This is a genomic window from Blautia sp. HCN-20427, assembly GCF_037890365.1.
GTDB lineage: Bacteria > Bacillota > Clostridia > Lachnospirales > Lachnospiraceae > Blautia.
Map to the genome: position 1 here is coordinate 1 of NZ_JBBKBX010000027.1, position 42217 is coordinate 42217.

Below are 42217 nucleotides of genomic sequence, written 5' to 3' on the forward strand. Positions count from 1 at the left end.
AAGTAATAAAGCCCTTTTGAGGGCTAATATCAAACCACCAGTTGAACTGGTGGTTGCTGACTTAGCCTGCAATCCCAAATTCAGCCGCATTTTCTTTACAATACTTTAGAGTGTATTCATTGGCAGGCTGCTTCTGAGGGAAATCATGAAGTTTCTACTATGGTAAAAGCCCTTGCAAAGTTTTATCGCATATGTCTCAGCAAGGGAGAAGATATCATTCCACTGGCTACAGAATTAGAACACATTCGTCAATATATCATTATCCAAAATATGAGATATGGAGATATTATTGATATGGAAATTTTAATTCCTAAGCAATATGAAACGATTTTAATTCCTAAAATTACACTTCAGCCTCTGGTAGAAAATTCTATTTATCATGGAATTAAGGTCAAAGAAGGACGAACAGGAAAGATTTGGATATATGTGGAACCAAGTGAAAAGGATTTTTATCTGGTTGTATCTGATAATGGGGAGAGGCTGAACCAGAAACAGATTCAGCACATAAATGAAAGCCTTTCTTTTTTTGACAGAGATATAGGATATGGAATTAATAATGTTAATAAAAGAATTGAATTGATGTTTGGAAAAAAATATGGATTAAAGTTTTATCAAAATGAAAAATCTGGAATCAGTGTAAAAATAAAACTGCCTGGAACTGCGGAGGAGTCAGAAAATGTATAAAATATTGATTGTTGATGATGAACGAATGATTAGAATGGGGATAGAGAAAACAATTAATTGGAAAAGCCTGAAAATCGGAGAGGTTTATACAGCTGCATCTGCAAGAGAAGCTATGGAAATGATAGAGAAGTATAAACCGAATATTTTAATTACAGATATTAGCATGACAGAAATGTCAGGGCTGGATTTGGTGGGAATTATACGGGAACAGGAATCTGATATGCGTATTATTATTCTTACAGGATATGACAGATTTGATTATGCAAGACAGGCTTTACAGCTCCAGGTTCATGATTTTTTGCTCAAACCGATTGATGAGCGGGAACTTACGGAAAGTATACGAATGCAGATACAGAAAATCGAGGAAATAAAAGAAGAAAAACAAAGAACTTTGAATATAAAAAGAACAGAAGGAGTGTACCAGCAAGAATATCTGGAGTCTGTAATCTGGGATTACATGAAAGGAAATACGGTAGAAGCACAAAGAGAACAGGAATTTTTGCAGCAGTTCGGATTTGAGAGAAATGAAATGATGCGAATTGGAATTGTGATACCGGATAAAAAAACGGATCAGAGTTCAGATGAGGAAAAATTTTATCATCAAATGATGAAGCAAATTGCAATGAATTTGATAGATGACTGCAATAAAGGAATTACCATAACGGACGGAGAAGATCATTTAATTATAGTTTTCTTTTCCGGTTATGGAGAGGAGAAATTTGATACCTCTTCAGAAGCAGAAGAGTTAATGGATATTTTAAGAAACGAATGTAATGCAGAGCCTAAATTGGTTTTTGGAAGTGAAGTTTCAGGATTCAAAAACTTGCAAGTATCGTATAATGATGCTTTGTATGTGGTAAAAAGTGAAAGAAAAGAAATAGCAGATGTCTTTTATAGCAAAACAGATTCTAAGAGGAATGATATTTTTCAAGAGGTTTTCAGAGAATTTAAACAGGCTTGTATTCTTAATTGTTCCAATATTGAACAAGTTATGCATATTTTAAAACGTTTTAAAAGAGCAGTGGAATCTTATAATCTGGGAAGGAAATATGCAATAAATTGCTATTTTGAATTAGCTTCAGCTATTTATTTTTCTTACATTAATGAAACAGGAAATACTCCGGAGGAGAGCCTTAATTCTTTTACCCAGTCTTTAGTGGGGACTGACAAAGAGAAAGCAGAAGAAGTAACAGAAATGTTTCTTCAGAAAATATTGGCAAAAGAGGAGGGAGACGAACATGAGATTATCAGGAAAGTCAAGAATATGATTCATGAAGACTTAAGTCAGGATTTAACAGTTGCCAATCTTGCCGCTCAGTTGTATGTGTCCCCTAACTATTTGTCAAGGTTATTTAAGCAAATAACAGGGGAAGGGTGTAACGAATATATTGTGCGTAAAAGAATTGAGAAAGCAAAATCCTTGTTGGAGACAACTAGCTTAAAAACAGGAGAAATTGCTATGATGGTAGGATATCATGATATGAATTATTTTTCCCTGGCCTTTAAGAAACATATAGGAAAAGCACCGACAAAATATAGAAATATTGTGCAAAAGCAGGAAAGGGCAGATTCATGAAATACATATATAGAAAGAAAATAGTTATGGTCACTGCATTGTTACTTTTAAGTGTATTGTGCAGTTGCAGAGAGAAACAAGAAAATAAGATTTCCGAAAAGAAGATAAATTATGAAAAAGAAGAGAATAGCATAGAAGTGTGGAAAGAAGAGCTTACGTTTGAAGAGGAGGAAGTTCCCAGTGCGGCGTCCGTTAGAGGTATGCAGGTTATAAAAGAGGGGGAAGTAAAGTTTGCTGTTTCCTATGAACCAAGAGAATATAAAAATTCTTATGACTGTTGGGATATGTCTGTTCCGTATCATTCCTGGGTATCTGTAGATACAGAAAGATTGTATGAATATTTCTCATGTTTGGAAAATCTTTCATTAGAAAAAATTACAGATATACCAGAAAATACAGGATTGGAAGATAGTCAAACGTCTCTGTTTATAGCATACTATAGTGGACAAAATCAGCAAGAGCAGGGACAAGCAGAACCAGACAAAGGGATTACTTATCAGATAGGACTGAAAAATGCAAATGGAGATTATTATGTGAAAATAAATGAAGAAGAAGGGGTATGGCAGGCCGATGGAGCGGTTGTGAATGAACTTTTAAATCTGAATCCATTTGATTGTGTGCTAAAGGTAGCGAACGTGGTTAGTATTGAAACGATATCTACAGTAGATATAGATATAGAGGGAAAAAAATATATCATAGATTTTACAGACGGAGAAAGCTGCAGATTTAATAAGAAAAAGGTAGAGAAAGAAGAGGCATATGAACTGTATACTTCTTTAATAAGTATTTTTGTGGAAAAAGAAAATTTGAAAAAGGAACATACAGGAGAGATACCATTACTCACAATAACTTATAATCGAAATATGGATTCGGCACCCAGAATAGTAGAAGAATTTTATGCGTATAATGAGGAATACGCTTCTGTTAGTATAAATGGAGATGAAATTTTTCTGGTTGACAGAGAATCCGTAGATACTCTTATTGCCCAAATCCAATCGGCTTTCTGATTGCTCAGTATGATTTCAAAAAATATGCTTAGAATACCTTGTATCTGAGTGCGGTTAAAATATCCATATTTCGACAAAATATATGAAAATATTATACCATATAACCAATAAAATCTTAAAAATTTCAATGTAAAGCGAAAAAAATTCTATGTTTTATTTCCTGGATATTGTGTATAGTGTCAATATCAATAAAAGGCACGGACGAAAAAGAAAATGTGCCGATGGAAGGGAGAATATTTCAATGAAAAGAAAATTAGCAGTATTAACAATGGCAGCCGTTTTAGGTCTTTCCGCTGTTGCATGTGGTTCTGAACCAGCAAAAGACACAGCGAAAACAGAGGATACCGGCAAAACAGAAGACACTGGAAAAACAGAGGGTTCTGAAGTGGCGAACAAAGACAAACCTCTGGTATGGTTCAACCGTCAGCCGTCTAACAGCTCTACAGGTGAGTTGGACATGAACGCTCTGAACTTTAACAAAGATACATATTATGTAGGATTTGACGCAAACCAGGGTGCTGAACTGCAGGGACAGATGGTGAAAGAATACATCGAAAAAAATGCAGATACTATTGACCGTAATGGCGATGGCGTAATCGGATATGTTCTGGCTATCGGTGATATCGGACATAATGATTCTATCGCACGTACAAGAGGTGTTCGTAAAGCTCTTGGAACAGGTGTAGAAAAAGACGGCACTATTAACAGTGAGCCGGTTGGAACAAACGTAGACGGAAAAGCTTCTGCAGTACAGGACGGTTCTTTAGAAGCTGGCGGAAAGAAATTCGTAGTTCGTGAGTTGGGTTCTCAGGAAATGAAGAACTCTGCAGGCGCTACATGGGACGCAGCTACAGCCGGTAACGCAATTGGAACATGGTCATCTTCCTTTGGTAAAGAAATTGATGTTGTTGTTTCTAACAACGATGGTATGGGAATGTCGATGTTCAATGCATGGTCAAAAGAAAACAAAGTTCCTACTTTCGGATACGATGCGAACAGTGATGCAGTAGCAGCCATTGCAGAAGGCTACGGCGGAACCATCAGCCAGCATGCAGATGTACAGGCTTACTTAACACTTCGTGTTCTTCGTAACGCATTAGACGGTGTTGATATTGATACAGGTATCGGTACAGCAGATGAAGCTGGAAACGTTCTTAGTGACCAGGAATATGTATACAAAGAAGACGAGCGTTCTTACTACGCATTAAACGTAGCTGTAACCGCAGACAACTATCAGGATTTCACAGACTCTACTAAGACCTTCGAGCCTGTATCCAAACAGTTAGATGAAAGCAAATCTCCTTCCAAGAAAGTATGGCTGAACATTTACAATGCTTCTGATAACTTCTTAAGCTCTACATACCAGCCGCTTCTTGAAAAATATGATGACCTTCTGAACTTAGACGTTGAATACATCGGTGGTGACGGACAGACAGAGTCCAACATTACAAACCGTCTTGGAAACCCGGGTCAGTATGATGCATTTGCTATTAACATGGTGAAAACAGACAATGCAGCTTCTTACACAGCTTTACTGCAGTAATTCATAACTCAGTAGCGTTTATGTAAAACGATGACAGACGGAGGGTGTCGCGTTAAGACAGTGTTTTTGATAATGTCCTTAATGCAGCAGCCTCCGTTCAATCTGAAAGCGAGAGTGCGCTGCAATACCAATATACAGATACAGGAGTAAAAAGAATGGCAGATAAGAAAGATGAAGTTGTCTTATCCATACGTAATATGAGTAAGTCCTTTGGACGAAACCGGGTTCTTGACCATATTAACCTGGATTTGAAACGGGGAACCGTTATGGGGCTTATGGGTGAAAACGGTGCCGGTAAGTCAACAATGATGAAATGTCTTTTTGGAACTTATCAGAAAGATGAAGGAAAAATCACTCTGGACGGCAGAGAAGTCAGTTTCTCCGGGCCGAAAGATGCTCTGGAAAACGGAATTGCCATGGTTCATCAGGAGTTGAACCAGTGTCTGGAAAGAAATGTTATGGATAATCTTTTCCTGGGACGTTATCCCGTGAATTCCATGGGTGTTATCGATGAAGGAAGAATGAAAAAAGAAGCTTCTGAACTTTTCAGAAAGCTGGGCATGACTGTAAATCTGACGCAGCCTATGCGCAATATGTCAGTATCCCAAAGACAGATGTGTGAAATTGCAAAGGCGATTTCCTATAATGCGAAGGTAATTGTTCTTGATGAACCGACTTCTTCTCTGACTGTACAGGAAGTCGATAAGTTGTTTGAAATGATGAGAATGTTAAAAGAACAGGGAATTTCTCTGATTTATATTTCTCATAAAATGGACGAAATCTTTGAGATTTGTGATGAGATTTCCGTACTCCGAGATGGTAATCTGGTTATGACAAAGAGTGCCAAAGACACGGATATGAATGAACTGATTGCAGCTATGGTTGGACGTTCTTTGGAAAACCGGTTTCCACCGGTAGATAACCAGCCAAAGGATGTAATCTTATCCATACAGCACCTGTCCACAAAATTTGAACCTCATCTGCAGGACATCAGTTTTGATGTAAGAGAGGGAGAAATTTTCGGACTTTATGGCCTGGTAGGCGCAGGTCGTACAGAACTTCTGGAAACGATTTTCGGTATTCGTACCAGAGCGGCAGGACGGGTTTACTTTAACAAGAAACTAATGAACTTCAACAGCGCAAAAGAAGCAATGGATCATGGTTTTGCCCTGATTACAGAGGAAAGAAAGGCGAATGGTCTGTTCCTGAAGTGTGATTTGACGTTTAACACAACGATTGCAAATCTGCCGCGGTATAAAACCGGCCTGGCTCTTTCCGATGCCAAGATGGTAAAGGCAACCGCCAACGAAATTAAAATTATGCATACGAAATGTATGGGACCGGATGACATGATTTCCAGTTTGTCCGGCGGTAATCAGCAGAAAGTTATTTTTGGAAAATGGCTGGAACGCAGCCCTCAGGTGTTCATGATGGACGAACCTACCCGAGGAATCGACGTTGGTGCAAAATATGAAATTTATGAGCTGATTATTCAGATGGCAAAACAGGGAAAAACAATTATCGTTGTTTCTTCGGAAATGCCTGAAATTCTGGGTATCACAAACCGTATCGGCGTTATGTCAAACGGACATCTCTCCGGTATTGTGAATACAAAAGAAACAAATCAGGAAGAACTCTTAAGACTTAGCGCAAAATACCTATAATAAGGGAGAAGAATGGATATGGCGAACGGAAATAGTAATATCCTTACAGCTGAACAGGAAATGAAACTGCGTCAGCCAATCGAGGATTATGTTGGTAAAATTCAGAAAAAAATTGACAGCCTGAGAGCTGACGGTACGGATAAAATCGTAGAAATCCAAAACTTAATGGACAGCATTAAAAGAGACCGTACCCTTACAAAAGGAGAAAAGGAAAGCAGGCTTGCAAAATGTAAAACAGAGTTGGAAGCAGCAAAAGCAGTGGAAGCAAAGCATAAAGACGAAGTTTCTAAACGGATTGCAGATGCTGAAAATTATTTGAAAGAGCATTTTGATAAGGATTATTATCAGGCTGTGAAAGCCAGCTGTGCGGCAGAAAAAGCAGCAGCCAAAGCTCGCTATCAGAAAAAAGTGGCAGAGCTGGAAAAAGAACATAAAGCAGCTGTGGCAAAGCTTTCCGATCATCAGGAAATTAAAGACGAAAACTATGTTTATAAAAACAGGCTCTTTGACGCAAAGATGACCATGGAAAAAGAATTCCAGGAAGCAAAAGACAGAAGACATGCGGCGTATTCTTATAAGTTTCACTTAATTGATTTGCTGCGTATGTCCAAGTTTACTTTTATAGAAGCGAGAGCACAGAAATGGGAAAACTACAAATATACCTTTAACCGCAGAACGTTCCTTTTGCAGAACGGTTTGTATATTGCCATTCTGTTGATATTCGTTGCACTGTGTATTATTACGCCGATTGTTAAAGGTTCACCACTTTTGACTTACAACAATGTGTTAAATATTCTTCAGCAGGCTTCCCCTCGTATGTTCCTTGCGTTAGGTGTAGCAGCGTTAATCCTTTTAGCTGGTACAGACCTTTCTATCGGACGTATGGTTGGTATGGGTATGACAGCCGCAACGATTATTATGCATCAGGGTGTGAACACAGGTGGTGTGTTCGGGCATATTTTTGACTTCACAGGTATGCCGGTTATAGCCAGAGTGATTTTGGCCTTGGTGGTTTGTATTTTGTTATGTACTTTCTTTACAACCATAGCAGGTTTCTTTACAGCGAAGTTTAAAATGCACCCGTTTATTTCTACCATGGCAAACATGCTGGTAATCTTCGGTCTTGTTACTTATGCAACAAAGGGTGTGTCCTTCGGTGCTATTGAAGCTACAATTCCAAATATGGTAATTCCGAAAGTAAACGGCTTCCCGACTATTATTCTGTGGGCTGTTGCAGCTATTGCCATTGTGTGGTTTATCTGGAATAAAACAACGTTTGGTAAAAATCTGTATGCAGTAGGCGGAAACCCGGAAGCTGCATCTGTATCCGGTATTTCCGTGTTCGGTGTAACAGTAGGCGCTTTCGTTATGGCTGGTGTTCTTTATGGATTTGGTTCCTGGCTGGAATGTATCCGAATGGTTGGTTCCGGTTCTGCAGCTTATGGACAGGGCTGGGAAATGGACGCTATCGCAGCCTGCGTGGTAGGTGGCGTATCCTTTACGGGTGGTATTGGTAAAATCTCCGGTGTCGTAGTCGGTGTATTTATCTTTACAGCGCTTACTTATTCCCTGACAATCCTTGGTATTGACACGAACCTGCAGTTCGTATTCTCAGGTATCATTATCCTTGTAGCCGTTACACTGGACTGTCTGAAATACGTTCAGAAGAAATAGGCGGAAGGTTTAAAAAGACATTATTCATAAGAAGATTTTCAAAAGAGTCAGATGCGGGTCTGGCTCTTTTATGTTATAATAATGCAAAAAGATGAGTGAAAATACGGAGAAGGAAAATGGATACATATACAGTACTTTTGGTAGATGATGAAGAAGAAGTCATTCAGGTGATTATGCGAAAGATTAACTGGGAGGGGTTGGGATTTTCTGTTATCGGATATGCCAATAATGGTGTGAAAGCATTGGAAATGGTGGAAGAATTTCAGCCGGATGTGGTGATGACGGATATTAAAATGCCCTACATGGACGGCATGGAACTGGCGGGACATATCAAAGCCGATTATCCGGCTACCAAGCTGCTTCTTTTTACCGGGTTTGATGAATTTGAATATGCCAAAGAAGCCGTCCATCTGGAAGTGGAGGAGTATATTCTGAAACCGGTGAATTCTGTGGAACTGACGAATGTGTTTACCCAGTTGAAGATAAAGCTGGACCAGGAAATCGGCGAAAAGCGAAATGCAGAATCCTTAAAAAAATATTATATGGATTCTCTGCCGCTTCTGCAGGCGAATTTTTATGCAACTTTGCTGGAGGGGCGGATTCGTGAAGAGGAACTGGATCGCTATCTTTCTGATTACCAGATTTCTCTTTCGGGCCCTTTTTTCTGCTGTCTGGTGATTCATACTTCATCGTCCCAGATACCGGAAGATATGAATCCGCTGCTTCTGGCGGCTTCCGTGGAAAAGCAGGCCAAGGAATATCTGGGGGAAAAGTGGAGAGCCAGGTGTTTCTCTTATCTGGGGAAAACCATTTTGATTGCCCAGTTGTCCGGAGAAAATGAAATGTCTGAACTGACGGATGACAGCGACCGTTTTTGCCGGTACGCACACCGGATTATCGGCGCCAATGTAACTGTGGGAATCGGCCAGGTGTGCGGAAGTATTCTGGAACTGTCCCAGTCTTACAGCAGCGCCAGAGAAGCCATTTCCTACCGGGTGCTCTACGGAACTTCCAGAGCCATTAATATTCAGGAAATTGCTCCACATGAGAGGAATAACCCGGGTTCCAGCCACGAAGGGGAACTGTCCCACCTGTTTAAAACCATTCGTCTGAACGAGCCGCCGGAAATCGCCCAGGCAGTCCATGAGTATCTTGGCAGCATTTCCTTTAAGGAAAAATCCCTGCAGCAGCACCACCTGGACGTCATGGAACTTCTCAGCGAATTCTGCCGGTTTGCGGCAAACAATGATATTGTACTGGGAGAACTGTCAAAAGATATGGGAAAACTATACGGCAGAGTTCTGGACATGGGACCGGATACGCTGGAAAAGTGGCTGGTAAACATCAGTGTTTCTCTTCACGAAAAACTGTTGAATGCCCGGACAAAGTCTACCAAATCCTTTGTGGAAAAGGCAAAAGATTATGTGCACAACAATTATGTGAACGAAGAACTTTCTCTGGACCGTATCTGTGAAGTGCTGGGAGTCTCCAATTCTTATTTTTCTACCATTTTTAAAAAGGAGACAGGGAAGTCCTTTATTGGCTACCTGACGGATTATCGCATGGACAGAGCATCCCGGCTTTTGTTGGAGACAAACGAAAAGAGTTATATTATAGGGAAGAAAGTGGGATATACGGACCCCAATTATTTCAGTTATGTGTTTAAACGGCGGTTCGGAGTATCGCCTTCCAAGTACAGAACGGAGTACAGAGAAAGTGAAAAATAAGTATTTCAGACAACTGAAAAAAATGAAGCCAAAGGAAATTCAGACCACCATTATGCTGGCTTCTTCCGTGGTGTCGATTTCCATTATGCTGATTCTGGGAGTGGTTCTGTATCTGCGGTTTTCCAATTCTGCCAGGGCGGAAACCATAAACAGTACACAGAAGCTGATGGAGCAGACTGGGGAGAACCTGGAAGAATATCTGATGAGCATGCGGCAGATTTCCGATGCGGTTTATTACAACGTGGTAAAGGAAAATGATTTTGAGAAGAATAAGCAGGATATTCAAAGCGGAATGAATCTTTTGTACGAGGCAAACAAAGAAAAACTCAGAAGTATTGCCATATATAACAACTACGGAAGCCTTATGGCGGCGGAACCGGTGGCCTCCCAGAAGGAAGACCCGGACGTAACCAGCCAGGACTGGTATCAGAAGGCCATGGAGGAAATGGAAAATATGCATTTTTCCACACCTCATATTCAGAATTTGTTCAATGACACAACACACCGTTATTATTGGGTGGTTTCTTTAAGCCGCGTGGTAGAATTGACAGACCAGGGAGTTCCACAGGCAGGTGTACTTTTGGTAGATATGGATTTTTCCAGTATTTCTCGTATGATGAAGCAGATTAATGAAGTGAACAACGGGCAGTATTATTATCTGTGCGACAGCAGCGGTGAAATTGTCTATCACCCCAGGCAGATACAAATCAGCGACGGAATTTACGAAGAAAACAGCAAACGGGCAGCGACCTACAAAGACGGCGTTTATGACGAGGCTTTTCAAGGGGAAAACCGGAAAGTGGTGGTAAATACCATCAGTTATACCGGATGGAAACTGGTAGGAGTGATTCCCTATTCTACGTTTAATCACGGCATGGTAAATCTCCGTTATTTTGCGGTTATGATGATTCTGTTGATGACCATGATGCTGGTGGTGATTAACCGGGTGGTTTCCCTTAGGATTTCCAGCCCGATTTTGAAACTGAATCAATCGGTGCGGAAGTATGAAGCAGGGGAGAAACCGGAAATTTACATTGGCGGTTCTCAGGAAATCCGTCATCTGGGGTATTCCATTCAGAAGTCTTATGAACAGATTGATGAACTGATGAAGGAAATTGTCCTGGAACAAAATGAGAGAAGAAAGAGTGAATTAGACGCCTTGCAGGGCCAGATTCATCCCCATTTTCTGTACAATACGCTGGAATCCATTACCTGGATGATAGAGGGAGAACGGAACGATGAGGCGGTCTTTATGATTTCCCAGCTGGCCAGACTGTTTCGTATCAGTCTTTCTAAGGGCAGAACCGTGATTTCCGTAAAAGATGAACTGCAGCATGCGCAGAGCTATATGAATATACAGAAGGTCCGGTATAAAAACTCTTTTTCTGTGACCTTTGATGTGGAGGAAGAGTTGTATTCCTATTGTACAGTTAAGCTGATTCTGCAGCCCATACTGGAGAATGCTATTAATTATGGCGTGGGCAATATGGAAGACGGCGGAGAAATCCGGATAACCGGAAGGCGTGAAGGAGACTTGATTGTTCTGGCTGTTTCCGATAACGGGCTTGGTATGTCAGAGGAGGAAGTGGCTCTTGTACTGACGGACAGTAACCGGATTCACAAGCACGGCTCCGGGGTAGGACTGGTGAATGTCAACAGCCGTATCCAGATTCTCTTTGGAAAGGAATACGGGCTTGTGGTGGAAAGTGAACCGGATGAGGGAACCCGGGTTTCCATACACATTCCGGCTGTCCCTTATACAGAAGAAAATCGCAGGATACTGGAGATGGGACATATGATGAGCCGGGAAGAAATCGTAGACAGGAAAGTACAGGGACAAAGCAATGAAAAAGGATAAGAAGATGTTTATTCTGATACAGGCAGTTCTGAGCCTGCTGGTGATTCTGCTGGTGGTTGTCATGCTGCGGGAGCAAAGTGGAAAAGAGCAGTATCAGGTGTCTGTGATTGTGGAAAACTCAGACGACAATCAGTGGTCTGCCTTTAAATACGGATTGAAAATGGCAGCAGAGGACAGAGGGGCAGAAATGTTTATGGTCAGCACAGGGGCGGTGCTCACCCCGGAGGAAGAAAAAAAGCTGATAGAACAGGAAGTGAAAAACGGCGCAGACGCTGTGATTGCAGAGCCCGTTCCCGGCACAGACCCAGCGAAACTGCTGAAGGAAGTTCAGGGGAAAATTTCGGTTATGCTGGTGGGAGGAGAATTGCCCAAAAGTGAAAAGCGCAGGGGATTTCCGGTGGTTCGGGCAGATGATTATGCAATGGGACAGGCTTTGGCAGAAGAACTGTTAAAGGATTACGACGGAAAGCTGAATGGAAAAAGTCTTGGTATGATAGGCGGGCGGAGAGACTCACAAAGTATCCGGAACCGGGAGGAAGGATTTACAGAAACCTTAAAGGAAACAGGGGTGGAAGTCCTCTGGTCTGGTATGAAAAATCCGGAGGAAAATATTAAGGCTTTTCTGGAAAGCCAGCCGGAGGTGGATTTTGTGATTGCGTTTGATGATGACAGTCTGACTGCGGCGGGAGAATGTGGAGAAGCCAATAATCTCCACGGGGCTCTTGTGTATGGAATCGGCAATTCCACAGAAGCGGTTTATTATCTGGATGTGGGAACGGCAGAATGTGTGGTTGTGTCAGATGCCTTTTATGCAGGATACCAAAGTCTGACAGGACTTATGAACGGAATGGAGAATTCCTTCCGCAATTATGAAGAACCACAGATTTCTTATACGGTTATGAGGAGAGAAAATCTGTTTTCCAAAGAGAATCAGGATATTCTGTTTACTATGAGTCAGTAAAGGACGGGAAAACGGAGAAGAAATGCGGAGGTAAAGCATGAGAAAGAACAAAAGAAGGGCAGCGGGAATGCTCCTGGCTTTTGCAGCGCTGTTTCTGGGCGGCTGTAAGGAGGGGGAGTCAGAGGCGCCGGATAAACTTCATGTGGGAGTTGCTTCTTATAATCAGAGTGATACCTATATGAATGCCCTGATTGGAAGGTTTAAAGAAAATATGAATGAATTGGGCAGCGACAGGCTGGAAGTAACCGTAACGGTCCGGGACGCGGCTGGTCTGCAGAAGACGCAGAATGACCAGGTGGAAGAAATGATAGATGAGGGGTGCAATGTACTCTGTGTAAACCTGGTGGACCGGGCAGACCCGTCGGAGATTATTGATTTGGCCAGAGAAAATGACGTGCCGATTATCTTTTTTAACAGAGAGCCGGTGGCGGAAGACCTGCACCAGTGGGAACATCTGTATTATGTAGGAGCGGATGCCAGACAGTCCGGCATATTGCAGGGAGAACTGGCGGTTGACCTTATCAAGGAGGACGACCGTATTGACAAGAATAAGGATGGAAAAATCCAGTATGTGGTTCTGGAAGGAGAAATGGGACACCAGGATGCAATTATCCGCACAGAAAATGCAGTGAATACGCTGAAACAGAATGGCGTTGAAGTGGAAAAACTCAGCTGCAAAATCGCAAACTGGAACCGGGCACAGGCACAGAACAGAATGGAGCAGATAATAGGAGAGTATCAGAACAAAATAGAACTGGTTCTGGCCAACAATGACGACATGGCCCTGGGCGCTGTGGATGCGTATAAGAAGTTGAATTATACATCTTCGGCCTTGCCTGTGTTTTTTGGAATCGACGGTACGGATGTGGGACTGGAAGCTGTCAAAAAGGGAGAATTGCAGGGCACTGTATATAACGACAAAGAAGGCCAGGCTGAAGTCATGGCAAAGCTGGCGGCAGCTCTGATTACAGGCCAGAGTATGGAAGAGATTCCCTTTGAAAATGACAGGTATGTGTACCTGCCTTATCACAAAGTGAGCGATGAGAATATAGAACAATTTTCGGAGAAATCCATGGAACTGTCGCAATAAGAAGAAAGAACAGCCCCATGGCACGGCAATCCTGTATAAAGATTCTGATTGCCGTGTCATGGGGCGCTTTTTATGAGAGATTATTCCCCCTGGTAAGTAAACCAGTCAAAATCGGCGAAAGCCAGGGAATCTCTGTGGTTGGCGCTGGCGTACATACCCAGATAAGTACCGGTGAAGCCATTGTTTACATCGGAACTTAAAAGCACACCATCTGCGCAGAGGACCAGAGGAAGCATTTCCTGTTCCTCATATCCGTAGTAAAAAGAATACGTATCGGTATGTCCCTGTACACTGAGATAAAGGAGGGAGGATTCTTTGATTTCCTGTTCTTTTTTCAGGCTTCGGATTCCATTTCGGGTTTCCCAAAGCTGCAGGAAAGTCTTTCCCTGTTTTTTACGCATCGTCATAAGATAGTGGAAACGGTCATCCTGTACCAGAGCTAAGCCCGCCTCCTGAAAATCGGTTTCAGGCGAAAATTCCATAGCAGTTTTGGCCAGGAAATTTTTGTGCTGTTGTCTTCTGCCCACAAAAGCAGGGGTACAGATTTCTTCCATAACTTCAGGCCTTGTATAGAGCCGCAGAAATCCTTTGCGCTCAGTCAGGGAATACAGTGTCTGCAAGGGGGGATGAATGGTGTTCCACTGCATTTGCAGCACAGGGCTTTCAAAGTTATCAGAGGCAGGTAAGGGAGGATAAATGGTTTCCGGGAGTCTGGGCAGTCGTTCCCGTTCATTTACCATACCGTTTGCATTGTCAATTCTGGGCCAGCCGTCTTCGTCCCAGACCATGGGAATCATGAAGGTTTCCCGGCCGATGTTGTAGTGTCCGCCTGTGTAGGGGCGCACAGCCAGCAGAACCATCCACCATTCCCCGTTCTGGGTATCGGTAATGTCCGCATGTCCTGTGACGGCAATGGGGATTTCCAGGGGAAGATGTCTGTGAGATACGATGGGGTTTCGCGGGCAGATTTCATAATCCCCATCAATGGTACGGCAGCGGGCCATCTGCACACTGTGGTTGATAAAGGTACCGCCTTCTGCAACCAGCAGGTAATACCAGCCGTCTTTTTTGTAAATATGGGGCGCTTCAATCCAACGGCTGTAGGTTTTCTTTCCGTCCCAGATAATGCGGCGTTCTCCTTTAAACTGCAGGGTGACAGGGTCCAGTTCGTTTAAGTAAATGCCATGGTGGCCTTCATAGAGACATTCGCTGCTGATGAAATTTCCCACATACCATACAGAGCCGTCATCGTCAAAGAACAGGCTGGAATCAATACCGTCAGCGCCCTCTACAAAGACGGGGTCACTCCAGGGGCCGGCTGGATTTTTTGCAGTGATGATATAGTTGTCACGGTCTGCCTCTCTGCCTTTGGAAACAAAGGTATTGATGATGTAAAAGGTACCGTTGTGATAACGGATAGAGGGCGCCCAGAGTCCTTCGGAAGTCTCACAGTTTTTGTAGTCTAACTGGTCGGGGCGGTGGATTCCGTGTCCGATTTGTTCCCAGTGCACCAGGTCTTTGCTGTGGAAAATGGGAAGGCCCGGAAAGTACACAAAGGAAGAGGTTACCATGTAATAGTCCTCGCCTACCCGGCAGATAGAAGGATCCGGATAAAAGCCGGGCAGCAGGGGATTGGAAAAAGTTTTTTCTGGCATTGTAAAAGTTCTCCTTGTTTTGAATTTCTACCTTGATTATAGAAAGAAATCCTGCGGTGGTCTACGAAAAAATTGCTTTTTTCTGTGCAAAAAGAAAGTTGAAACAAACTGGAGAAAAAAAGGAAAATTTGTCGAAAATTACCTATACAAGTACCGGAGGGTTGTGTATAATAAAAGTATATCAGAAACAGGAGAAAGGAGCGGATTATGGGACAACCATTCGATGAAATAGACGAAGAAGAGTACGAAAGACGAAGACGGGCATTAATTATGCGCAAACGGCAGGAGAAAATTCGGCAGATGAAAATTCGGAAGCTGACACGGTTGGTTATTATGGCGGTTCTTTTGGTAACCGTGGTTGTGGCAGCAGGAACGGGAATTACCAAATTAGCCGGAGGCGGAGACAAAAAGGAACCATCTAAAATTACCCAGGAGGTACAGGCTGACACAGAAAAGGGGGAGACGGAAACATCAGCGGCAAAACAGCCGGTCATGAGTTCCTCGGACATTGAAAAGCTGGCCTCTGATACCACGATTTTCGGCTGGCAGCAGGACGAAACTGGCAAATGGTATCGCAATGCAGACGGAACTTTTTATGAAAATGGCTGGAAAGAAATAGATGGTGCGCAGTACTATTTTGATGAAAACGGTTATGTAACTACCGGTTGGTTGGAACTGGACGGAAAAGATTATTATTTTGACGAGGAAGGAAAGTATGACAGCACGAAGGTTCGTCCTATGGTTGCACTGACTTATGATGACGGACCGGGACAGTACACAGAGAAGCTGTTGCAGTGTCTGCAGGAGAACAATGCCAAGGCTACCTTCTTTATGTTGGGAGAAAACGCAGAGAAGTATCCTGATATTGTGAAAGAACTGAAGGACGCAGGCATGGAATTGGGCAATCATACATATGACCATCAGATTCTTACCAGTCTCTCTCAGGACCAGATAAGCAGTGAAATCAGTAAAGCCAATGAAGCAATTCAAAACGGTGCGGGTGTTCCGGCAGATACGCTTCGTCCGCCGGGAGGAAGCTGTAATGAAACCGTACAGCAGCTGGCAAATATGCCTATTATCAAATGGAGTTTAGATACCAAAGACTGGAAGACAAAGAGTGCAGATAAGACGTATCAGAAAGTAATGGATAACGTGCAGGACGGTTCTGTAGTCCTTATGCATGATATTCATGAGTGGTCTGTAGAAGCGTCTTTGCGCATGATTCCGGAACTGGTGGAAAAGGGTTACAAGCTGGTAACCGTACAGGAACTGGCAGAAGCCAAAGGAATTACTCTGGAAAACGGAAAAGTGTACTATTACTTTGGTGAAGGAACCCAGCAGGTGGAATAAAACAGTCTCGTTAGATTGTGAAATAGGAAAAAGGAGGAAACTGCCAATGGACGGCAGTTTCCTCCTTTTTCATATGGTCTTTATCAGCCTTCATGATAAGCTTTCAGATACATTTCTTTTATCTCTTTCATAAGCGGATACCGTGGGTTGGCGCCTGTACACTGGTCATTGAAGGCATTTTCAACCATTTCGTCCAGAGTAGCCATAAAGTCTTCCTCGGTAACGCCATACTCTTTAATCGTTCTCTTGATTCCTACTTTTGCTTTCAGTTCAGCAATGGCTTTGATGAAGTTTTCAAATACTTCGTCATCGTTTTTGCCCTGAATACCAATGAAACGAGCCATTTCGCAGTATCTTTCCTTTGCATGCGGATATGGATACTGGGAGAAGGTTCCCATCTTCACCGGTGCCGGGTCTGCGTTGTAGCGCATCACATGCTCAATGAGCAGGGCATTTGCAATACCGTGAGGCAGGTGATGGTAAGCACCTAATTTATGTGCCATGGAGTGGCATACACCCAGGAACGCATTGGAGAAGGCCAGACCTGCAAGGGTGGAAGCATTTGCCATTTTTTCTCTTGCAATAGGGTCATCTGCGCCTTTTTCGTAAGCGGAAGGCAGGTAGTCAAAGATTAATTTGGCTGCCTTTAAAGCCAGACCATCGGTGTAATCCGTAGCCATAATAGAAGCATAGGCTTCCAAAGCATGGGTCAGTGCGTCAATACCGGAAGCGCTGGTCAGTCCTTTTGGCTGTCCCATCATATAATCAGCATCAATAATAGCCATGTTTGGCATTAATTCATAGTCTGCAATGGGCCATTTCGTTCCGGTTGTGGCGTCTGTAATAATCGCGAACGGTGTTACCTCAGAACCGGTACCGGAAGAGGTAGGAATAGCAACCATCATAGCTTTTACACCCATTTTTGGGAATACGTAAACTCTCTTTCGGATATCCATGAAATCCATAGCCAAATCTTCAAAATTGCATTCCGGATGTTCGTACATCAGCCACATGATTTTAGCAGCATCCATAGCAGAACCGCCGCCCAGGGCAATAATGGTGTCAGGAGCAAAGGCTGTTAATTTTTCCAGACCTTTCTGAGCGCACTGCAGTGTAGGATCCGGGGCAACTTCAAAGAAGCAGTCATAAGTAATTCCCATTTCATCCAGTTTGTCTGTGATTGGTTTGGTGTAACCATTGTTATATAAGAAAGTATCGGTAACAATAAAGGCTTTTTTCTTGCCGTATACGTTTTTCAGTTCATCTAAGGCAACAGGCAGGCAGCCTTTTTTGAAGTAAACTTTTTCCGGTGTTCTGAACCAAAGCATGTTTTCTCTCCTTTCGGCAACGGTCTTCACGTTCAACAGGTGTTTCACTCCTACGTTTTCAGAAACAGAGTTTCCACCGTAAGAACCACAGCCAAGAGTCAGGGAAGGCGCCAGCTTGAAGTTGTATAAGTCACCGATACCGCCGTGTGCAGAAGGTGTATTTACCAGAATACGGCAGGTCTTCATACGGTCAGCAAATTTGTTCAGCTTTTCTGTCTGCGATGGGTGCAGATAGATAGAAGCAGTATGTCCGTAGCCGCCGTCTTTTACCAGCTGGTCAGCCATATCCAGGGCGGTATCGAAGTCTTTTGCTTTGTAAAGAGCCAGAACCGGTGACAATTTTTCATGGGCAAAAGGTTCGGAAATATCTACGGAAGTTACTTCACCAATGAGAATCTTGGTATCAGAGGGAACAGCAACACCTGCCATTTCCGCAATGACTGCCGCAGGCTGTCCGACGATTTTAGCGTTTACTGTGCCGGCTTCTGTAAGGATGATTTTCCGTACTTTATCCAGTTCTTCTTTGTTCAGTACATGGCAGCCGCGTTTGATAAATTCAGCTTTTACTTTATCATAAATATCAGCCAGAGCTGTTACAGACTGTTCGGAAGCACAAATCATACCATTGTCGAAAGTCTTGGAATGAATAACGGAATATACCGCTGTCTGAATGTCACAGGAACTGTCCATAATAACCGGTACGTTTCCAGGACCTACGCCGATAGCCGGTTTGCCGGAGGAATACGCAGCCTTTACCATGCCCGGGCCGCCTGTAGCTAAAATAACATCAACAGATTTCATTAATTCATTGGAAAGTTCAATGGTGGGTTCTTCAATGCAGCCGATAATGCCTTCCGGTGCCCCTGCTTTTACAGCAGCTTCCAGAACGATTCTTGCAGCCTCTGCAGTACATTTTTTTGCACGGGGATGAGGGCTGATAAGAATGGCATTTCTGGTCTTTAAGCAGATAAGGCACTTAAAGATTGCGGTGGAGGTTGGATTGGTAGTTGGGATAACTGCGCCTACAACTCCTACAGGCTCTGCGATTTTCTTAATTCCATAGGAGGTATCCTGCTCGATGACGCCGCAGGTTTTCACTCTTTTATAAGTGTTGTATGTATATTCTGCCGCATAGTGGTTTTTGATAACCTTATCTTCCAGCACACCCATACCTGTCTCTTCACAAGCCAGTCTTGCAAGAGGAATACGCATTTTGTTGGCAGCCATAGCCGCTTCAAAAAAGATTTTGTCCACCTGCTCCTGGGTGAATGTGGCAAATTTTTTCTGGGCTTCTCTCATAGAAGAGATTTTAGCCTGAAGAGCCTCGACACTGTTAATGGTTTCCGGTACTTTTGTTTCTGCTTTTTTAGCCATGGGAAATCCTCCTTAAATTAATTAAATAATAATTTTAATACAGTGTGTTGCAATAGCAGGAAGCATCTGATTTCCTGTTTTATTGATAAATATTTAACAAGTGTTGAGGCTATTATATCTCGTTGTTAAATATTTGTCAATATCAAATTCTAAGAAAAAAGGAAATACTGAAGTCGTTTTGTATGCCCTTATTATACCATAAACAGTGAGAAATATAAAGAAAAAAGATTGTTAAAATTAAAATTATCAGAAAATAGAGAAGAAGAGGATTTGAATACAATATTCTGGAATTAATGTACATTTCCATAGGTGAAATTGATAAAAAAATAACATAGCGACAAAAAAGAAGAACTGTTCACAGGAACAGCTCTTCTGGTTATAGAAAATATAGAAGAATTATTTTTTCAGATTCTGTCTTTTCCGAAGTCTGGAATCCAGGATTTTTTTACGGATACGCAGGGTTTCCGGTGTGATTTCCAGAAGTTCGTCCGTATCGATAAATTCCAGGGCCTGTTCCAGGCTGAGGATTTTCGGCGGCGTCAGCTTTAAGGCTTCGTCTGCGGAAGAAGAGCGGGTGTTGGTCAGATGTTTGGTCTTACATACGTTCAGTTCAATATCCTCCGGCTTGCCGCTCTGTCCGATAACCATACCGCTGTAAACTTTTTCGCCGGGGCCGATAAACAGAGTGCCTCTGTCCTGCGCGGAAAACAGACCATAGGTAACGGATTCGCCTGTCTCAAAGGCAATTAAGGAGCCCTGTTTACGATACTGCATGTCTCCTTTGTATGGAGCATAGCCGTCAAAGGCTGTGTTCAGAATGCCGGAGCCTTTGGTGGAGGTCATAAATTCTCCGCGGAAGCCGATAAGTCCTCTGGAAGGAATGTTGAATTCCAGGCGGGTAGTGCCGTCGCTGGCGGGGCTCATGCCCTGCAGTTCACCCTTTCGCTCGCTGAGTCTTTGGATAACCGTACCGGAAAATTCTTCAGGAACATCTACATAAGCGATTTCCATAGGCTCCAGTTTACGGCCTCTTTCGTCCTCCTGATAGATGACCTCTGCCTTGCTCACAGCAAATTCATAGCCTTCCCGGCGCATGTTTTCAATCAGTACGGATAAGTGCAGTTCGCCCCGTCCGGACACCTTGAAGCAGTCGGTGCTGTCCGTATCCTCCACCCGCAGGCTGACGTCTGTGTTTAACTCTCTCATGAGGCGTTCTCTTAAGTGGCGGGAGGTTACAAACTTTCCTTCCTGTCCTGCAAAAGGACTGTCGTTGACCATGAAGTTCATGGAAATCGTAGGCTCTGAAATTTTCTGGAAAGGAATGGGATCCGGATTTTCCGGTGAGCATAAGGTATCTCCGATATGGATATCTGCAATGCCGGCAATGGCAACAATAGAGCCAATACCAGCTTCTTTTACGTCTACCTTGTTCAGACCGTCAAATTCGTAAAGTTTGCTGATTTTTACCTTCTTCATTTTGTCCGGGTCATGATGGTTGACCAGCACCACTTCCTGGTTCACGCTTAAAGTGCCGTTTTCCACCTTGCCCACACCGATACGGCCCACGTATTCATTGTAGTCAATGGTGCTGATAAGGGCCTGAGTAGGCGCTTTTGGGTCGCCGGTAGGAGCCGGGATGTATTTTAAGATGGTTTCAAACAGAGGAACCATGTTTTCCGGTGTGTCGTTTAAGTCCAGAACCGCATGACCTGCTTTTGCGGAGGCATACAGGAAGGGACAGTCAAGCTGCTCGTCAGAGGCATCCAAATCCATAAGAAGTTCCAGGACTTCATCTATAACCTCATCAGGACGCGCTTCAGGACGGTCGATTTTGTTGATGCACACAATGACATGAAGGTCTAATTCCAGTGCTTTTTTCAGAACGAATTTGGTCTGGGGCATAGCGCCCTCAAAAGCGTCTACCAGAAGGATTACGCCGTCCACCATTTTCAATACACGTTCTACCTCACCGCCGAAGTCCGCATGGCCGGGTGTATCAATAATGTTGATTTTGGTATCTTTGTAATATACAGCGGTATTTTTTGATAAAATGGTAATGCCGCGTTCTCTTTCAATATCATTGGAGTCCATAACACGTTCCTGTACGGCCTGGTTTTCACGGAATACACCGCTCTGGCGTAAAAGCTGGTCTACCAGAGTGGTTTTGCCGTGGTCAACGTGAGCAATAATGGCTACGTTTCTGATATCTTCTCTTGCTGTTTTCATAAATAACCTCTTTTCTTTTAAATCAACAGATTTCAGTTGTTTTTATGCAGTAAACAGAATTTCCGCCGGAAAACCGGGGAAAAGCCTGTGTTTTCGGTAAAATCCGGATTTCATTCTATCACACTTGCTTCTAAATACAAAGGGGAAATAAAAATTTTTTGAAAAAAATAGAAAATGTGGTTCTAAAAGGTGCCGGGGCTGAATAAACATAATACAGACAAGATACGAGAAAGAGGAGAGGGAAAAAATCATGGCAGATAAAATTATTGAAAACAATCAGGTGTCAATTATGGGAAAGATTGCATCCGGCTTTACCTTCAGCCATCAGGTGTATGGAGAGGGCTTCTATCTGGTGGATGTGCTGGTAAAGAGACTAAGCGATTCAGAGGACAGAATTCCGCTGATGGTTTCCGAGCGTCTGGTTGATGTCACACAGGATTACGAGGGAGAGTACATTATGGTGCAGGGACAGTTCCGGTCCTATAACCGCCACGAGGAGAAGAAAAACAGGCTGGTGCTTTCTGTTTTTGTAAGAGAACTGTCTTTTGTGGAAGAGGAAGATGATACGGTGAAGACGAACCAGATATTCCTGGACGGATATATCTGTAAGCCTCCGGTATACAGGAAAACCCCTCTTGGAAGAGAGATTGCGGATTTGCTGCTGGCAGTGAACCGGCCTTACGGAAAATCCGATTACATACCCTGTATCTGTTGGGGAAGAAATGCCAGATATGCGTCTGCTTTTGAAGTGGGCGGACATGTTCTTATCTGGGGAAGAATCCAGAGCAGGGAGTATATTAAGAAATTAAGTGAAAGTCAGACCGAGAAGCGGACGGCTTACGAAGTATCTGTGAGCAAACTGGAATATGCGGATTAATACGGTCCGCATGGCTTTTGGGCTGTTTTGGTTGCAATATGCCCGCAGGTGTAGTAATATATACACAACTCTTAAACAAAACAAAAGCAGAACAGGCAGTCTGTAAGAGGTGTAGTATTATGTATGAAAAAAAAGGATTAACGCAGATATACTGCGGCCCGGGGAAAGGGAAAACCAGTGTGGCAATCGGCCAGGCTATCAGAGCCGTGGGGCATGGAAAACGTGCCATTGTGATTCAGTTTTTAAAGGGAAGAGAGACGTCCAGACTGGATTATCTGTCTTCCATGGAACCGGACGTCCGTTTGTTCAGGTTTGAAAAGAAAGACAAATATTATGAAGATTTGACCGAAGAAGAGAAGAAAGAAGAAAATGAAAATATCCGCAATGGTCTGAATTTTGCAAGAAAGGTGTTGCTGACAGAGGAAAGCGATATGCTGATTCTGGATGAGATTCTGGGTGTTCAGGAATTTGGAATTGTGACAGAAGAAGAAGTAATTGCACTGATTCAGGCAAAAGATGACGAGACAGAACTGATTATGACAGGCAATGTGGTAACAGATGGCGTAAAAAATGCGGCGGACAGAGTGGTTTCTCTGGAAGTAGTCAAATAGACTGCAGGTTTTGGAGCAGGAAAATGAAGAGAAAGAATCTTTACTATTGAAGGAGGAAGCGTATGTCTATTTTTACAGGTGCAGGTGTAGCCATTGTCACACCGATGAAGGAAAACGGAGACGTGAATTTTGAAAAGCTGGGAGAAATTCTGGAAGAGCAGATTGCAGAAGGAACAGATGCCGTTATTATATGCGGAACTACCGGCGAATCTTCCACCATGACCCATGAAGAGCATCTGGAGGCTATCAAATATACAGTTGATAAAGTCAATAAAAGAATTCCTGTCATTGCAGGAACAGGTTCAAACTGTACGGAGACCGCGATTTATCTGTCAAAAGAGGCAGAGCAGTATGGTGCAGACGGATTGCTTTTAGTGACTCCGTATTATAATAAAGCGACACAGAAGGGACTTATTGCCCATTACACAGCTGTGGCAAATGCAGTGAAACTTCCTATTATCCTGTACAATGTGGCCAGCAGAACCGGCTGCAACATTACCCCGGAAACGGCTGCATATCTTGCAGAGCATGTGGAAAACATAGTAGGTATCAAAGAAGCATCGGGAAATATTTCCCAGGTGGCGCAGATTGCAGCGCTGACAAAAGGGAAAATGGATATTTATTCGGGAAACGATGACCAGATTGTACCCATTCTTTCCCTGGGAGGAAAGGGTGTTATTTCCGTATTGTCCAATGTAGCGCCCAAATATACCCATGAAATTGTAGCGAAGTTTATGGAAGGGGAAGTGAAGGAAAGCTGTGAAATGCAGCTGGCAGCACTTCCGCTGGTACACGCACTGTTCAGCGAAGTAAATCCCATTCCGGTAAAAGCGGCTATGAACCTTATGGGAAAAGAAGTAGGGCCTCTTAGAATGCCTTTGACAGAGATGGAAGAGGAACATAAGGAGGCGCTGAAAAAGGCCATGACAGATTTTGGCCTGAAACTTGCATAAGAAGAGAGGAAAGTAGAGAAACTGCAAAAGAAAAGAGGATAAAAAGATGGTCAGAATCATTATGAATGGCTGTAATGGCCATATGGGGCAGGTGATTTCCGGGCTGGTATCTGAAGACGGCGGCGCGGAGATTGTGGCAGGTGTGGATGTTGCAGACAAGGGATTGTATACTTATCCTGTATTTACGGATATAACCAAATGTGATGTGCAGGCAGATGTGATGATTGATTTTTCTTCTGCCAAAGCGGTAGACGGGGTGCTGGATTTCTGCAGGGAGAAAAAACTGCCTCTGGTGCTTTGTACCACAGGTTTATCTTCCGGGCAGCTGGAGAAAGCGGAAAAAACGGCACAGGAAACCGCAGTGCTGCGCTCGGCAAACATGTCTTTGGGAATTAATACCTTGCTGAAGCTTTTGCAGGATGCAGCAAAAGTGCTTGCAGCAGCAGGTTTTGATATGGAAATTGTGGAGCGCCATCATAATTTAAAAGTAGATGCTCCAAGCGGTACGGCTCTGGCTCTGGCAGACAGCCTCAATGAGGCCATGGATAACCAGTATCACTATGTGTATGACAGAAGCCAGACCAGAGAAAAGAGAGATACCAAAGAAATCGGAATTTCCGCAGTCAGGGGCGGTACCATTGTCGGAGACCATGAAGTGATTTTTGCAGGTCCGGACGAGGTGATTGAATTCAGGCATACGGCTTATTCCAAAACTGTATTTGCAAAAGGCGCCGTGGAAGCGGCGAAATTCCTCAGCGGAAAACCAGCAGGTATGTATGATATGAGTCATGTAATTAACGGCTAAAAGCAGAGCTGTCACAGAAAGCGTTATAGAGAAGCAGAGACTTTTTCGGAGCGTTTTTTGGGGCAGTTTTTGTTTTATAAATTTTTATGAAAAAAATGGTTCTGTATGTCTCCTGCATAAAAAGTGTCCGGTATGCGCATATTAACAGCAGAACTTAAAAGAAAAGGAGACAATCTTATGAAAAATCTAAGAAAAATATCTTTGGGGCTGCTTCTGGCTATGAGCTTCTGTGCATTGACAGCATGTGGAAACAACACGACAAAGGATAACAACGGAAATACCACGACAGAGGACGCCAGAGATAAAAACAACACCAACAGAGACACGAACGGAACGAACAGAACAGACAGCACAACAGACGGAACAGGAAACCGCGACGGAGTAATAGAGGATACCGGGGAAGCCATAGGAGACGGTATCGAAGATTTGGGTGAGGATATCCGTAACGGTGCAGAGGATATGGGGGGAAATACCAACGCAGCAGGAGAACGCACCCACACAGAGACAGATAATAACCGCTAGATTCTCGCAGAAACAGAGAAGTTTTGTGCTGCTTTTCTATTAAAAGTGTAAAAGAGCGCAAAACTTTTCTTTACATACAGAGTCCGGGAAAGTATTGGATTCGGTCATACAAAATATAATCAATTTCTAAATTTTCTAAAAACTCTTGAATTTGAGAAGGAATATTGGTATAATAAGGATACATTACAAGACCAAAGGTTCATTCTTGTAAAATACATGTAAAAGGGGTTGGACATAATGAAGTTTGTTATAAGCGGAAAAAATATTGAGGTCACACAGGGACTGAAAAATGCAGTCGAAGATAAATTAGGAAAGCTGGAACGGTACTTCACCTCTGACACAGAAATCATGGTTACATTGAGTGTGGAGAAAGAAAGGCAGAAAATAGAAGTTACCATTCCCGTAAAAGGAAATATTATCCGCTCCGAACAAGTAAGCAGTGACATGTATGTTTCCATTGATTTGGTAGAAGAAATTATTGAAAGGCAGTTAAGAAAATACAAAAATAAGATTATTGATAAAAAGCAGAGCGCAGGTTTCCAGCCGGAATTTGTGGAAAAAGACTACGAAGAGGATACGAATGAAATTAAGATTATCCGTACCAAGAAATTCGGCTTCAAGCCTATGTATCCGGAAGATGCCTGTGTGCAGATGGAACTTTTAGGACATAACTTTTTTGTATTTCTCAATGCAGAGACAGAAGAAGTCAATGTGGTTTATAAGAGAAAAGGCAATACTTATGGTTTGATTGAGCCGGATTTTGGTTGAATCAGGTACGGAGCAGCATAAAGAATAAAAAGAAAAAAGGATAGCAAGAATACCGTGTATACAGTCTGAGATTGTGTATACGGTATTTTTTTTGTTTGCTAGTTATCCGGAAATGAAATTTGGAATAAGAATAATGTTAAGTAACAAAGTGCAAAGTTAGTATAAAAATAGGTAAACAAACAAAATGAAAAGGAAGATGACAAAAGATGATATCGTGCATGATGTGCAGGGCGTTTTTTGTATAAAAATAAAAAGCGTAAAAATGTACAAAAAGTAAATGTAAAAACTAGGAAAAACGGATAAAATGTAAGCTGATATAAGAAAAGTATTGAAAAAATATAGGGAATATGTATACTCTAAATGTAAGGTAACAAAAGCAAAAACAATATTACTAATTATGTACCAAGAAAGGGGAAACCATGAAGAAAAAAAGCTTGAAAAAGACCGTGGCTGTCATGTTGAGCGGTGTGTGTCTTGCATCGGGAGTTGCAGTTCCGGCAGATACGGTGCAGGCATCAGCTGGTCTGGGGTATTGGCCGGAGAACCTGCCCATTCCCAATCAGTATTACTATCAAAAGGAGTCGCTGCAGCCATATGGAACCTGTCTGCAGATAGGAGAACTGAAGAACTGGAGTCCAGATAATGACCCGGATGCACGGTATAACCGGAGTTCCATTCCTCTGCGGCAGAGGTATATGGGACCCAGTGTAAATCCTCTGGCTTCCAGGGATGCCAAAGTAATGCCTCTAGCCATGTCTAACGCAAGGGCCAGTGAGGCAGAATCCCAGGGAGGAGAAGGAGATTTTGTCTATGCCTTCAATAATTTCCAGTATATAGACACCTACAATTTCTGGGGCGGTTCTTCAGCAGAAGGACCTATCTGTATTCCGTCTCCGGAGCACATTGATTCCGCTCACCGGAATGGAGTGCAGGCAACCGGTACGATTTTCATTCCGTGGGGGGATGAGGAGTATGGCGGAAGATTTGTGCGGGAACTGGTGGCGCAGGACGAACAGGGCAATTATCCATGCGCAGATAAGCTGATTGAAGTGGCTCAGTATTATGGTTTTGATGGCTATATTTTCAATGCGGAATCCGGTACAGGTGTCAGTGGGTTTAAAGAGTTTCTGGCTTATATGCAGGAGAAAGCCCCGGAAAATTTTCGAATCAGCTGGTACAACGGAAGCGGAACGCTGGGAGCAGATTCTATTGATGCCTGGATGCAGGATGAAGACAAGCGTATTACGGATGAGTGGTGGCTGGATATGTCCGGAAACGGAAACGTAGACAGTACGATAGACGCAGCTTATGAAGCAGACAGAGATAAGTGGGACATCCATTCTACCTGGGAGTACATTCCTATGCAGGACGGTGCAAAGGGAGGAGATTACCACACGAGACTGGATAAGGACGGGAAGCTGAAGATTTCCCTTGGTATTCTGGCCCCTACGTCTACTTTAACCCAGTCGAAAAATTCGGATGACTTTATGAATGTGCAGGACCAGAAACTCTGGGTGGGACCGGATTTTGACCCGTCATCCACCAATCGCCCCGACGATGAATTTTGTGGTTTTGCCAATCTGGTAGCAGACCAGACACCGGTTCTGGGAACAGATTTCGTAACACATTTTAATCCGGGAAACGGCTATAAATTCTACGAAAACGGTGCAGTGACCGGCATGGAAAGCGGTTGGCACAACCGTTCTCTGACAGAAGTGCTTCCGACCTGGCGTTGGATTGTAGATGCCGAAGACGGCGCAAAAAAGGTGGAGCCTAAGATTGATTATGAAGATGCCTACTGGGGCGGTGCATCCATGAAAATCAGCGGTGGTTTAAGCGCAGGCAAGGCAAATCATATCAAGTTGTACAGCACTCAGTTGGATATTACAGACAGCTCTACGTTTGAACTGGTTTACAAGACAAAGAAAAACAGCGATGTGAAACTGTCTGTGGGACTTTGTTTTGGCGATACATATGAAGATAAGAATTTCCAGTTCTATCCCGTGGAAATTCAGGGAGATGGAAGCTGGAAAGAGGCGTCTATTCCTCTTGCAGATGAAAGCGGACAGAGGGTCAGTGCGATTTCTCTGAAACTGGAATCAGCAGGCGGTGTGGATGACTATAGCATGAATATTGGAAAGATGGGGATTGTGACAGACAAATCCCAGACGGAAGCACCGGGAGAGATTACACTGGATGATGTGATTTATCCTACGGATTTAAGTGCAGAGGCAAGAATTTACTGGGATAAGGGGGAACATTCTTTTATCGATATTATTCACCGTGTACGTCCGGATGGACAGGAAGAATTTGTAGGTGCTACTCCTTCCGATGCGTTCTACATTCCAAAATTCCGCAAGCTGGAAGGGGAAAAAGAAGCAACCTTTAAGATTACTTCTATCAGTGAAAATGGAATTGAGGGTGATTCCAGAGAAATTAAGATTGCATGGCCCAAAGAGGTGCCGGACGGCTTTGGTCCCAGTGCAGAGTTGGGAGAAAATCTTGCTCTTCGAGCTCCGGCCGTGTGTGATGTGCCCTGTGCAGCAGATGGCCCGGTAGATAAAATCAATGATGGTGTTATTCCTTCCAGCAAATGGTGTGGTACGGCAAACAGCGGAAGCGCTTATTTGGATTTGGGGAAAGAAGTGGATATCAGCCGCTGGATTGTTTATCATGCGAATTGTAGAGGAGCCGGAGAAGGTGTAAACTACAATACGGTAGATTTTGAACTTTTATATGCTCCGGATGACGGAAAGCCAGTGTTGGACCCAACGGATAAAACTGCAGCGGAACGCGTGAAAAAGCTGAATTATAAAGAGGCAGACAAGGTAACCGGCAATAAGCAGAATGTGACAGACAGAAATCTGGATGGGCCAATCAAAGCCCGGTATATCAAGCTGCACATTACAGACTCAGATAACAGTCCATGGTCTGCAATCCGTATTTACGAGATGGAACTGTATGGAGAAAAAGGAGAAGGCAGTGTAGCGGTGCCTACAGCTCCGCTGGAAAGAAATGTTACCGTTTATAACGAAAAGGGCAATCAGGATAAGGTGATTATTGACAATGTGGGCATGCCTTATGCAGAAGGTTCTTATCCGAATGGAACTGTAAATGAGAAAACCGGAGTGGTATCTCTTTATGACAGCATGGATGCAAAAGAGCCCATTGCACAGGTTCGGGCCCAGCAGCCGGATAATGTGTATAAGCAGTACGCCGTGGGAATTGCCCAGTTTGACAATCTGAAACTCAAACCAGAGGGCGGACGCCTTTGGTATTCTGTGCAGGATGCATCCACGGGGGAAACGGTTACTACTCAGCGCTCCAGTGTGGCGTATCCGCCGGAGGATGGAAAGAAAATTCCAGAGGCTCAGGCAAAGCTTTATGGAGAGGCAGCCGGTGTGAACCTTTCCGGTGCATACGGCGCTCTGGAAATCAGCGGACTTCCCAAAGAAGCTACAGTGAAGGTTTATGACAGCAAAGATGCCTTAAAACCCATTCTGCATTCCGCTCCTGCAGGCGAAGATAAGAAAATTCTTTTGGAGAGCGTACCATTAAAAGAAGAAGGCGGAACGGTATATTATACCATTCATGCACCTGGATATTCAGATACAGAAAGATTGGAATTGGCCTATGGAGAGGTGGGGGCGCTTCCGGCTTATCAGGGAACCCTGGCAGAAATGGTCAATATGTATGAAAGAGGATTCTTTGAAGAAGAGTATCTGGATTCTACCTGGGGTGCGTTTGCTTCTGCACGCACAAAGGCGGCCGGACTTTTGGAAGGAAATCCTACAAAAGCGGAAGCGGATGCGGTGCGAATGGAATTGAAACAGGCAGAATGCGGGCTTTTAAAGAAAGCAGATAAATCCAGAATTCAGGAAGTATGTGCAGACTATGAAGCAAATAAAGGTCATTATTCCAAAGAAAGCTGGGAAAAATTCCAACCAGTGTTTGAAGAAGTAAAAGCTTTTGCTCAGGCAGAGGATGAAACAGATAAAATGACCATTCAGACCCAGCGGGTAAAGCTGGACAAGGCAGCCAGACAACTGGTAGAAATTGTACCGATTAACAGCTCGGTGATTCCGGATGAAGCGCTTTTAAAAGCTATTAAGGAGCAGACGGGCTTTGAATCTGTGGACCAGTTAAGCACCTATGAGGGCACTCTGGATTTGACCAATCTTCCAGTGAAAGACCTTACTGGTTTGGAAAAAATGGAGAAACTCAAAGGACTTATTTTAGACGGAACAAAGGTAAAAGAAGTAAATGCAAAGAATCTGCCCAAAACGCTGGAAACGCTCAGTATGAAAAACTGTGGGGGTCTGGAAACCATCGACCTGAGAAACAGCGGAATGGATAAGCTGAAACAGGCAGACATTACAGGCTGTGAAAAACTGGTTCTGGTGTATATGAATACCGGAAATCTGGAAAAACTGGAAGTTTCCGAAAATGGAAAATATGCCAATATTTACGCTCTGGATATCAGTGGAAATAAGCTGGATTTAAGTGAGAAAACTCCAGAAGGCAAGTTGGCTGCAAAGGTGGAAGAAAATCTGAAGAAGAATCCGCCTGAAAAATTGGAGAAATATACAAATGTAACACAGGGACGGAATGTAACCGCAGACGTGATGCAGGGACGTCACGAAAAACCGGAAGTCATGGTAGATGGAAAGAAAGACCAGAATGCAGATATTTATTATCTGGATACAAATGGGAAGGCGGTTATCAATCTTGGAGAAGCAAAAGATATTTCCAAAGTGGGAGCAACTTTCCAGAAGGATAACTTCCCGGCAGAGTACAAGTGGGAATATTCCGAAGACGGAAAGGATTACAAAGAACTGGCTGTTGTAAAGAAGAATGAGAAGTATCAGACTGAAAATACGTTAAAAACTCCGGTGAAGGCGCAGTACTTGAGATTTACTGTGTTAAACAAAGGAAAAGGAGAAGCCGTTGTGGTGGAACTGGAAGGGTTTGAGAAGAAAACCATTGCAAGTGGTGTTACCAGCGGCAATCAGAAACCGGAAGCAGTAGTGGATTATAAGACCATTCCGGCAGAACTTTCACTAAAACAGGGAAGCGAAGCGGTGGATATGCTGGACTATATGAAAAACTGCTACAAAGAAGTAAAAACAGTCAGAGGAACAAAAATTGCAGAGTTGACTGACGCAAAATGGCTGGCAAAAGATTACGATATTGAGGCGGCTGCAAAGATGCCGGAAGGTATGAAGGTTGTGATTACCAAAGAAGATGGAAGCGCGTGTCAAAATCCGTTTGTACCTGAAAATACAGGAAACTACACGGCAGAATACCGAGTAGGAGAAGGCAAAGCACTGGCTTCGGTCAAGGTAAAAGTAACCGCGGATAAGTCTTATCTGGAAGAGTTGGCTGCTTCCTGTGAAGGAAAGAAGGAGACGGACTACACGCCTGCTACCTGGGCCGTTTTCCAGGAAAAACTGGCAAAGGCAAAGGAACTTTTAGAAAATGAATTTGCAGGACAGGATGAAATTGATGCGGCAGAACAGGAGCTTTCAGAGGCATTGACCGGCTTGCGGGTGAAACCGATAAAAACGGTGCTGCATGTATTTATTGAACTCGCAGAAAAAGAACTGGAAAATGCAGCAGATAAGGCGCCGGAAACCATGGATGCTTTAAATACTGCTCTGACGGAAGCCAAAACTGTTTTTGAAAATCCAAATGCAACGCAGGAGGAAGTAGATGCAGCAGGCGATAAACTGTTGGAGGCTCTGAACAGAATTCGTCCTATGGCAGATAAAGAAAAACTTCTGAATCTGATTGCTCGTGTGGAAAGCATGGAGACAAGCGGCTATACAGATGCAAGTGTAAAGACTTTGGAAGAGAAACTTGCAGAAGCAAAAACAGTGGCAGAAGACGACAATGCCTTTGAAGAAGATGTGGAACTGGCATACAATAATCTGTTGCAGGCCGTGGCTCATCTGGAGGTAAAGGTTCATACTGCAGAACTGGAATATGTGATAGCAAAAGCAGAAGATATTCTTGCTAAAAAGGACAAATATATTGCGGCAACACTGGAAGGTTTAAGTGAGGAAATCAAAAAGGCAAAAGAAGTTCTGGAAAAAGCGGACGCAACACAGGAAGAAGTGAATCAGGCAGCAGCAGACCTGGCATGGAAAGTCGGGAATGCAAGACTCAAAGCAGAGAAACAGGCACTTTTGGATATGCTGGAGGAGGCAGAGAAAATGGATGTTGCTCTGTACACCGAGGAAAGTGCCCGTGCCTTTACAGGGGCACTGTTGAAGGCCCGTCAGGCAGCAGAGGATGAATATGCAACGCAGGCGGAAGTGGATGCGGCCGTTTCTGAACTGGATGATGCTATGACAAATCTGGTGAAAGCAGAACCTGAGCAGCCGGAAACAAAACCTGAGGAAGAGCAGAAACCGGAGCAGAAGCCGGAATCAGAACCTGAGGAAGAACAGAACCAAGACAAGGGAACAGAAGAAGGGCAACAGGAAGAAGCTAAAGAAGAGAAACCGGAAACTCCTTCCTACCAGGCTCCTTCTAAGAAACCGGTAAGCGGTACCAGAGACTATGCAGTTCGCAGCAGAAGACAGCACAGTGATAATACAGCGTCACAAAGCAGCAAAGAAGAACAGACGGAAGAGAGAAAGGAAACAAAAGAAGAAACTCTTCTGGCAAAGGGAGACGGTGAAGAGAATTCCAACAAGGAGACGGAAGACACCGCTGATTCAGAAAAGGCAGAAAAAGATAAAACTGTCCAGAAAGAAGAGAAAGCTTCTTATGGCTGGATTCTGGCGGGAGTCCTGATTCTTGCAGCAGCTGGAGGTCTGTGGTATTGGAAGAAAAAACAGAAAAAATAAGCAGCAGTAGAAGATAAAAGAAAGACTGCAGGAAAGCAGAAACCGGATTTTGCGAGGACGGCTTCTGCTTTCCTTTATTTCGTGGAATTATTTGTTGTGCTGACAGGCGGAAAGTGATACAATAATCCATAGCAGTGTTAAAAATGGATAGATTTTAGGAGTATGACACATGAATGTATTTGAAAAAATGTTTGGAACACATAGCGAGAGGGAATTAAAGCGCATTACCTCCATTGTGGATAAAATTGAATCTCTTCGTTCCGATATGCAGGCGTTAAGTGATGAAGAACTGCGGGGCAAGACAAAAGAGTATAAGAACAGGCTGCAGGAAGGGGCAACCTTAGATGACCTTCTTCCGGAAGCATTTGCAACGGTAAGAGAGGCGGCCAAGCGCGTGCTGGGTATGGAACATTATCGGGTGCAGCTTATCGGTGGCATCATTCTTCATCAGGGGCGTATTGCAGAAATGCGTACCGGTGAAGGAAAAACTCTGGTATCCACCCTGCCGGCATACTTAAATGCCCTGGAAGGAAAGGGTGTTCACGTCGTTACCGTCAATGACTATCTGGCTCATCGTGATGCAGAATGGATGGGAAAGGTTCATGAATTTCTGGGGTTGACCGTTGGTGTGGTCTTAAACGATATGAAAAACGACGAAAGACGTGCCCAGTATGCATGCGATATTACTTATGTAACCAACAACGAGCTGGGATTTGATTATCTGCGTGACAACATGGTTATTTATAAGGAACAGCTGGTGCAGAGAGAATTAAACTATGCCATCATCGATGAGGTGGACTCTGTACTGATTGACGAAGCCCGTACACCGCTTATTATTTCCGGACAGAGCGGCAAATCCACGAAGCTTTATGAAGTCTGCGATATTTTGGCAAAGCAGTTGGAGCGTGGAGAAGCCAGTGGGGAAATGACAAAGATGACCGCTATTATGGGTGAGGAGATTATCGAGACCGGAGACTTTATTGTCAATGAAAAGGACAAGATTGTAAACCTCACCGAAGAGGGTGTGAAAAAGGTTGAGAAGTTTTTTAACATTGAAAACCTGGCAGACCCGGAAAACCTGGAAATCCAGCACAATGTGATTCTGGCTCTTCGTGCTCATAATCTGATGTTCCGTGACCAGGATTATGTAGTAAAGGATGACGAGGTTCTCATTGTCGATGAGTTTACCGGACGTATTATGCCGGGAAGACGTTATTCCGACGGTCTGCACCAGGCCATTGAGGCGAAAGAGCATGTGAAGGTAAGGCGAGAGAGTAAGACACTGGCGACGATTACCTTCCAGAACTTCTTTAACAAATATAACAAAAAATCCGGTATGACCGGTACCGCGCTTACCGAAGAAAAGGAATTCCGGGATATTTACGGTATGGACGTTATTGAAATTCCAACCAATAAACCGGTAGCCCGTGTGGATTTGGAAGACGCGGTTTACATGACAAAGAAAGAAAAATTCCGTGCAGTAGTAGAGGCTGTTAAGGAAGCGCATGCAAAACAGCAGCCGGTACTGGTAGGTACCATTACCATCGAAACTTCTGAACTTTTAAGTCGTATGCTCACCCGTGAAGGTATTAAGCATCAGGTATTGAATGCGAAATTCCATGAGCAGGAGGCAGAAATCGTGGCACATGCCGGAGAAGCCGGAAATGTTACCATTGCCACCAACATGGCAGGACGTGGTACAGATATTAAGCTGGATGATGTGTCAAAAGAAGTCGGTGGTCTGAAAATCATCGGTACAGAGCGCCACGAATCCAGACGTATTGATAATCAGCTGCGCGGCCGTTCCGGACGTCAGGGGGACCCGGGCGAATCCCGTTTCTACATTTCTCTGGAAGACGATTTGATGCGTCTGTTCGGCTCTGAGAAGCTGATGGGCATGTTTACCTCTCTGGGGGTTGCCGAGAATGAGCAGATTGAGCATAAGATGCTCACCAGCGCCATTGAAAAGGCACAAAGAAAGATAGAGGGAAATAACTATGGTATTCGTAAGAACCTGCTGGAGTATGACCAGGTAAATAATGAACAGAGAGAGATTATCTACAAAGAAAGACGTATGGTTCTGGATGGCATGAACATGAGGGATTCCATCTATAAGATGATTACGGAAACGGTTGAGCATGCGGTAGATATGTGTCTGTCAGACGATGTAGAGCAGGAAGAATGGGATTTTAATGAAATTAACACCGTGCTGCTGCCGACCATTCCTTTAAAACCTCTTTCTTTAGAACGGGTAGAAGGAATGAAGAAGAATCAGGTAAAACAGTCCTTAAAGGAAGAGGCTGTGAAGCTGTACGAGGAGAAAGAAGCGGAATTCCCGGAAGCAGAGCAGCTGCGGGAATTAGAGCGAGTGATTCTTTTAAAAGTTATTGACCAGAAGTGGATGGACCACATTGATGATATGGACCAGCTTCGTCAGGGTATCGGCCTGCAGGCCTATGGACAGAGAGACCCCAAGGTGGAATACAAAATGCAGGCTTATGAAATGTTTGACAGCATGATTGCAGCGATTCAGGAGACAACACTGAGACTGCTGTACCATGTCCGCCTGGAACAGAAGGTAGAAAGAGAGCAGGTGGCACAGGTTACGGGAACAAACAAGGATGAGTCAGGACCGAAGAAGCCGGTACAGCGGGTAGAAAAGAAAGTATACCCCAATGACCCATGCCCATGCGGCAGCGGAAAGAAATACAAACAGTGCTGCGGCAGAAAACCAATCTGATAGAAGCTTAGGCAGATAAGACTGCTGTAGATATAGGAAACTGTAGCTGCAGCAGTTTCGTTGTTTCTGCCGGAAAAAGGAGGAATTCTTGTGGGACAGACGGTGGATTTTACAATGGAGAGGGAAGGACTGGTCAAGCCGGGAGACCGGGTAGAACTGAAAGAAGACCAGGCTTCGACAATGGCGGGACTGATGTATTATTACACGATTAAACCCGCCGTGGCCATGTCCAGCAATCTGAAAAAAAGGCTGCCAAGGCTTACAGGAACTGTGACAAAGGTAGAGCCCCAGGTGAGTATTTATATGGTAACCGTGGAAGTAGATGAAGAGGAATAATCAGGAGGAATGACTGTGGTTGAATTAGATGCATTTAAATCAGAACTGAATACGTATACAGAGCCTTTGAAGGAGGTGAGGGATTCTCTGGATTTGGAGAATAAAGAGAAAAGAGTGGAAGAACTGGAGAGGGAAATGGAAGCTCCAGGCTTTTGGGACAATGCAGAGCGTTCCCAGAAAATGATGAAGGAATTAAGCGCTTTAAAAGGCGATATGGAAATCTATCACAAGCTGAAAAATCAGAAAGAAGAGATTGAGCTGATGATAGAAATGGGATACGAAGAAAATGACGAGTCTGTGATTCCGGACATCGAAGAGATGATGGAAGAGTTTAAAACAGATTTTGACCATATCCGTATCAAAACGCTGCTTTCCGGAGAGTACGACAGGGACAATGCCATTGTAACCCTTCATGCAGGTGCCGGCGGAACGGAGTCCTGTGACTGGGCGAGCATGCTCTACCGCATGTATTTAAGATGGGCAGACCGGCAGGGCTTTACCACAGAGGTGCTGGACTATCTGGATGGTGATGAAGCGGGGATTAAGTCGGTGACGTTCCAGGTAAACGGAGAGAATGCTTACGGATATCTGAAATCTGAAAAGGGAGTGCACCGCCTTGTGCGTATTTCCCCTTTCAATGCGGCAGGCAAACGCCAGACCTCCTTTGTGTCCTGCGATGTCATGCCGGATATTGAGGCGGATGTGGATATTGAAATCAATCAGGACGATTTGAAGATTGATACTTACCGCTCCAGCGGCGCCGGCGGACAGCATATTAACAAAACTTCTTCTGCCGTGCGTATTACCCACCTCCCTACCGGAATTGTGGTGCAGTGCCAGAATGAGCGCTCTCAGTTCCAGAATAAAGATAAGGCCATGCAGATGTTAAAGGCAAAGCTCTATCTTTTGAAACAGCAGGAAAACGAGAAAAAACTGTCCGGTATCCAGGGAGAACTGACCGAAATTGGCTGGGGAAACCAGATTCGTTCCTATGTTATGCAGCCTTATACTATGGTAAAAGACCATCGTACCAATGAAGAATCCGGCAATGTAGACGCAGTGATGAATGGAAATATTGACAACTTTATCAATGCGTACCTGAAATGGGTTGCATTGGGAAAAAAGGAAAAATAGTTGCTTCATGGGGAAAAATGTGGTAATATCTGTTGGAGACGCACAAATGTATTTTGTAAAAGAACAAAGGGGAGAAAATGGAAGACAATCGAAGATATTTTGTGGTAACAGAAAAAGCCGTGCCGGATGTTCTTCTGAAAGTGGTTGAGGCAAAACGACTTCTGGAGGTACAGAAATCCGCGACTGTGCAGGACGCGGTGGAAGCAGTGGGAATCAGCAGAAGTTCCTTTTACAAGTATAAAGACGACATTTTTCCTTTTAAAGAAAAGACGAAGGGACAGAATATTACCTTTATTATTCAGATGGATGATGAACCGGGACTTCTTTCTGCAGTGCTGAAAATGATTGCAAGGTTTCACGGCAATATTTTAACTATCCACCAGAGTATACCTATGAACGGCGTAGCCAGTCTGACTCTGAGTGTGGCGATTTCTGCGGCGCAGGGGGATGCGGCCGCTATGGTGGAACATATTCAGCAGATAGAAGGCGTTCATTATCTGAAGATACTGGGCAGAGAATAGACAGAAGGAGAATGAGATGATTCAGACAGCAGTGTTAGGTTACGGAACTGTAGGTTCCGGTGTGGTAGAAGTGTTAGAAACAAACAGAGAGAGTATTGAGAAAAGAGCCGGAGAAGCTATTGGTATTAAATATGTGCTGGATTTGCGGGAATTTCCGGGAAGTTCCATAGAGGATATTCTGGTGCATGATTATGAAGTGATTGTAAATGACCCGGATGTACAGATTATTGCAGAGGTTATGGGGGGAATTGAGCCTGCTTATACCTTTACAAAACGTGCTCTGGAAGCGGGGAAAAGTGTGTGTACCTCTAATAAAGAACTGGTTGCAGAGCATGGGCTGGAGCTTATGAAACTGGCAAAGAAGCATAAAGTAAACTATATGTTTGAGGCCAGCTGCGGCGGTGGAATCCCCATTATCCGCGCGTTGAATTCTTCTTTGACAGCGGATGAAATCGACCAGATTTCCGGTATTTTAAACGGCACAACCAATTTCATTCTTACGGAAATGGCAGAGAGCGGCGCTGACTTTGACCAGGTGTTGAAGGACGCCCAGAACAAAGGCTATGCAGAGCGCAATCCGGAAGCAGATGTGGAGGGTTATGACGCTTGCAGAAAAATTGCTATTTTGTCCTCTCTGGCATACGGCGCTCATGTGGATTATCGGGATGTCTATACGGAAGGAATTACAAAAATCACAGCCGAAGACATGAAATATGCAAAAATGCTGGGCATGAGCATTAAGCTGCTGGCAGACAGCAAAAGAGAGGGAGAGCGTTTTTCAGCCATGGTATGCCCGACCATGGTAGGCAAAGGCAGTCCGCTTTACAGTGTCAATGGTGTCTTTAATGCAGTATTTGTACATGGGAATGTGCTGGGAGACGCAATGTTTTACGGCAGCGGCGCAGGAAAGCTGCCAACAGCCAGTGCTGTAGCGGGAGACATTGTAGACTGTGCCAAACATCTTGGAAAAACAGTTATGATGAACTGGAGCAGCAAGGAACTGGAACGGGTGGATATTAAAGAAGTAAAGCATGCGTTCTTTGTTCGCATAAAGGGAAAAATGGAAGAGCGGCTCAATCAGGTGAAAGCAGTTTTTTCAAATCCGCAGACCGTATCCGTTCCGGGGCTGGAAGAGGAGTTTGGTTTTGTGACGGAATGTATCAGTGAAGAAGACTTTGCAAAAAAGGCAGAAGGACTGGAAGGAATCATAAGCAGAATTCGTATCAGAGCATAGGAGTGGGAAGATGAAGTACATTGTGGTATTAGGTGATGGAATGGCAGACAGACCCATAGATGCATTAGGGGGAAAAACCCCTCTTGCGGCAGCAGAGACACCGGCCATGGACAGTCTGGCAAGAAAAAGTGAAATTGGCATGGTAAAGACTGTGCCGGAGGGCATGAGCCCGGGAAGCGATACAGCAAACCTGTCTGTGCTGGGGTATGACCCAAAAGTTTACTACTCCGGGCGCTCGCCTCTGGAAGCGCTGAATATCGGTGTCCGGATGGAGCAGGGAGATATTGCCATCCGTGCTAATCTGGTTACCCTTTCTGAGGAAGAGGAGACTTATGAGGAGAAGCATATTTTAGACCACAGTGCAGATGAGATTTCCACGGAGGAAGCGGAGGTGCTTTTGCAGGCGGTAAAGAAGGAACTGGAAAATGGAATGTTTCAGTTTTATACGGGAACCAGCTATCGGCACTGCCTTATCTGGAAAAAGGGCATGGTAGTACCACTGACACCGCCGCACGATATTCGCGGAAAAAAAATCGGGGAGTATCTTACAGATGAAGCACTGCTTCTTGCCATGCAGAAGAAAAGCTATGAAATTTTAAAGAACCACCCTGTTAATTTAGAAAGAAAGAAAAAGGGCTTGAATCCGGCCAACAGCCTGTGGTTTTGGGGCGCAGGAACAAAGCCTGCTTTGTCTTCTTTTGAAGAGAAGTTTCACAAAAAGGGTGTGATGATTTCCGCAGTGGATTTGCTGAAAGGAATTGCTGTGGGAACGGAAATGGGAAATATTGCGGTAGAAGGCGCAAACGGCGGTCTGCATACCAACTATGAGGGAAAAGCAGCTGCGGCTGTTTCGGCACTTTTAAAGGACGGCTATGATTTTGCCTATATTCATGTAGAGGCGCCGGATGAAATGGGACATCAGGGCAGCCTGGAGAAGAAACTGCAGGCTATTGAATACCTGGATACACGGGTGATTCAGAGAGTCAAGGACAGTATGGAGGAATCGGGAGAGGCGTACCGGATGCTGATTTTACCGGATCATCCGACTCCGGTCAGTGTTAAGACCCATACGGCAGACCCGGTACCATATCTGCTGTACGACAGCAGAAAACAGGAGGAACGGGACTGCGTATACAATGAAGCAGAGGCTTTGCGTCAGGGAAATCTGATACAAGAGGGCTATCGGCTGATTGAAAAATTATTTGAAGAATAGAGAAAAAAGAAACCGAAACATACACTTTGCAGTGGTGTTTTCGGTTTCTTTTTCTTTGTTAAAACGGATTGTTTATAAAGGAGTCAGGCGTTTCCTTTGAAGCCGCTTTTGGAGCGTCAAGTTCTCCGGCGACATCCATGTAGAAGTAGGCCATGGTAGTCTGCATATACGGTATCAGCCACAACATTCCAATGTAGCAGGTAAAGACAGAGGCCAGATACAGAGGCAGAAAGCTGAACTGAATGTAGAGATATCGTCCTTTATTGCCCTTCATCAGACATAAACTTTCCTTTAAAGCTGCTATAGCCCCCATGTCGGGATTATCCAGCAGCAGATAATTGGCCAGACCGAAGAAAGTGCTCACAATCAGGTTTACCAGAGCCTGTATAAGCAGTGTCAACATAGAGAAAACCATAGAGGTTTCTATATCAGAGGTAGTATAGCTTAAAATATCCAGAGGCAGACCAAAGAGAATTTGCACCAGTAAAAACAGCAGATTGACTACTAAAAACCGGTCCGGATTGTGGGAAAACACATAGAACAGGTTGCTGATGGTATAAGGCTGTCTGCGGTTCATATTCAGAAGCATTTTTCCATAGCCTGCATTGCACAGAGCAATCAACAGAGAAAGCATATAAAGCAGTATCTGGTTGGTAATCATGCTTGTTATGCTGGAGGTGTCCAGAAAGGCGGTGACAAGCATGGAAAAAAGTATAACCAGAACAACGATAATCAGGTTTGCCAGTATGGGGAGTCCGAAATTTCCGTTGAGGGATTCCCGCGCAAGCGTTTTCAAATTCGCAGATGAGCGTTTCATAAATAATCTCCAATCTTTTCTGTAGTTCGTGGTATAATAACTGCACATGGTAATTATAGCATAATCATGGGAGGTTACAAGAGGATAATGAAGAAGAAAGACAGGAATTTTCAACAGGAGAGGGGATTGTATACAGGCGGATGGATTTTGCTGGCTCTGGCGGTGCTTCTGATGGCGGCAGAGAAGGGGCTCCACCTGTCCTGGCAGAGTTTTCCCTGCCTTTTTCATAAATGGACAGGGTATTACTGTCCCGGCTGCGGCGGAACCCGGGCAGTAAAAGCGCTGCTTCGGGGGCATATTGGGCAGTCGTTTCTGTATCATCCGGTGGTATTGTACGGGGCAGTCTTGTATGCCTGGTTTATGATTTCTCATACCATAGAATATCTGACAAAAGGACGGTGGCACACGGGTATGAGGTATACGGATAAGTATTTGTATGTGGGACTCGGCATGATTGTGGTGCAGTGGGTACTGAAAAATGTAATAAAACTGGTTTGGGGTGTGGGGATTGGTTGAAATTTTTCAGAAGCTGCATTATACTGAGAACAAGAAAGATTAGGTATGGTAGGAGGTATTCTATGAAAAAAGCAGGGATATGGGCAGCAGTATTATTCGTGGTCATGCTTATGACAGCGGGGTGCGGGGCAAAAAATCAAAAAGAGGAAACAGCGCATTTGAACCGTGTTATGGAAAACATTTTTAAAAGTACGGATGAAAAAGAGTATCAGCAGTCTGAAGAAAGTACGGAAGTTCCTGCCTGGGTAGAAGAATGCTTTCAGTCACATATGACAGCAAATGGATATGCAGTTCTCACATCTACAGCCGTCTATAACATGGCAGTTTTGTCTTATCAGAACGAGAAAACCATGCAGATAGAGGATTTGTCCATAGAGAAAAAGGACAACTACTATGACCTGAACTGGAAAGTTTCCGTAAAAGATGATGAGGGAAAGACAGAGAGTCTTCCTATGGAAGGCAGCGCACAGTTAGATGAGAAAGGGCTGGTAAATTCTTTCAATATTACAAATTTGTCTGAACTTCAGAAAGTCATAGAATCCTGAACAAGAAAAAGCGTTATCGGGGGAAGATAGTTCCGCTGATAACGCTTTTTTTAA

Annotated in this window: 30 protein-coding genes; 26 read left to right on the forward strand and 4 right to left on the reverse strand. The window is 43.9% G+C overall.

Going from position 1 to position 42217, the window contains the following annotated elements:
- Positions 1-66: 66 nt before the first annotated feature.
- The 10 genes from WKT17_RS13885 to WKT17_RS13930 all read left to right on the forward strand — a co-directional run bounded on the left by WKT17_RS13885 (position 67) and on the right by WKT17_RS13930 (position 13784).
- Positions 67-684, forward strand: coding sequence for a sensor histidine kinase (locus WKT17_RS13885; RefSeq protein ID WP_340273308.1), 618 nt, complete (start codon positions 67-69; stop codon positions 682-684).
- The gene (locus WKT17_RS13890; protein WP_294541395.1) at positions 677-2260 is read left to right on the forward strand and encodes a response regulator transcription factor; all 1584 of its coding nucleotides are present in this window, start codon (positions 677-679) and stop codon (positions 2258-2260) included. Before WKT17_RS13885 ends, WKT17_RS13890 begins: the two co-directional genes overlap by 8 nt.
- Positions 2257-3267 (forward strand): hypothetical protein, encoded by a 1011-nt coding sequence (locus WKT17_RS13895; RefSeq protein WP_294541397.1) that lies wholly within the window; start codon positions 2257-2259, stop codon positions 3265-3267. The genes WKT17_RS13890 and WKT17_RS13895 overlap by 4 nt, the downstream gene beginning before the upstream one ends.
- Positions 3268-3508: 241 nt before the next feature.
- A complete protein-coding gene (locus tag WKT17_RS13900) occupies positions 3509-4810 on the forward strand; it encodes a substrate-binding domain-containing protein (protein WP_340273280.1) in 1302 nt (433 codons plus the stop codon).
- A 155-nt stretch (positions 4811-4965) separates the two neighbouring features.
- Positions 4966-6474, forward strand: coding sequence for a sugar ABC transporter ATP-binding protein (locus WKT17_RS13905; RefSeq protein WP_340273283.1), 1509 nt, complete (start codon positions 4966-4968; stop codon positions 6472-6474).
- A gap of 18 nt (positions 6475-6492) precedes the next feature.
- Complete coding sequence (locus WKT17_RS13910; RefSeq protein WP_340273285.1) at positions 6493-8148, forward strand: ABC transporter permease subunit; 1656 nt, start codon at positions 6493-6495, stop codon at positions 8146-8148.
- A gap of 116 nt (positions 8149-8264) precedes the next feature.
- The gene (locus WKT17_RS13915) at positions 8265-9875 is read left to right on the forward strand and encodes a response regulator (protein WP_173750073.1); all 1611 of its coding nucleotides are present in this window, start codon (positions 8265-8267) and stop codon (positions 9873-9875) included.
- Positions 9865-11733, forward strand: a complete 1869-nt coding sequence (locus tag WKT17_RS13920) for a cache domain-containing sensor histidine kinase (RefSeq protein ID WP_291682884.1) — start codon at positions 9865-9867, stop codon at positions 11731-11733. The genes WKT17_RS13915 and WKT17_RS13920 overlap by 11 nt, the downstream gene beginning before the upstream one ends.
- Positions 11720-12694 carry a substrate-binding domain-containing protein gene (locus WKT17_RS13925; protein ID WP_173750075.1) on the forward strand — a complete coding sequence of 325 codons (975 nt, stop codon included), beginning with the start codon at positions 11720-11722 and terminating at the stop codon, positions 12692-12694. The genes WKT17_RS13920 and WKT17_RS13925 overlap by 14 nt, the downstream gene beginning before the upstream one ends.
- A gap of 37 nt (positions 12695-12731) precedes the next feature.
- Positions 12732-13784 carry a galactose ABC transporter substrate-binding protein gene (locus WKT17_RS13930; protein ID WP_173750076.1) on the forward strand — a complete coding sequence of 351 codons (1053 nt, stop codon included), beginning with the start codon at positions 12732-12734 and terminating at the stop codon, positions 13782-13784.
- Positions 13785-13864: 80 nt separating this feature from the next.
- Here the strand turns inward: WKT17_RS13930 and WKT17_RS13935 are convergent, their stop codons facing one another.
- Positions 13865-15439 (reverse strand): glycoside hydrolase family 43 protein, encoded by a 1575-nt coding sequence (locus tag WKT17_RS13935; protein WP_340273290.1) that lies wholly within the window; start codon positions 15437-15439, stop codon positions 13865-13867.
- A 207-nt stretch (positions 15440-15646) separates the two neighbouring features.
- Between WKT17_RS13935 and WKT17_RS13940 the strand changes: the two genes are divergently transcribed.
- Positions 15647-16789, forward strand: coding sequence for a polysaccharide deacetylase family protein (locus tag WKT17_RS13940; RefSeq protein WP_173750078.1), 1143 nt, complete (start codon positions 15647-15649; stop codon positions 16787-16789).
- 83 nt (positions 16790-16872) lie between these two features.
- Here WKT17_RS13940 and adhE read toward each other — a convergent pair whose 3' ends face one another.
- Both adhE and typA read right to left on the reverse strand, forming a co-directional pair.
- Positions 16873-19491 (reverse strand): bifunctional acetaldehyde-CoA/alcohol dehydrogenase, encoded by a 2619-nt coding sequence (gene adhE / locus WKT17_RS13945; RefSeq protein WP_173750079.1) that lies wholly within the window; start codon positions 19489-19491, stop codon positions 16873-16875.
- A gap of 396 nt (positions 19492-19887) precedes the next feature.
- Complete coding sequence (typA, locus tag WKT17_RS13950) at positions 19888-21717, reverse strand: translational GTPase TypA (protein WP_173750080.1); 1830 nt, start codon at positions 21715-21717, stop codon at positions 19888-19890.
- A gap of 250 nt (positions 21718-21967) precedes the next feature.
- Here typA and WKT17_RS13955 point away from each other — a divergent pair, with 250 nt between their 5' ends.
- The 13 genes from WKT17_RS13955 to WKT17_RS14015 all read left to right on the forward strand — a co-directional run bounded on the left by WKT17_RS13955 (position 21968) and on the right by WKT17_RS14015 (position 40285).
- Positions 21968-22594 (forward strand): single-stranded DNA-binding protein, encoded by a 627-nt coding sequence (locus WKT17_RS13955; protein ID WP_173750081.1) that lies wholly within the window; start codon positions 21968-21970, stop codon positions 22592-22594.
- A 119-nt stretch (positions 22595-22713) separates the two neighbouring features.
- On the forward strand, positions 22714-23205 hold the full coding sequence (locus tag WKT17_RS13960) for a cob(I)yrinic acid a,c-diamide adenosyltransferase (protein WP_173750082.1): 492 nt from the start codon (positions 22714-22716) through the stop codon (positions 23203-23205).
- A 62-nt stretch (positions 23206-23267) separates the two neighbouring features.
- Positions 23268-24158, forward strand: a complete 891-nt coding sequence (gene dapA, locus WKT17_RS13965; protein WP_173750083.1) for a 4-hydroxy-tetrahydrodipicolinate synthase — start codon at positions 23268-23270, stop codon at positions 24156-24158.
- Positions 24159-24204: 46 nt separating this feature from the next.
- Complete coding sequence (gene dapB / locus WKT17_RS13970; protein ID WP_173750084.1) at positions 24205-24963, forward strand: 4-hydroxy-tetrahydrodipicolinate reductase; 759 nt, start codon at positions 24205-24207, stop codon at positions 24961-24963.
- A 177-nt stretch (positions 24964-25140) separates the two neighbouring features.
- Positions 25141-25485, forward strand: a complete 345-nt coding sequence (locus WKT17_RS13975; RefSeq protein ID WP_340273298.1) for a hypothetical protein — start codon at positions 25141-25143, stop codon at positions 25483-25485.
- A 237-nt stretch (positions 25486-25722) separates the two neighbouring features.
- Positions 25723-26253: a ribosome hibernation-promoting factor, HPF/YfiA family gene (gene hpf, locus WKT17_RS13980; RefSeq protein WP_291682966.1), complete on the forward strand. Its 531-nt coding sequence runs from the start codon at positions 25723-25725 to the stop codon at positions 26251-26253.
- 419 nt (positions 26254-26672) lie between these two features.
- Positions 26673-33107 (forward strand): endo-beta-N-acetylglucosaminidase, encoded by a 6435-nt coding sequence (locus WKT17_RS13985; protein ID WP_340273301.1) that lies wholly within the window; start codon positions 26673-26675, stop codon positions 33105-33107.
- Between the two features lie 169 nt (positions 33108-33276).
- Entirely contained in the window at positions 33277-35847 is a 2571-nt protein-coding gene (gene secA, locus WKT17_RS13990) for a preprotein translocase subunit SecA (RefSeq protein ID WP_173750213.1), read from the forward strand.
- Positions 35848-35937: 90 nt separating this feature from the next.
- The gene (locus WKT17_RS13995) at positions 35938-36183 is read left to right on the forward strand and encodes a hypothetical protein (RefSeq protein WP_173750212.1); all 246 of its coding nucleotides are present in this window, start codon (positions 35938-35940) and stop codon (positions 36181-36183) included.
- A 15-nt stretch (positions 36184-36198) separates the two neighbouring features.
- Positions 36199-37317, forward strand: a complete 1119-nt coding sequence (gene prfB, locus WKT17_RS14000; protein ID WP_173750211.1) for a peptide chain release factor 2 — start codon at positions 36199-36201, stop codon at positions 37315-37317.
- Between the two features lie 77 nt (positions 37318-37394).
- Complete coding sequence (locus WKT17_RS14005; RefSeq protein WP_294541403.1) at positions 37395-37838, forward strand: ACT domain-containing protein; 444 nt, start codon at positions 37395-37397, stop codon at positions 37836-37838.
- 16 nt (positions 37839-37854) lie between these two features.
- Positions 37855-39072, forward strand: a complete 1218-nt coding sequence (locus WKT17_RS14010; protein WP_294541407.1) for a homoserine dehydrogenase — start codon at positions 37855-37857, stop codon at positions 39070-39072.
- A gap of 10 nt (positions 39073-39082) precedes the next feature.
- Positions 39083-40285 carry a cofactor-independent phosphoglycerate mutase gene (locus WKT17_RS14015; RefSeq protein ID WP_173750208.1) on the forward strand — a complete coding sequence of 401 codons (1203 nt, stop codon included), beginning with the start codon at positions 39083-39085 and terminating at the stop codon, positions 40283-40285.
- 58 nt (positions 40286-40343) lie between these two features.
- On the opposite strand, the gene WKT17_RS14020 is transcribed toward WKT17_RS14015, so the two are convergent.
- Positions 40344-41102 carry a DUF975 family protein gene (locus WKT17_RS14020; protein ID WP_291683734.1) on the reverse strand — a complete coding sequence of 253 codons (759 nt, stop codon included), beginning with the start codon at positions 41100-41102 and terminating at the stop codon, positions 40344-40346.
- A gap of 87 nt (positions 41103-41189) precedes the next feature.
- On the opposite strand from WKT17_RS14020, the gene WKT17_RS14025 reads away from it, so the two are divergent.
- Positions 41190-41618 carry a DUF2752 domain-containing protein gene (locus WKT17_RS14025; protein ID WP_173750206.1) on the forward strand — a complete coding sequence of 143 codons (429 nt, stop codon included), beginning with the start codon at positions 41190-41192 and terminating at the stop codon, positions 41616-41618.
- Positions 41619-41680: 62 nt separating this feature from the next.
- On the forward strand, positions 41681-42163 hold the full coding sequence (locus WKT17_RS14030; RefSeq protein WP_291683733.1) for a hypothetical protein: 483 nt from the start codon (positions 41681-41683) through the stop codon (positions 42161-42163).
- Positions 42164-42217 lie beyond the last annotated feature (54 nt).

What these genes read in the sequence shown, in the direction of transcription:
- WKT17_RS13935 (WP_340273290.1), bottom strand. Translation starts at nt 15,439, where the DNA reads ATGCCAGAAAAAACTTTTTCCAATCCCCTGCTGCCCGGCTTTTATCCG.
- dapB (WP_173750084.1), top strand. Translation starts at nt 24,205, where the DNA reads ATGGTCAGAATCATTATGAATGGCTGTAATGGCCATATGGGGCAGGTG.
- WKT17_RS13955 (WP_173750081.1), top strand. Translation starts at nt 21,968, where the DNA reads ATGGCAGATAAAATTATTGAAAACAATCAGGTGTCAATTATGGGAAAG.
- WKT17_RS14030 (WP_291683733.1), top strand. Translation starts at nt 41,681, where the DNA reads ATGAAAAAAGCAGGGATATGGGCAGCAGTATTATTCGTGGTCATGCTT.
- WKT17_RS13905 (WP_340273283.1), top strand. Translation starts at nt 4,966, where the DNA reads ATGGCAGATAAGAAAGATGAAGTTGTCTTATCCATACGTAATATGAGT.
- WKT17_RS14010 (WP_294541407.1), top strand. Translation starts at nt 37,855, where the DNA reads ATGATTCAGACAGCAGTGTTAGGTTACGGAACTGTAGGTTCCGGTGTG.
- WKT17_RS13960 (WP_173750082.1), top strand. Translation starts at nt 22,714, where the DNA reads ATGTATGAAAAAAAAGGATTAACGCAGATATACTGCGGCCCGGGGAAA.
- dapA (WP_173750083.1), top strand. Translation starts at nt 23,268, where the DNA reads ATGTCTATTTTTACAGGTGCAGGTGTAGCCATTGTCACACCGATGAAG.
- WKT17_RS13975 (WP_340273298.1), top strand. Translation starts at nt 25,141, where the DNA reads ATGAAAAATCTAAGAAAAATATCTTTGGGGCTGCTTCTGGCTATGAGC.
- WKT17_RS13985 (WP_340273301.1), top strand. Translation starts at nt 26,673, where the DNA reads ATGAAGAAAAAAAGCTTGAAAAAGACCGTGGCTGTCATGTTGAGCGGT.
- adhE (WP_173750079.1), bottom strand. Translation starts at nt 19,491, where the DNA reads ATGGCTAAAAAAGCAGAAACAAAAGTACCGGAAACCATTAACAGTGTC.
- secA (WP_173750213.1), top strand. Translation starts at nt 33,277, where the DNA reads ATGAATGTATTTGAAAAAATGTTTGGAACACATAGCGAGAGGGAATTA.
- WKT17_RS13940 (WP_173750078.1), top strand. Translation starts at nt 15,647, where the DNA reads ATGGGACAACCATTCGATGAAATAGACGAAGAAGAGTACGAAAGACGA.
- WKT17_RS13900 (WP_340273280.1), top strand. Translation starts at nt 3,509, where the DNA reads ATGAAAAGAAAATTAGCAGTATTAACAATGGCAGCCGTTTTAGGTCTT.
- typA (WP_173750080.1), bottom strand. Translation starts at nt 21,717, where the DNA reads ATGAAAACAGCAAGAGAAGATATCAGAAACGTAGCCATTATTGCTCAC.
- WKT17_RS13910 (WP_340273285.1), top strand. Translation starts at nt 6,493, where the DNA reads ATGGCGAACGGAAATAGTAATATCCTTACAGCTGAACAGGAAATGAAA.
- WKT17_RS14025 (WP_173750206.1), top strand. Translation starts at nt 41,190, where the DNA reads ATGAAGAAGAAAGACAGGAATTTTCAACAGGAGAGGGGATTGTATACA.
- WKT17_RS13915 (WP_173750073.1), top strand. Translation starts at nt 8,265, where the DNA reads ATGGATACATATACAGTACTTTTGGTAGATGATGAAGAAGAAGTCATT.
- WKT17_RS13925 (WP_173750075.1), top strand. Translation starts at nt 11,720, where the DNA reads ATGAAAAAGGATAAGAAGATGTTTATTCTGATACAGGCAGTTCTGAGC.
- WKT17_RS13890 (WP_294541395.1), top strand. Translation starts at nt 677, where the DNA reads ATGTATAAAATATTGATTGTTGATGATGAACGAATGATTAGAATGGGG.
- WKT17_RS14020 (WP_291683734.1), bottom strand. Translation starts at nt 41,102, where the DNA reads ATGAAACGCTCATCTGCGAATTTGAAAACGCTTGCGCGGGAATCCCTC.
- WKT17_RS14015 (WP_173750208.1), top strand. Translation starts at nt 39,083, where the DNA reads ATGAAGTACATTGTGGTATTAGGTGATGGAATGGCAGACAGACCCATA.
- hpf (WP_291682966.1), top strand. Translation starts at nt 25,723, where the DNA reads ATGAAGTTTGTTATAAGCGGAAAAAATATTGAGGTCACACAGGGACTG.
- WKT17_RS14005 (WP_294541403.1), top strand. Translation starts at nt 37,395, where the DNA reads ATGGAAGACAATCGAAGATATTTTGTGGTAACAGAAAAAGCCGTGCCG.
- WKT17_RS13895 (WP_294541397.1), top strand. Translation starts at nt 2,257, where the DNA reads ATGAAATACATATATAGAAAGAAAATAGTTATGGTCACTGCATTGTTA.
- WKT17_RS13930 (WP_173750076.1), top strand. Translation starts at nt 12,732, where the DNA reads ATGAGAAAGAACAAAAGAAGGGCAGCGGGAATGCTCCTGGCTTTTGCA.